Origin of the sequence: Morganella morganii, assembly GCF_041099235.1 — a bacterium.
In the GTDB taxonomy this organism is placed as follows: domain Bacteria; phylum Pseudomonadota; class Gammaproteobacteria; order Enterobacterales; family Enterobacteriaceae; genus Morganella; species Morganella morganii_E.
Genome location: NZ_JBFZSO010000003.1, coordinates 115,343 through 173,013, shown reverse-complemented (window position 1 = coordinate 173,013; position 57,671 = coordinate 115,343). Strand labels below are relative to the sequence as shown.

The following is a 57,671-nucleotide window of genomic DNA, read 5'->3' as shown; positions in this document are numbered from 1 at the left end:
GCATTGGCAATATTGGATGCCAGGATTGTCTGACGCGTTTCCCGCAGCGAAAGTGCCTGCTGCTGAAATGCAAACGTGGCATTTAACTTATCAAGCATGTCTGCCCTCTGTTGATGTGTTACGCCTGTTTTAGTGACAGGTATATTATCCGCCCCGGGAAAATCTAATGGCGGGATAAACGCGAAATAACCAACCTATTTACCGGATTCAACAGTGCGGAAATTGCGTAAACTGCGACCATCAGAAATAACCGTGTTTGTGCAAGGAGAAGAAAATGATATCCCGTTACCGCACCCTGTTTATCAGCGGATTACTGGTGTTTTCCGCCTCCGCACACGCCGGTTTACCGGAAGATATCAACCGTTACTTCCGTCAGCTGCATCCGAAACCGATGCAGGTATCTGTTGAGATAAAAACCCCGATCGACCGCTGGCCCGCCTGTAAAGACCCGGTACTGCAACTGCCGGCGGGCGGACGCAACACCGGCAATGTTTCACTGCCGGTGTTATGCGGAAAAAAACGCACTTTTATGCAGCTGACCGTAAATGTCACCGGCCAGTATTACGTGGCAACCCGTCAGATTCAGCGTGGTGAGACTGTTCAGCTTGTGGATATCGGCACAAAACGCGGTTTGCTTCACAAATTGCCTGCGGGCGCGGTTACCGATAAAATAGCCCTCCGCGGTGCCATTACCCTGCGCAATATTGATGCCGGACAGACTTATGTCGCCTCTATGACCCGCAAAGCCTGGGCAATAAAAGCCGGACAAAGTGTGTTTGTCATGGCGGATGGTGATAATTTCTCGGTAAAATATGAAGGCCGTGCCATTAATAATGCCGCCGCCGGAACCACTATCCGGGTCCGGCTGGTGAATGGTCAGGTGGTCAGCGGTGAAGCCCTTGAAAACGGCAGCGTGAAAGTATCACTGTAGTTATATGCTGCGTGATGAATTTAGTTATAAAGTTTCAGATAAGATTGCCGATAAACAATGAGCACAAGGGAGGCGCCCCTCCATCTCATACAGATCGGGAAAAGGAAAACAGATATGGCAATTGAGCAAACATCCGCGATTTCAGCACTGACCAAAGTGACTAACCGCGACCCGAAAGAACTGACCGCGCCGGTGCGCGATAAAAAAGTTCAGGCCGAAGAGACTGTCCGCGAAAGCGCATTTTCGCCGAGTGAACTTCAGAAGCAGCTGCTTGCGCCGGGTAAAAACGACATTAATACTGCACGGGTGGCAGAAATCAAACAGGCGCTGAAAGACGGCACATTACGGATGGATGCCGGTAAAATCGCTGACGGTCTGCTGCGCGATGCGCATGAGTGCATGTTATCCATGGACAGTGCCGATAAAAATGACTGATCAACTTCTGCCGCTGCTGGATCAACAACTCTCTCATTTACAGTCACTGCATCAGGTGATGAAAAATGAAGAGTTGTTACTCGGCTACCCGCGTGTTCCGCAATCTCCGTTTCAGGAAGCCACGGAACAAAAACGGTTTCTGGTCGCCGCTATCGGCCATAATGAAACCCGCCGTCAGGCACTTGAGCAGGAAGCCGGGCTGTGTGCGCCCTATGACAATAATGAAACCATGCACACTGTCTGGAATGCGATCAAAGACCTTACCCTGACGCTGAAAGAGATGAATTACCGCAATCATCAGATGCTGAAAATGCATATGCAGTTTAATCAGGAGCGGCTGGATTTTATGAAGAAACATAATAACCAGGCGACTTACGGCGCTGATGGTCAGGAATCCCGCACACCGGTACTCGGTAAAAAAATCTCCGTCTGATAATTAACTGCCCTTCCCCGGCAGTTAATCTCCCTCCTCGTATTATTACGCTGTTTATCATTCCGCTTCACTGCTGTATTTTCCTGATATCACTCAGATAGACAGGACACGCTCACCTTATGTCTTTATTTTCTTTCTGGCAGCCTGAAATGCTGGCTGAACGCTATCAGCACCGGGATGATGTCATGGTGTTACAGGAACTTCGCGGATTATACGGCGATGATTTTTATTTTGATTTCCCGCCGGGCCCGTATTTCGGTCCGCTGAAAACCGCAAAAGTGGTATTGTGTTATGCCAATCCCGGCGCAGATAACCCCTCAAAGGACACCGTTTCTCAACATCATAACCGCCACTTATTGTTCCGGCAGTTACAGGGCGATCAGTCTTATCCGCATAAACTTCCCGGCTGGGACCGCTGGTTCACGCCGCGTGCCAACAGTTTATTCGGCGGTGACATTGATACAGCCGCGAAAAATACAGCGGTGTTAAATCTTCTTCCGTACGCCTCGGAAGATATGAGTAAGGCGGAGAAAATAGCTAACTGTTTGCCCTCTGCATGGGCTGCTCAGCGCTATCTGCGGGAAACCTTAATCCCGAAAGCACAACGCGGTGAGATTCTACTGATAATGTGCCGGTCGGCGCATTTATGGGGATTAATGTCATCGCGGGGAAGTGACAATATATTGATCAACCGGGTCCGCAGCGGGTTTTCGGCAGAGATAAAATCACAGGCACAAAAATGGATTGCGGAACATATTCAGCCCGGCTGAATATAAAAAAAAGGAACCGGCTTACGCGGGTTCCTTTTATCGTGATTATATTGTCCGGCCTCAGCCGCCGATCATGGAGGTCATCCGTATCTGACGGCGGTCATTCAGTTCAAGGTTGGACATCACCGCCAGCTGCGGCAGACTGCGGCGCAGGAAGCGGGATAAAATCAGACGCAGTGAGTGATTAACCAGCAATACTGTCGGTGCTCCCATAGCTTCCTGATGCTGTACCGCGCTCATCGCCTGCATTTCGATATTCTGCGCCAGATTCGGCTCCAGACCGCCGCCGCTTTTCGCTGCCTGCAACAGGATCTGTTCCAGCCCCGCATCCAGACCAATCACCTGAATTTCCCCTGATGCCCCGAACCACTGCTGAGTGATTGCGCGTCCCAGTGCTATCCGCACCTGAGATGTCAGAACATCGGTATCTTTCTGCTCACCATTCTCACCGACCTGCTCTGCCAGGGTTTCAATAATGGTACGCATATCGCGGATCATGACATTTTCGGTCAGCAAATTTTGCAGCACACGGTGGAAAATCGTCAGCGATAAGGTATCCGGGATCAGATCATCAGCCAGCTTCGGCATCTCTTTCTTCACGCGGTCATACAGCATCTGTGCTTCCTGACGGCCGAACAGCTCACTGGCGTATTCCAGCAGGATCTGATTAAAGTGTGTCGCCACCGCCGTACTGGCTGAAACCACGGTGTAACCCTGAATCTGAGCCTGCTCACGCAGATCATCATCAATCCACACTGCCGGTAAACCAAATGCCGGCTCCTGTGTGGCATCCCCTTCCAGAGAGCCTGCCGCATTGCCCGGATCAATCGCCAGCCAGCGGCCCGGCTGAGCCTCGCCGCGTCCGGCTTCCGCTCCTTTGATCAGGATGCGGTAAGCGGTCGGTGCCAGCTCAAGGTTGTCACAGATATGCACCACCGGCGGCAGATAGCCGACTTCCCGGGCAAATTTTTTGCGCAGTCCGCGGATCCGCCCGAGCAGCTCGCCCTGCTGGTCATTATCCACCAGCGGAATAAGCCGGTAACCGACTTCCATCGCCAGCAGATCTTCCGCCACCACATCATCCCAGGTCGCTTCCGTGACTTTATTGGCCTCACGGAACTGCTGCTCCTGCACATTGTTTTCCGTCTCTTTGACCGGCTCTTTGCTTTTCTTCACCAGATACCAGCCGAGAGCTGCCAGCGCCACTGTGAACAGCAGGAACACAAAGTTCGGCATGCCAGGGATAAGCCCCAGCAGACCCAGAACCCCGGCACTCAGCCACATCACACGCGGGTTATTGAACAGCTGGGTGACCATCTGTTCACCGGCATCTTCATCCGTCGCCACGCGGGTCACAATCACACCGGCTGCGGTTGAGATAATCAGTGCCGGGATCTGCGCCACCAGGCCATCACCGATGGTCAGCAGGGTATAGGTGCTGGCCGCATCGCCCAGCGCCATATGGTGCTGAGCCACACCGACAATCAGGCCGCCGATCACGTTAATCACCATGATCATAATCCCGGCGATGGCATCACCGCGGACAAACTTACTGGCCCCGTCCATTGAACCGTAGAAATCGGACTCCTGGGTCACTTCCGCACGGCGGCGTTTGGCCTCTTCATCATTGATGATCCCGGCGTTTAAGTCCGCATCAATCGCCATCTGTTTGCCCGGCATGCCATCGAGCACAAAGCGCGCACCGACTTCGGCGATACGTCCCGCACCTTTGGTGATAACCATAAAGTTGATTAATACCAGGATGATAAAGACCACAATCCCGATAGCAAAGTTACCGCCGACCAGGAAGTGCCCGAACGCCTCCACCACCCGGCCCGCAGCGGCAGGACCGGTGTGCCCGTCCATCAGGATGATACGGGTGGATGCCACGTTCAGTGACAGACGCAGTAAGGTGGAGAACAGCAGGATAGTCGGGAACGCGGCAAAATCGAGGGTACGCCGGGTGAACATCGCCACCAGCAGTACCATAATGGACAGCGCGATATTAAAGGTAAACAGCAAATCCAGCACAAACGCCGGCAGCGGCAGTACCATCATTGACAGGATCATCAGGATGAGGACCGGCCCGGCAAGTAACTGCCATTGTGCTCCCTGCATCGTTTTCGGTAATCTCAAAAGTGCAGCCAGATTAGCCATTTCGGGTATTTTCTCCAACAAAATCAAGTGCCTTTGGCACCGGTAAATTCTTCGGTTTTTTCGGTTTCAGGCCGCCTTCACGACGCCAGCGGCGCAGCTGAAACACCCATGCCAGCACTTCCGCCACGGCGGAATACAGTGCCACCGGAATTGACTGTCCCACCTCGGCATGACGGTAAAGTGCCCGCGCCAGCGGTGGTGCTTCCAGCAGCAGAATGCGGTTCTCCGCACCTATCTCTTTGATCCGCTGTGCCAGCACCCCGGCACCTTTAGCCAGTACTCTCGGTGCGGTCATTCTTTTCTCGTCATATTTCAGGGCAACGGCGTAGTGAGTCGGGTTGGTCACAATCACGTCCGCCTGCGGCACATCCGCCATCATGCGGTTACGCGCCATCGCGCGCTGCTGCTGACGGATTTTGGCTTTTATCTGCGGATCACCCTCCTGCTGTTTAAATTCATCCTTGATTTCCTGGCGGCTCATCCGCAGCTTTTTCAGGTGCGAACGGAACTGCCAGAACACATCAAACGCCACCATCGGGATCAGCATAAAGATGATGAGGTAACCGGCAAAAATCACTTTCTGCATCGCGTTTGTCATTGCCGTTGACGGGGATTCCATCGCCAGATGCAGCAGTGACGGCCACGCCTGCCATAAAAAAATCCATGCACCCAGGCCAATCAGCAGGGATTTAAGAATCGCCTTGAATAATTCGGCCAGCGCATTCATGGAAAAAATACGTTTAAAGCCCTTCAGCGGACTCAGTTTTGTCAGGTCAAACTTGATGGATTTGGTGTTAAACGCCAGTCCGCCGACCAGTGCCGACGCAGAAATACCGACCAACGCCAGTCCGCCGACAACCGGCAGCATCGCAAATAACGCTTCACCAATGACTTTTCCGAGAAAACGCAGCATCAGCCCCGGATTCTGCAGATAAAAGTTATCAAAGAGAAATCCCTGACGAAAAATATCACGCAGTTGTCCCGCCAGATGGCCGCCGCTTAACCACAGCAGGCTGACACCGGCCAGCATCATCATCAGTGAGCTGAGTTCTTTGGAGCGGACAATCTGTCCGTCTTCTTTGGCTTTCTGTTTTTTGTGGGGGGTGGGTTCTTCTGTTTTTTCCACATCACTTTCATCAGACACTCACACCTCCGCCGTCTGCCGGGATTTTGCTTATGGCTATAGCATGACAGAGTGCGGCAAATTCAATGGTGGAAAATGACCAGTCTTAACGGTGTAATTCCCTGATTAAAGCAGAAGTGACGAATTTATCAGCAGAAAATCACTTCATGACACCCGCAGGCAGTGGTCAGCAACGCAATATAGTCAAATTAAGCCGCTGAACCTGATGAAAGCCCGTATTTCGCACTGAGTGTTAAATTAGGAACAATTCCGATAGGCAGTTGTTACCGGTACTTTATAATTTGCCACTGTTTTATTCCACGATAATCACAAGGTACTCACTGATGAAAAAAACAATTTTAGCCTGCTCTCTGGGTTTAATGGCTCTGGCTCTGACTGCGTGTTCCGGCGAAGAAAAATCAGCATCATCCGTTCCGGGTGCAACTGAAACCTGTAACAAATACTTTGCTGAAGTCGATGATTTAGTGAAGAAAGCAACTGAGAAAGCCGGTGACAGCGAAGCGGCTAAAGCACAGTTAGAACCAATGCTGAAACAGTTTGACGACGCGAAAAAACAAATCGCAACACTGCCGAAAGAGCAGCAGGACGCAGCATGCAAAGCAGGCAGCGACGCAATGGCTCAGATTAAGCAGGCAATGGGTATCTGATTTCCGTTGTGACAGACTGACCATTCTGAACCGCGGCATCCCTGCTGCGGTTTTTTTATATCAGAAACCCAGCTCATCGAGCAGATCATCAACCTGTGACTGTGATGCCATCACATTGGTCCCTTTCGGATCAATCTGCGGCCCGTTTTTCAGACTGTCGGCCGGATGTTTTGCACGGATTTCCGCAGGGGTGTTCTCCATCAGCAGAAACAGCAGCTGTTTCTCTGTCTCTTCCACCACTTCCATCATTTTTTTCACAACCTGACCGGTCAGATCCTGGAAATCCTGAGCCATCATAATTTCCAGTAACTCACTTTTGGTCACCGCACTACCGTCAATCACCCGGCGGATAAACGCCATGGTGGATTCCTGCAGGGCCGGATCGACCTCCGCTGACGGACAGGATTGCCAGCGCGCCTGCAAATCCAGCGCGTCCTCGTGCATTTTTACCTGCAGCGGCTTGATAGTGTCGATGCCGTTGAGTGTTTTTTCCGCCGCCTGTGCAGTCATCTGAGCGATGTAGCGCAGCCTGTCTTTTCCGTCCGGAATTGTCGCGACCGCCTGCTGCACGCCCTTTTCTAATCCCAGTTCACGCATGCTCTCTCTTAACATCCTCGTTAAAAAACCGACCCGGGTGATGATCTGTTTTAAATCATCATCACTGTTTTTGTTTCTGTCCGTTGATTTATTTTCCTTCATCCTGCTTTCCTTCTGCTGAAGCCCCTCAGTTCAGACCCATTTTTTCGAAGACTTTATTCAGTTTTTCCTCGAGGATCGCGGCAGTGAACGGCTTGACAACATAGCCGCTGGCACCGGCCTGAGCGGCGGCAATAATGTTTTCTTTTTTCGCTTCAGCGGTCACCATCATGACCGGGATGTGTTTGAGTGCATCATCCGCGCGGATGGTTTTCAGCAGCTCCAGCCCGTCCATATTCGGCATGTTCCAGTCCGCCACCACGAAATCAATCTGACCCGCACGGATTTTCTCCAGCGCATCCACACCGTCTTCCGCCTCTTCAATTTTGTTGTAGCCCAACTCTTTTAAGAGGTTACGCACAATACGGCGCATGGTGGAAAAATCATCAACTACCAGAAAATTCAAATCTTTAGCGGCCATAACCACTCCTGCAATAATACAATGAATAATTGCCGGTTCCGTCAGGCGGAAACGGCAGCAAGTCTGCCCAGCACACTGGGGGCAATTTTGACGAGATCCTGAATTTCATCGACCGCATTCAGTTCAATCGCCGCTCTCGGCATACCGAAGACCACGCAGCTGCGCTCATCCTGGGCATACGTGACCGCGCCTTTCTGACGCAGATTCAGCATGCCGCGCGCACCGTCCATGCCCATACCGGTCAGCAGGACCGCGATGCATTTGCGGGCGGCACATTCGGCCACAGAGTCAAACAGCACATCCACGGACGGACGGTGACGGTTTACCGGCGGTGTCTGCTGAAGCACCACCTGATAACCCTGACCTTTATCCGCGATCAGCATATGCGCATCGCCCGGGGCAATATAAGCATGCCCTTTGCGCAGCACATCACCGTGTTCCGCCTCTTTTACCGTCAGCGCACAAAGCTTGTTCAGGCGCTCGGCAAACGAACGGGTGAAACCGGCCGGCATATGCTGGGTGATCACCACCGGCGGACACTCCGGCGGCAGCATCTCCAGGAACTGACGGATAGCTTCTGTTCCGCCGGTCGATGCCCCCACCGCAATCAGACGGTTATGGCAGACATACGATGACAGCGGTTTGCTTATCACCGCCGGTGCCGCTGTCACTTTTTCCTGACGGCGGAAGCGGTTACCCTGCGTGATTTTTGACATCGCCGCGGCACGGATTTTTTCACCGATAAGGTCACGGTAACTCATCATGGTTTCGCGGATCCCGATTTGCGGTTTGGTGACAAAATCCACAGCCCCGAGTTCCAGGGCTTTCAGCGTCACTTCCGAGCCTTTGGAGGTCAGTGTGGAGACCATCACCACCGGTACCGGGTGCAGGCGCATCAGTTTTTCCAGAAAATCGATACCGTCCATCCGCGGCATTTCCACATCCAGCGTCACCACATCCGGTTCATGCTGTTTAATCAGATCACGCGCAACATACGGATCCGGTGCCACGTCCACCACGGTCATATCCGGATGGCTGTTAATAATTTCACGCATTAACTGGCGCATCAGCGCCGAGTCATCAACGCAAAGTACTTTTATTTTTTTCATCACTTCTCCCGGCCGCCTGAATGCTGTACACAGTCTGTCCTCTGATGACATAACGCGAAGATAACTGTGATAAGTTCTCCGAGTGCCCGATAAACAGCAGCCCGTCAGGCTTCAGTAGCGGAACAAAACGTTCCAGTAGTTGTTTCTGCATATCCTTATCGAAATAAATCATGACATTACGACAAAATATGGCATCGAACTGCCCCTGGAATTGCCAGTCGTTGTCCGTCAGATTCAGATAACGGAAATCAATCATCCGGCCGAGCGCCGGTTTGACCCGGGCATAGCCTTCATATTCCCCGACCCCTTTCATAAAATGGCGCTGACGCTGAAGGGCGTTGAGGCTTTTCAGCTCTTCGATACGGTAGACACCCTTGCGGGCCTTCTCCAGAACTTCGGTATCGATATCACTGGCGATCACTTTGGCATTCATGGCGTTCGCACCGAGAACATCACTGAGTGTCATGGCGATCGAATACGGTTCTTCCCCTGTCGAGGCAGCCGCGCACCAGATAGTGATCGGCTGGTTACGGCGGGGACGGATAAAGTCAGTCAGTGTCTGAAAGTGATGCGGCTCCCGGAAAAATGCGGTCAGATTGGTGGTCATTGCGTTAATAAATGCCTGCCATTCCGGGTGCAGCGGCTCCCGTTCCAGCAAACGCAGGTATTCGGCGAATGTGCTCATATTGCAGTCTCTGAGCCGCTTTAACAGGCGGTTGTAGACCATATTCTTTTTATTCATGCTAAGGACGATGCCTGACTTTTTATGAATAAACCGGCACACCCGACCAAACTCATCATCTGTGAGTGGTTCTATCTGTGGCGCAAAAAGCATCGTACTTGTTGTCCTTTCGGTAAAAACGATTCACTGACAGTCTTCAGTACAAACCGATCAGTTACCCCCTGCCACCGGTGTCTGCGATACGAACCGGTGTCAGGTGGTGATCAGGACTGTCAGCCGGCAAAGCCGGACTGAGTGCCCCTGTTATCCGGCAGCTCAAAGAAAGCGACCGTGTCGACCAGGTTATTCGCCTGATCTTCCAGCGCGGCTGTTGCACCTGTTGACTGCTCAACCAGTGCGGCGTTCTGCTGGGTCACCAGATCCATCTGGCTGACGGCGGTTGCCACCTGCTCGATACCACGGCTCTGCTCGTTGGAGGCAGACGCGATTTCGCTCATCAGTTCCGTCACCTGGTTCACCGCGGTGACCAGTTCTTCCATTGTTTTACCGGCGCTGTCCACCAGTTGCGTTCCCTGGCCGACGCGGTCAACTGACTCATCAATCAGAGATTTAATCTCTTTCGCGGCATCCGCACTGCGCTGTGCCAGCGCACGCACCTCACCGGCAACCACGGAGAATCCGCGCCCCTGCTCACCGGCACGGGCGGCTTCCACGGCGGCGTTCAGTGCCAGGATGTTGGTCTGGAAGGCAATACCGTCGATCACGCTGATAATGGCGCTGATCTTCTGCGAACTGTTGGCAATCGAGGTCATGGTCTCAATCACGCTCCCGGTGATCTGGCCACCGCGGCTCGCCGTTTTCGATGCTGTTACCGCAAGTTCACTGGCCTGACGGGCGTTATCGGCGTTCTGTTTCACCGTCGCAGTCAGCTCTTCCATACTGGCGGCGGTTTCCTCCAGGGATGCAGCCTGCTGTTCTGTCCGTGATGATAAATTATTATTGCCCAGGGCAATCTCCCGAATTCCGGTATACATTTGGTCTGTATTCAGGCGAAGGTTTGTAACAGATTCTGCCAGTGACTCCTGCATCAGTTTAAGCTGGCCGAATACCTCGCCGATTTCATCGCGGGTGGTCACTTCTATCTTCTGGTTCAGTTTGCCCTGTGCAACCTGCATAAAGTGCTCGCTCATACTGGTGAGCGGATTAATCACTTTGTAACGCATCCAGAAATGAGCCAGACCGGAAATCAGCAGAATGGTGGCGGTAACGCCGAAGAACATGATCCACGCCAGCCGGTTATAGAACGTACCGGACTCAATCGCACTGCGGCTCTCTTCATCCAGCAGTGCCAGATAATCATTCACCACTGCCCCCATTCTGTCCTGATACATCTGGGTCGGGTGTTCCACATAGGCGGGGATATTGGCGTGATCAATGTAACCGCGCAGTTCTTTAATCACACCGAGGTAAGACTGATACTGTTCTTCAATACCGGCAAAATCCTCTTTTTCACTGAGAACCGGCTGGGATTTGAACTTACTGTAATCTTCTGCCGCTTTATCCAGCAGCAAATCAAACGCCGCTTTGACCTGGCGGATATCGCTCTCTTCAGAGCCGACTTTGATATGTACAACAACCTGGGTAAGCAGGTTACGGGCCTGCATCAGATCTTCATAAGAAGACACCAGCAATGCCCGTTTTTTTGAGCCGAGATCGACCCGTTCCAGTGACGATAATTCAGATGAAACAATCCCCAGCGATAATCCGCTGGACACTATCTGCATGCCGCAAAAGAAAATAAGCAACAGATATAAACTGACAGAAATCCGTATTCTCTTACCAAACATAATGCTATCCCCACTGCGTCCGGCCGGGCTCACCTGCTTCGGTTGTTATTATCGCTGTGATGCACAAAAGCGCCGTCAGGTTTCCCTGACAGCGCAAAGCACAGACGCGTCGTTAAAAAGTTTCCCAATTGTCATCATCTTGATGGTTCTTCGATGATATTTTGCTGAGATCCGGGGTTTTCACGACATTGGAAATCGTTCTTGCCGCCGGTTCAGTGTGTTTATCGTCCCTGTGCTTCAAGGCCGGTAAGCGGAAAATGGCTATCAGCTGTGACAGTTTCGCCACCTGTTCTTCCAGCACATTTGCCGCCACCGCAGACTGCTCAACCAGTGAGGCGTTCTGCTGCGTCACTTTGTCCATTTCAGCAACTGCAATACTGACCTGTGAAATACCTTTGCTCTGCTCATCGGATGCCGTGGCAATGTGCGCCATGATGTCGGTGACGCGGGTAACGGACTCCACGATTTTGGTCATGGTTTCACCGGCATCTTCTGCCTGACGGGCACCGGTTCCGGTACGGGATACCGAGTCTTCGATGAGGATTTTGATCTCTTTTGCCGCATCCGCGCTGCGCTGCGCCAGGTTACGGACTTCATCCGCCACTACCGCGAAACCACGGCCGTGTTCACCGGCACGGGCAGCTTCAACCGCCGCGTTCAGAGCCAGGATATTGGTCTGGAACGCAATGCTGTCGATAACGGCTGTGATATCGGAAATTTTCTGTGAACTGTCAGCGATATTCAGCATGGTATTCACCACGTTGGACACCACTTTGCCGCCTTCACGGGCGATGTCGGAAGCCTGACCGGCAAATTCACTGGCCTGATGGGCGTATTCGGTGTTCTGTTTCACCGTCGCGGTCAGCTCTTCCATGCTGGCAGCAGTCTGCTCCAGACAGGCAACCTGTTCCTGGGTACGGGCAGACAGATCATTGTTACCGGCGGCGATTTCGCTGGTACCCTGATAGATGTTTTCGCTGCCGTCGCGCACACCACGCACCGTATTAATCAGCTCCTGCTGCATGTGCTGCACACCACGGCCCAGTTCAGCGATTTCATTATTACCGTTCACCGCGACTGTCGGGGTCAGGTCACCGGCAGCAAAGATTTTGATGCGATCAACCAGACCATTGAGCGGGAGAATAATACCGCGCTGTACATAGCGGTAACTGATAAGACTGATCAGCGCGAGGATAATGGCCAGCGCAATCAGCATATACAGAGATTCACTGAAGTTATCTTCCGCGCTCTGCACTTCTTCCTGAAACGCCGCAGAAATACTGTCGAAGTAAGCATTAAACTGCTCCTCGAACTTCATCTGATAGCCGGATGTAGCGTAGGTGTAGAATTGTTCCAGCTGATCCTCACGGACATAGGACATCAGCCGGGTCAGTGCATTACGGTAGGTTTCATAGGTGGAGAGCAGCTTTTCAAACTTCGCCTTGTCATAACTGGTGCCCTCCATCATTTTCATGTAGCGGGCATACGCAGCATCTGCATCCGCTAACTGACGGGTGGCCTGTTTGATCAGCTCATCCGGGGTGGCATCGTCTTTAAAGGTGTGCTCTCTGAGCAGAAAGCCGTTTGCCGCCCGGTTTAAATTGGCACGGGCCTGGATCAGGTTAACCCAGCTCTGGGTCAGAACCTGTCTCTGGCGCTGGAGTGAGTCCAGAAAATGAATACTGTCGCGGTTATCACCCAGCTTGCTGAACATCAGCCCGCTGGATGCCAGCTGCATCAGTACAAATATAAGAATAACGGATAAAAGCCCTGATACAATTTTAATTCTGCTATACATAATTTTCTACTGGCATAGTGTTATTGTATTTTTGATATCGGTCACACGACAAAAAACTTTAGTGATGGATTAACCAAAACTATCCGGCTGAATTATCATTCAGCCATGCTGTCGATGAGTGCCATTTCCTCGCTGGAAAGCAGCTTTTCGATATCCACCAGGATCAGCATCCGGTCACCGATGGTGCCCAGGCCGGTCAGGTATTTGGTTGATAATGTGACCGCGAAATCCGGTGCCGGAGCAATCTGCTCATCTTTGAGCACCAGCACGTCAGACACACCGTCCACCACAATCCCCACCACACGATCTTTCAGATTGACCACAATCACCACAGTGTTGTCGTTGTAAGTGACGTTCTGATGGGAGAACTTCACGCGCAGATCGATAATCGGGATAATCACACCGCGTAAGTTAGTGACACCCTTGATAAAATCCGGGGTATTCGCAATACGGGTGACCTGCTCATAACCACGGATTTCCTGTACTTTCAGGATCTCAATGCCGTACTCTTCTTCGCCCAGGGTAAAAATCAGGTACCCTTCGCCGTTTTTCTCTTCATCGAGTTTGTTTAAATCTTCATCCATCATCGACATGGTTATTTACCTTTGTTTATTGCATCACGACGTGTGACGTGTTCAGTTTCTTTTTGCACAAAATTTCGTTGTTCATCCGCTGCAGTTCCGCCACATCAATGATCAGTGCGACAGAACCGTCGCCCATAATGGTAGCGGCAGAGATCCCCGGAATTTTGCGGTAATTACTTTCAACATTTTTCACCACCACCTGCTGCTGTCCGATCAGTCTGTCAACCAGCAGGGCGTAACGGTTACCGGCGTTCTGAACAATCAGGGCGATACTTTTCGCCAGATCACGCTCCGCTTCTTCAATACCGAAGACCTGATGCATTTCCACCAGCGGCAGATATTCGCCGCGTACCAGCAGCATTTTTTCCTCTCCGGCAAGGCGGTAAATGTCTTCCTGGCGCGGCTGGAGTGTGCTGATAATGGCGCTGAGCGGAACAATAAAGACATCGTCCGCCACTTTGACGGACATACCGTCGAGGATAGCCAGGGTCAGCGGCAGCAGAATGCGGGTGATAGTGCCGCGTCCTTCAGTGAAACCAATCTGAATGCGGCCGCCCATATCCTGAATGTTCCGTTTCACCACATCCATGCCCACACCACGGCCGGAGACATCGGTGATCACTTCGGCGGTGGAGAAACCCGGCGCCATAATCAGCATCGCGATTTCATCGTTGGTCATGTTGTCATGCACATCCATGCCCTGCTGGCGGGCTTTGGCCAGGATCCGTTCCCGGTTCAGACCGGCACCGTCGTCCCGCACTTCAATGCAGATATTGCCGCTCTGGTGTTCCGCCGTCAGGGTCAGTGTCCCGGCCTCCGGTTTGCCGTTTGCCGCGCGGACATCCGGTTTCTCAATACCGTGGTCGAGACTGTTGCGCACCAGGTGGGTCAGCGGATCAATAATCCGCTCGATCAGGCTCTTATCGAGTTCGGTGGAGCTGCCCTCCACTTTCAGTTCGATTTTCTTATTCAGTTTTGAGGCGATATCGCGCACCATGCGAGGGAAGCGGCTGAAGACATAATCCATCGGCATCATGCGGATAGACATGACAGATTCCTGCAGTGCCCGCGAGTTGCGTTCCAGCTGAACAATGGAACTGAGCAGTTCCGCATATTCCGCCTGATCCACCTGCTGGCTGTGCTGGGTCAGCATTGACTGGATAATCACCAGCTCACCGACCAGGTTGATCAACTGATCCACCTTTTCCACCGCCACACGGATACTGCCGCTGTCACCTTTATTTTTCGCCGCCGCAGCCGGTGCTTTGCGCGCAGCCGGAGCAGATGACGATACTGCTGCCGGTGCCGCAGCCGGTGCGCTGACGATTTCTTCTTCCGGCTCTGCCGGGGTATTGTCTGCGGCCAGCATAGCGGTTAATTCCGCTGCCGGTGTTTCCTCATACGCAATCTGAGAATCATCCACCACAAAGCAGAGCACGCCGCTGATGTCATCAATCGCAGTATTGGTGCCCAGCCAGACTTTCAGGGTATCGGTGCCCTGTTCGGTTTTATATACCGTGCCGAACAGTGACAGCTCATCGGCCAGCAGAGCGACTTCGCTCTCCTTTAACTTACTGAGTGTAAACGTGAAATGATGTGAAAAACCGGTTTCCGGTACTGTGCTGTTCTCCTCCGGCGCGGCGGTAATTTCTGCGGTTTCACTGACCGGCTCCGGCGCGGCACTTTCCGTGACAACAGCGGAATCTGCCACACTCTGCTCCACATGCCCCAGCACTTCGCAGATACGGTTGAAGCTTTCTTCATCCGGCAGTGTGTCGCTCTTGTAGGCATCCAGCTGCGAGCCCATCACATCTTTGGTATCAAGGAAGACATCAATGATATCCGGCGTCAGTGTCAGCTCATCATGGCGGGCTTTATCAAGCAGGTTTTCCAGGGTGTGCGTGGTTTTCTGCAACAGCGTGAATCCGAATGTTGCCGCACCACCTTTAATGGAGTGTGCGCTGCGGAAGATAGCATTGAGCTGTTCACTGTCCGGATCCCGGGGGTCAAGCTCCAGCAGGTGCTGTTCCATATCCCGGAGCAGCTCGTCGGCTTCATCGAAGAACGTTTGATAAAACTCGGTTATATCCATCGCGGTTATCCAATTTTTTTCTTGTGTTACGGCTGACAGGTACTGCCGGCAATCCGGCAGTACCTGTCCATCCTGTTTATTGTGTTGTATCCGCCGCCGCAGCGCTGTTCTGCGGCGGTGTCTGATCCGGTGCCGCCGGTTCCGGCACCCTTTCCGGCGGGATCTCCGGCGGAGCCGGTATCTCTGTATGCGGCGCCGGTAACTGCTTCAGCTGCTGTAAATCGGTAATAGGAACAGCACCCTCATATTCATGGAGAATATTTGCCATCTCCGACTCATTCAGAACAATGATGCTGATACGGCGGTTCACCGGTGCAAGTCCATCGTTTTTATCCAGATGGATGGAAGATGCCATTCCGACCACCCGCAGAATTTTGTTCTCAGCCATCCCGCCGCGTACCAGTTCACGGCGCGAGGCATTGGCGCGTTCGGCAGACAGCTCCCAGTTGCTGTAATTGCCGCCGTTGGCATACGGCAGATCATCAGTATGTCCGGAAATACTGATGCGGTTCGGTACATCATTGAGGATCGGCGCGATAGCCCGCAGAATGTCACGCATATACGGCTCAACATGGGTGGAGCCGACCATAAACATCGGGCGGTTGGCACTGTCGACAATCTGGATACGCAGTCCGTCATCGGTGGTATCAATCAGCAGATGCGGTTTCAGTTCATTCAGACGCGGATCTTTGAGAATCGCCTGCTCCAGATCCTGTTTCAGTTTCTCAAAACGACCGGCTTCATCCTGCCCCTGCTCTTCCTGCATGCTGTCCGGATCCGGCAGTGTATCGCCGTCTTTATAAATGATGTCTTTGCCGCCGCCCGGAATCGGGTTGGTGGCATCTCCGGTTTTTGTTCCCGGATTAATGGCCGTTTTCAGCGGCGTGCGGAAGTATTCCGCGATCTGAGTCAGCTCCTGCGGGCTGGAGATAGAAATCAGCCACATCACCAGGAAGAACGCCATCATGGCGGTCATAAAGTCAGCGTAAGCAATCTTCCATGACCCGCCGTGTCCGCCGCCGTGCCCGTGACCGCCCCGCTTTTTGACGCGGATAATATGCGTATTGCCCGGTTTCATCGTCGGTTTACTCCCCGTCCTGTGCTTCGGTACGGTGGCTGACTTTTACTTCACGGACTTTATCTTCCAGCTCGGTAAAGGACGGACGATCGGCGCTGAACAGGACTTTACGGCCGAATTCAACCGCGATTTGCGGCGGATAACCCTGTAAGGATGAAAGGAACGTGACTTTGATACATTCCAGCATTTTCAGCTGTTCACCGCTGCGCAGGCGGATCAGTGACGCCAGCGGCAGAATAAAGCCGTACGCAACGAGAATACCGAGGAATGTCCCGACCATGGCATGAGCAATCAGCGCCCCCAGTTCACCGGCCGGACGGTCAGCAGAACCCAGCGCATTGACCACCCCGAGAACGGCGGCAACAATACCGAATGCCGGCATGGAATCCCCGACCATGTTCAGGCCGGAAGCCGGCACTTCACTCTCCTGACGGAAGGTTTCCAGCTCTTCATCCATCAGGGCTTCAATTTCATGGCTTTGCAGGTTACTTGTGATCATCAGACGCAGATAATCCACCAGGAACATCAGTGCAGCCGGATCTTTAAGAATGCGCGGGTACTGGGAAAAAATATCGCTCTCCTGCGGATTTTCGATATCTTTTTCCAGGGCAAGCAGCCCCTGCTGGCGGGATTTATTGAGTAACTGGAACAACAGCGCCATCAGATCCATTGACATCGCTTTGTTGTAAGAGGAGCGCCGGAACAGACGCGGCAGTACTTTACCCAGGGCAACAATGGATTTCCCGCTGTTACCGACGACAAATGCACCAAAACCGGCACCTAAAATAATAACAAATTCAGCGGGTTGATAAAGTGCGCCCATATGGCCGCCAACCATCAGATAGCCGCCGATGACCGTGCCCGTAACAATGATGTATCCGATGAGTATTAACACACTATTCCCTTTAACTCAGTTAGGTATCGGATGGCAGTCAAAGGGAATTTTCAGGAAGGACAGGCAAAACGGATTTGCCTGTTTACCAAATCAATCCAGTCACATTACCGCTTTGGCAATGCCATCCTCTCGATATAGCGTAATATCGGCGGGAAGTGCGGAAAGTTTACGTTTTTTTATTGCCCGTGACGGCGGCTGGCACAAACTGCAGGTAAAACTGTTTTCAGGGATGTGCGCGTAGGTGACAAATGACCCGCTGCAGCAACTGCAGACTGAACGCTGAAGCATTCCGCTCTCCACAAAACGCACCAGGGTCCAGGCGCGGGTCAGTGCCAGCAACGGCTCTTCACCGGGCGCCGGAGGACACTGCTCCAGGTACAGCCGGTAAGCCTTTACTATCACATCAACACCGGTGCACTGTCCGCTGTTCATCAGGAACTCGTAGGCGTTATAAAACATGGAGGCGTGAATATTCTGTTCCCACGTCATAAACCAGTCGGTGGAAAACGGCAGCATGCCTTTCGGGGGCGGACATCCGCGCAGCTCTTTGTAGAGGCGGATAAGGCGTCCGCGGCTGATTTGAGTTTCACTTTCCAACATCTGAAGACGAGCACCCAGAGAGATTAATTCCATCGCGAGACGGATATCCTGAGCCTCTTTGATGATACTTTTTTCGGCCATGATACTTATCTTTTTCTTGCGTGTGAGTCAGTGCCAGCCGCGCCGTGCGTTTGCAGCAGACGGGTTGACAGTAAAATTCCGGTGTGAACCTGTTGTAATTCATCCACGCGGGAATCGCGTGTGAGTTTTTCAATGGTTTCGCTGCTTTCAAATCTGAACTGACAGATTAGCTGATTGGTTTCTGCTAATTTGACCAATTGAGAGAGCGTAAGGTTTGCTAACGTAGTTGCCATTGCATCGTTAATGCCTAAGCGGAACATGGCAGAAGCTTTTTCCTGAGCAATAAGTTTTTGGGCTAACAGCAGGTATGAGAGGTTAATATCATAAATATGCTTCAGAAAATCAGTCGTCTGGCTCATTTTTTTTCCTTTCCGAATATCAGCAGCATCAAAGTACAGCAGAAACTATCTCCGGCGCTGTGTGATACCGGAGATCCTGTTTTACGTAATGTTATAAATACCGGAGAAGCTCATTCCATTGTTTACTGCCAATCCATATAAATATCCGGCATGCGTGCGAAACACACAAAAGTAAACTTAAATTAAATACATATCAGGAATACCTGTAAACAATAAAAGTAACGATTAAAATCAGCACAAGCTTATTTAATGTCTGAATCATCTTATATCATTTATAGACGTTATTTATTATGCACCACAAAATTAACTATTCAAGCCACTGATGTTTGTTTTTGACAGAGAAAGATGAACATCCCATTATGCATTAGTACAATTTTACTATTAATTATATTTTGTCTCACCATATCCCAAATACTCACCGCACTTATAACTCCCATAAGCCAAATGTCAATAATCTTCAGGCAAATATGACTCAAAATGTGTGTGACTCAGGTTCATTGCACCAATCATATAATGTGACTGTCTATATTGATCCAGATCAATGAGCTTTATTGGGAAACTCTGCTTTACCCTATCTTCCGAAGGTATACTTAGCAAAAATAGCGGTACAAAACTCTTATTTTTCACAAAAACGGTTATATAAAGTTCGATTTAGTTCATTTTCACCCGGTTTAAGACCATGCGACAACAATGTGAAATTGTGAACATCGCATGATGCCCACATGGATCAATGTTTAGTTATTTTTAACAAAAAATAGCCGTTCATGATGACAAAACATAAAATTATCTTATGTTAATGCCGGGTGTTTATTTGGCGGGAAGGTACCTGAAGATTAAATGAATTTAATTCATTGTTGTGACTTTCTATTCAGGTTGTCTTTATTTCTTTTTAAAAAATAATGCTTCTCTCTTTTTATACGCTCACTTATTTGTCTTTCCGGAGAGGATAAGGTTATGTATATACCTTCGGATGATACTTTTATAAACCCGGGGGCCTCTCTGGTAAGCCGGTTATTGTTCTGAAAAATACACTGACATCCTTCTGTCACAGAAATGGCATCATGCCATCACAATCCCGGCATTTTCCTATTAGCAAAGTCGTTAATTAAATGTAGCATTGTCATGTGATAACGTGCCTGAAGTAATAACCCAAAATATAGTAACATTGTGTTACTATATACTTTTGTTTTTACAAATTAAAAGTGTACCTCGTTCTTGTGACGATTCAGGGTAATTATTTCACGCTATTCAGGCTCGCAGAATAGTGTTCTTTGTCCCGCAGCAGTGAAAATCAGTAAGCAGATCAAAATTTGCGATCCTGCGCTTTTTACACCATCGCCTGATTACAGATAAAATGTTATCAGATTGTGATTGTCATCACGGTTTATTGCTGTTTTTCTGAAAAATTTCTGAAATCAGGGGCGATATTTATGACAGGTATCACGCTCTCCGCTCCGGAACCCACTTTATTGCCACAAAAAAATCTGCCGTAGTGTGACACTAATCCGGCACTTTCCATCAGCCGGACAGCTGAGGATTTGGTGCTTTATTCTTAAAATAAGTAAAAAACACCCCGCCTTCCCCATCAAAAATTATCACTAAATATAAATATTCTGTTGATACACAGAATAAAGCCGGTGGAATAACCACCGGCATAAACCTTAAGACTTTATTAAAATAATAGCGATAGTTACTGATTACGCACAGAAAGGCATCAGACCGGCAGTTCAGAGGCAATCATCCAGTTGACCGCACTGACACTTCTTTCCAGGCTGACCCGGCAAACAATGCCTTCTATCTCCTTCTGCTCTGCCGGTGTGGCACGCACTTCCGCACAAACCTCCAGTTTTCCGCCGGAAGTATCCGCACTGCTGAGTGAGTGCAACCGGACATGTGAACCATTCAGCGCCTGCAGGATCACGGTTCTGACCAGAATTTCATCCTTTTCATGACAGACGGCACGGATTTTATAATCCTGCACCAGATCCGTGGCGTGAATGACCGGCCGGGCATTGATGCGCTGCGCGGCTTCCCGCAGCAAAATATTGGCACATAAGATAACCAGTGCCGCCGTTACCGCAGGGCCGAATTCCCCCAGCCCGCACAACACACCTATACCGGCTGAACACCACAATGTCGCGGCGGTATTCAGCCCGCGGATATTCATGCCTTCACGCATAATAACGCCGGCCCCGAGAAAACCGATCCCGGAAACCACCTGTGCGGCTATCCGTCCCGGACTGTCCGGTGATGTGGCCACCGAACTTAAGATAAATACAGCGGCACCTACTGCCACCAGAGCATTGGTGCGCAGACCGGCCATCCGCTGACGCCACTGACGCTCCGCGCCAATCAGTGCGCCAAGTGCCAGCGCCGCCAGTAAATTGAGTAAATAAGGAATTGCAAACATAGTAACCTCCACCCGAAAGACGCCATGGCATCAGGTGTTAACAGCAGAAAAAAGTAAAAATCACTGAAAATTCTGCTCAGTAACCGGGAGGAAAGAGTGCGTGAGAAACAATAAACATACTGCATACCTGTAGCAGTGATACGACCGGGAACCGGCAGATCATCTGTATCAATAAAAAGGTGCAGTACCGCAGAGAGGTGCTGCCCGCCATCATCATTCCGGCAGACAGTTTCAGAAGAGAAAAGTGTGCCGGATCAGTTAATTGAGTTATAACTGTGACTGTCCAAATCCGGGTCCTCTGTTCAGAAAAGATGCGCGGAGTATAGGATGTCCGCGAAAATATGTAAAGTCAGAAATTATTTTTCGGCGTGATGAATACACCATCCCCGCCCTCTTTTTCATTGAAAAACCAAATCCCCTCCGGATATTCCGGCAACGCCACCAGATACATCACACCTTCACTAAACGGTTCGATCAGTAATATCCGGCCTTCACGCGGCTCATCCGCATCGGTTTTGACATAAACTGTATCGTCAATCTGCATCATCCGGCTCCCGGTTGTCACGATAGCGTGATCAGTATAAAAATCAGGTATAAAAAAAGCCCGCCACTTACGCGGCAGGCTTGGAATTCGGTTTGGCTATATCTTACAGCGGAGTTACGTTAGCTGCAGCCGGGCCTTTAGCACCATTCTCGATGGTGAATTCTACTTGTTGGCCTTCGCCCAGGGTTTTGAAACCTGCGCCCTGAATGGCAGAGAAGTGAACGAAAACATCTTTGCTGCCATCAGCTGGAGTGATGAAACCAAAGCCTTTAGATTCGTTGAACCACTTAACTTGACCTTTCATTTTGTCAGACATGTGACTTTCCTATATATAAATAAATGCATTGCCATTTTGGCAGGTACTGGCCGGAAGCAAAAACTAAATGGAGGCACACAGCATATGAAACGGTCAAAGGCTATCCTGGATAACACTCAACTTAAACGCTCAAACTCAGTTGTCATACATAAAGCTGCTCTTTTTAGGGCCGCAAGCATTAACTCATGAGTGGGGATGAATAGCAACTGATTTATTACCGTGAATTTTAAAAAAAGTGAAAGAGCTCATATTTATTAACTTTTGTTGGGTTAATTGTCTGCAATTTCAGCGTATTGAACCGGCAATCACACCAGACTTAAGTCAAATAAGACTATTCTTAATAATCCCCGCATCATAACAGTTCCCCCTCACAAACCCCGCAACTGTTCTGCGCGGTTGTGTACCGGACATGTTAATATAATGTATCAGAATAGTCAGCAGACCTGCGGAGGTCATTCATATGGATGTCGTCAGAACACTTATTACCGGCGCTCTTGATAATATCAACCAGCGTGAAAAGCGGGACGGAAAACCCCGCTTCAGCAGTCATTTTATCCGCACCTATCCTTATTTATGTCTGGCGATGGTGGTGTCCTATCTTGTTCTGGGTGTTCTTATTTATTATGCGCCCTACTTCGGCTTTTACTGGCTGCTCGGTTTCAGTGCTCTGTTCCTGGTGATGGCCGCGGTTCTGCTGTTTGAGGTCAAACCGGTTTACCGCTTTTCGGATATCGGCGTGCTGGATCTGCGGGTGTGCTACAACGGCGAATGGTTTGTCAGTGAAGTTGTGCCCCCGGAAACCCTGGCGGCGTTACTTGACCACCCGCAGGTCAGTGATTCACTGAAACAGGAGATCCGCCACATGACAGAAACAAAAGGTACCGTGTCATTTTATGATCTTCATCTGATGGCGTACCCGGAAGCGCATCCGGAAAAACCACGCTCCCACTGGATGAAAGGTGCTGCTTAACCCACTGTTTATGCCTGTTTTTCACCCATCCGGGTTACTTGCTGAACAAACAGAATAAAATTGTCTTTTTCCCGTTGACACAACCGGGGCACCCCGTTAATATGCGCCTCGTTCCCAAGGGAACACGCTTCCTCCATAGTTCAGTCGGTAGAACGGCGGACTGTTAATCCGTATGTCGCTGGTTCAAGTCCAGCTGGAGGAGCCATATTTAAGAGCCCGCTCACTGAGCGGGCTTTTTCGTTTTTGTCCCTGCTTATCCGCGATTGCTCAAGCCTTAGCCACTCAGTCATTTTTTTGCATTTTGCCCTTTACAAGCCGCCGCAGGATAGCTATGATTCACCCCGTTCTCACGAGAACGCAATTCCTCCATAGTTCAGTCGGTAGAACGGCGGACTGTTAATCCGTATGTCGCTGGTTCAAGTCCAGCTGGAGGAGCCAAATTTAAAAGCCTGCTCAGTGAGCAGGCTTTTTTCATTTCAGCCGCCCCCTCCTCTCCCGCACTGTTTTTGATTAATATCCTGCAGATGAAAATCCGGATTTATACCTGTTAACCCCGTGATTTTGATGATTATTCCGCCGGAATGCTCATAAGTACGGCAAACAGATCACAATCTCTGATTTTCGCTTTGACAATCCGTTCTGACCACATTATTATGCACCCCGTTCTCACAGAGAACACGCTTCCTCCATAGTTCAGTCGGTAGAACGGCGGACTGTTAATCCGTATGTCGCTGGTTCAAGTCCAGCTGGAGGAGCCATATTTAAGAGCCCGCTCACTGAGCGGGCTTTTTCGTTTCTGCCATCCGGTAATTTCTGTCTGCCTGTTTTTATTTTTCATGACTGACTGATTTACAGGCAGAAATTATGCTTTTTGCTGTTATTTCCTGCAAAGTGATCACAAACAAAGCAAACGATTCAAAAAGTTATTTTTTCATTTTGACAAACCCGCCCCGCCGCACTACTATGCACCCCGCGTTGAAGATGTTCCTCCATAGTTCAGTCGGTAGAACGGCGGACTGTTAATCCGTATGTCGCTGGTTCGAGTCCAGCTGGAGGAGCCAACGTTTACTTCTCCTGTTTATTTCCCTGTTTTATCCGCCGTATTTCGTATCAGACCCTGAACATATAATGTGTGCCGTCCGGCAGTTCAACATCAATATTCAGTTTTCCGCCGATAGCGTCCACGTAGCGTCTCAGTGTGGATAATTTGACATCGCGCCCCGGTTTTTCCATCCCGGCAACCGTCGGCTGTTTGATCCCCAGCGCCTGTGCCATTTCCACCTGTGTTTTGTTCACTTTCTCCCGCAGTTCCGCCAGATGGATATTCAGCAGGATCTCGTCCGCCTGAACCCGTGCTGCTGCCGCGACTTCCGGCTTTTCCTCAGCCAGCAGTTGTCTGAGTGATTTTCCCATTGTTAACTCCTGTTTTCCGGCCTGTTCAGCCATTCTGTATACTCACGGTCAGCCTGCGGGATCATCTGCATATAAAAACGTTTTTCTTTGCCGGTTTTATACCCCGCGCACAGCAAAACACCTCTCCGTTCAGGATCGAATGCAAAAAATGCCCTTATCGGCTGACCTCTGCTTTGTATACGTAACTCTTTCATATTCGTATAACGCGAACCCTTAACAGTATCCGCATACGGTCTTGATAAACCGGGACCTGTCTTCTCCAATACCAGCATCGCTGCCAGTATTGCTGTACGATCTCCGTCATCCTGCTCAGCAAACCACGCTGCAAAATTATCTGTTGTAATTATCTTCCACACGTTATGTCCTTATAATATAGATCACATGCTATATAGGTGCAAAGCAATAGTGAGGATTTTACAACAGACGCCAAAAACAACCGATCAATGATCCCGCTAATCCCGGTACACCTTCAGAATTCCCCCGCCTGTTTCTGTAACAACACCGCCGTTTTTCCGCCGGTCACGCAGAAATGCAAATTAACATGGTATTTACCGGCGAATCGTTCTATCATTCTTTTCCGGCTTATGGCACCCGCCATCAGGTTATCCTTTACTTATTTCGGAGCCGGTTCAATGACTCATCCTGTTACTTCCCTGAAAATCCGCCGTCCTGACGACTGGCATATCCATTTCCGTGATGGTGCGATGCTCGGTACTGTTGTGCCTTTCACCAGTGAGTTTTTCGGGCGCGCCATTGTGATGCCGAACCTGGTTCCGCCGGTCACCACTACTGATGCCGCCATTGCGTACCGTGAACGCATTCTGGCCGCCGTACCGCAGGGGCACAGTTTCACCCCGCTGATGACCTGCTATCTGACCGATAACGCAGACCCGGCTGAGATTGAACGCGGTTTCCGCGAAGGTGTGTTTACCGCCTGTAAACTGTATCCGGCGAATGCGACAACCAACTCCGCACACGGCGTGTCAGATATCCGCAATATTTATCCGGTGCTGGAGATGATGTCCCGCAACGGTATGCCGCTGCTGGTACACGGCGAAGTGACACACGCCGATATTGATATTTTCGACCGTGAAGCCCGCTTTATTGATGATGTGATGATCCCGCTGCGCCGTGATTTCCCGGCACTGAAAGTGGTGTTCGAGCATATCACCACCAAAGAAGCTGCTCAGTATGTGCTGGACGGGGATGATAATGTCGCCGCCACACTGACACCGCAGCATCTGATGTTTAACCGCAACCATATGCTGGTCGGCGGTGTGCGTCCGCATCTGTTCTGCCTGCCGATCCTGAAACGTAATGTGCACCGGGAAGCACTGCGTCAGGCAGTAGCCGGCGGCTGCAAACGGTTCTTCCTAGGCACGGACAGCGCCCCGCATGCCCGTCACCGTAAAGAGTCCTCCTGCGGTTGTGCCGGGGTGTTCAATGCCCCGACCGCGCTGGCCGCATATGCCACGGTATTTGAGGAACTGAACGCACTGGAGCACTTTGAGGCATTCTGTTCACTGAACGGCCCGGCGTTTTATGGTCTGCCGGTCAATGACGGTTTTATCGAATTAACCCGTCAGGAGATTATCACCCCGGAAACCATTAACGGTGCAGAGGATATTTTAGTGCCTTTCCTGGCCGGAACCGATGCCCGCTGGGATGTTAAAACCTGTCGTTAAGCAAAACAAACCCGTTATAACCCCCGGGCTTTTAGTGCAATAAGGCGAAAACCATCTTATTGCACTATTATTATGTTCAGAGAAGGCATTTTTGCCGTTTTTTGCATAATAAAAGTTTGATCCCCCCCTTTTTACTTTGCAAAAAGACCTTATACTGATATCACCCGTTGTTAACGGGACGTTAGCTCTTAGTCAGAGATACTTAACCATCTTGCCGTATGATTAGGAGGTTCCATGAACGATAAAAAAACCGTGATCCAGACTCATCCGGTTATCGGATGGGATATCAGTACCGTCGACAGTTACGACGCCATGATGCTGCGCCTGCATTATCTGCAGGATCAGTCCCAGTCTCCCGAACATGCAGAAGTGGATAAAACCATGTGGCTGACGACCGATGTCGCCCGCCAGTTGATTGACATACTTCAGGCCGGTATCGATAAAATTGAGTCCGGCGAATATTATAATCAGTCAGACAATATCAGACACTGACACGCAAAGACCGCACAAGAGGGACACCATTCGGTGTCCTTTGTGTTTTCTGCGGCAAAAAAAAAAGACCACCCGGAGGTGGTCAGAGGTATTGCATTACGACTTATTATAATTGTTGGATGATGGGTTGAGGCAGACAGTGTTATCAGGCTGCGGAAATCCGTTCCACTTTCGCCGGCAGTCCCTGCCGCACAGAGGCTCCGGTTACCCAGTCCAGCCAGGTGTTCGCCACCTGACGGGTCGGGTCAGCAAAGCCCAGATCGTTGATATTAATGCCGGACGCGATGCGTTTATCCATCGCCAGCGCTTCGCCGTCAAGATAGTGCTGACGTGCGCCCATTTCGTGATGTCCGTAACCGTGTTCAATCGCCACCACGCCCGGCATCACACCGGTCAGCAGGCTGATTTGCGCTTCAACACTGCCGCCCGGCGTGGTGATGCGAACAAGATCCCCGTGCTGCACGCCGAACTTCTCGCCGTCCGCCGGGTTGATCGCCACCAGGTTTGACGGTTTCACATGGTGCAGACGCTCAATCATGGTGGTTGAACTGCTCATCACATGGGATTTAAAGGACATCAGTTTCAGCGGCCAGCTTTCCGCCGGATAAACGCGGTCAATATCGCTGCCGTCAGACAGGCGCGGCGGATAATAGGCCGGACACCCGCTGAAACGCTCGCCGGTGATGGCATGGCGGTTCTGTGCCACTTCCGCGTTCCAGATCTGCAGCGGCTGTTTCCACTGCGGCCCGGTTTTCTCCCCGTCCCAGCCTTTTTCATACGGCGCAAAACGACCACCGCGGCTGAAGAGATAAGCCACACGGCTGATTTCCTCTGCTTTCAGCACCTGCTGCATGGCAGGCATGATGCGATCCACCCCGGACAGACGGATATCCGCTTCTTTGGCTTCCGGCCCCGGTTTTTCGCCCATAAAGGCGGTATTGGCAGCCACACGCAGATAGTAATCCTCTGCTGTGTTCAGCGGCCAGGTGTTGCCGTCATTGTCCGCGATAGCGTTGTCGCCGAATCCCGGCAGGTTCAGGGCTTTCGCCACCGCAATACAGAAGGATTCCATGGCGACCGGCTGACCATCCGCCGTTTTTGCCACACGCGGCTCAACAACCGGCCAGCGGGCGGTGGTGGCTTTGGTCTGCACCCCGGACCACGGCGCACTGAATCCCCAGCTTTCAAAGTTGTGGGTATCCGGCACAATGTAATCCGCCAGCGCGGTGGTTTCATTCATAAAGGCATCGATACCGATAATCAGCGGCAGATGTGCCGGGTCTTTCAGCTTCTCTTCCATCACCTGACGGATCCCCGCAATACCGTACAGCGGGTTAGTCATATTGGTGATCCAGGCTTTCAGTTTGTGCGGATACCCTTCCAGCGCAGAGCCGAGCTGCTCAGTCAGCTGACCGGCTGCCAGCGGATACCACGGTGCTTTGGCCGGATACGGGTTCTGACCGGCAGAGACTTTATTTTTGTACTCATCAGATTTTTCATAGACCGATTTACTGCGTGCCAGGTTCATGCCTTTCGGCTTCACTTTGCCCGGGAAGCTGTCCATTTTGTAGCACGGGCCGTCATTGGCACCGTTAAACTTACCGCCGCCGACAGAAACACCACCTTTCAGGTTCATGTTACCGATCAGCGCGTTGAGCATGATCACCGCCCAGGCGTTATAAAATCCGTTACCGGACATCATCCCGCCGTGTGAAATGACTGCCGCCTGACGGCCGTATGAGGTCAGTGTTTTCGCCAGTGCGGCAATTGTTTCTTCCGGTACGCCGCAGCGGGCGCTGTATTCTGCCGGGGTAAAACGCTGTGCGGACTCTTTCAGCAGCAGGAAGCTGCTCTTGAGATTCACCGTGGTGCCGTCTGCCAGCGTGACCGGCTGACTGGCTTCCAGTACTGCGCGGTCGCAGTTGTCCGCCGGAACCAGCTCACCCTGCTCTGTCAGCACCATATACACCGGTTCTTCAGATGTTTGCCCGTTCAGGGCTTCAGCAGTCAGATGCTGACCGGCCAGCGGATGCGCATCATCGGTAATGACAAGGTGAGTCGCGTTTGTCCAGCTGCTCTCACCAACACGCTTCATGGAGGCTTCCCCCGGAACGGCGAGATACTCCGCGTTATAGCGGTTATTCTCAATCATCCAGCGGATCATCCCCATCACCAGCGCGGAATCCGTGCCCGGTGTGACCGGGATCCAGTGCCCGTGGTCATTGGCAAGCGTGGTGGTCAGCGGCAGTGCCGGTGAAACCACCGCATAGTTAAAGTTGTCGCGGATCCGCGCATTCGCCAGCTGACGCCCCTGGCGTTTGAACGGGTTACCGGACTGTGCCGGAGAAGTGCCGAGGAACAGGGCAAACTTCACATAATCCCAGTCCGGTTTGACGTGGGCGTTTTTATCGAGGTCGTTCATCAGTGCACCGGAACCGGCGCGGTAAGCCAGCCCGCAGTATGAACCGTGTGCACCGAAGTTTTTGCTGCCGAAGGCATTCTGGGCAAAACGGCGGATAAAGGTATCGCGCCCGTCATCCCCGGCGTTGGTCACCAGTAACTGGTTTGCCACCGGGCCGAGAGCAGGCTGTGCCGGGTCAATCAGCGTATCGAGGTCACGGATCGCACGCAGCCCGTCAACATGGCCTTCACCAAACAGATCACCGCCTTCCGTCACTTCTTTTATCAGTTGTTCAAAGCTGATGCGCTGCCATTTACCTTCGCCGCGTTTACCGGCGCGTTTCATCGGCTCCAGGATACGCAGCGGGCTGTGCAGCCCTTCCATCAGAGTTGCGCCACGGGCACAGGCGGTGGAACGTCCTTCCAGGCCGCTTTCGCCGCCCATATTTTTCAGGGCATCCGCCAGCGGCGTGTTATAGGCGATATGGTGGTCGTGAGAGAGCGGATGATACGGGTTACCGGCAATACGGATCACCTGATTGGTTTCGCGGTCAACACGGGCGCGGATCCCGCACTGCGTCCAGCAGCCGAAGCACTGGGTCATTGAGACCGCCTGTGCGTTTTCCGCCTGCCAGCCTTTCAGGGCATTCCCTTCCGGGATCAGCGAGTTGCCGTTAATGCGGTGCAGCGTCACTTTACCGGAAGTACCGTTCATCAGCCCGTCGACGGCGCGTTTCGCCACATCGCGGTAACTGTAACCGAACGCTGCCAGTCCGCCGATCGCCAAACCTGCTTTTAACCACTGACGTCTTGTTGACTTAGCCATGATGTACACCCCCGTCCTGCGCGACTTTCTGTTGATTCTGTACTTTGTTATTAACCCAGCGGATACCTTCACGGAATATAATCACCAGGGCTATCCATAAACCGATCGTACCGATAATGGCCTGAATACCATCCGTGCCCATCGGCAGGCTGTACGGATTGTGCATAACATTGTATTTCGGCAGCGTCTGTACCTGCATCAGCAGCAGCCAGCGCAGCGACCAGGTCAGGAACAGTGTCAGCAGCGTATGAACGGTGATATACGCGACTGAGCCACGGCGGGTCAGCAGACGGACGGCCAGCACCATCAGGGCAATCCACAGAACGATTTCACCCATCGCCAGTGTCCACCCGGTTGTGCCGAAACTTAGCTGAGCGCGGATAGCGGCACCGGAAATAGTGTCACCGGCGATCCAGAAGCCCATGCACACCGCCAGCAGCAGTAACGAAACCACCTGCAGACGCGCCAGTTGCGCCTGATACTGCGGCTCACGGCGGGCACCCAGCATCATCAGGGCAGGCAGTGCCTGTAATGCACTGAAAAAGAGCAGCACCGGGATCCAGTAACTGAACCAGATAGGATGCGCACGCACCACGGAAACCTCACGTCCGGTATACAGCAGCAGACCGATGGCGAATGCGGCACTGCCGAGTGCCACCCAGCGGGTCAGTTTAAATTGCTTATGCCAGATTTTGTCCGCCACCAGCGCCAGGAAATAGAGACCGATACAGCCGGTAAATGCCGGCAGGAACAGAGCGCCCCACGGCATCCACGACCACGGCGTCGGATAAGCATAGAAATGCCAGACACGGGCGGTCTGATGCAGATCCGCTGTCAGTGCCATCGGCGCGGCGATCCCGAGAGTGATGCTGATAAAGACGGCTAGCATCTCGAGGCGGGCATCCCGTTTGTCCCCGCGCCAGCGCTGCCAGCAGGCGTACAGAGCTGCACAGGCGGCGATCCCTATCATAAAGAAGTATTGCACCGCCCACGGCAGCCAGGTGATTTCCTGCGGCCGGGCCAGCACTTCCTGAATTAACATCGTTTGTTCAGTCATCAGTGGATCTCCTGCCATAATGCGGACTGTCCGCGGTTTTCCAGCGGACTGACAAAGGCGTCATCCAGTCCCAGATAGAACACCTGCGGCAGTGTGCCGTTTTCCGGTTTCAGTACTTTAATGGCGGCTTCATGCTCTCTGAGCATTTTGCTGATGGTACTGGACGGATCTTTCAGGTCACCGATAATACGTGCGCCGCCGACACAGGATTCCACACAGGCCGGTAACAGCCCCGCTTCCAGGCGGTGGGCGCAGAAGGTGCATTTATCTGCGGTTTGTGTGCTGTGGTTAATAAAGCGGGCATCGTACGGACAGGCCTGCACACAGTAGGCGCAGCCGACACAGCGGGTGTTATCCACCACCACAATGCCATCTTCACGCTGGAAAGTAGCCTGCACCGGACATACCGGCACACACGGCGGGTTATCACAATGGTTGCACAGACGCGGCAGCAGCACGTTGGTGGTCGCCTCTTCATTGCGGATCTGAATCTGATACTGGCTGACACTGGTGCGGAACTGCCCCTGCGGGCTCTGGTTTTCAACAGAACAGCTGACAGTACAGGACTGACAGCCGACACAGCGGCGTAAATCAATCAGCATGCCGTAGCGCTTTGACGGGTCGCCTTCACGGCGGGTCGGCGAAAAATGCAGACCTGCCTCCGCCATCGGAACCAGGGCTGTACCTGCTGTCAGGACGCCCAGGTTTTGCAGAAATTTTCGTTTGCCAAGATCCATACTGCTCTCCGGTGTATTTGGAACTTCATTGCTCGTCGTATTCAAACTCAACCAAAAAGGAATAAACATGTTGTTGAGTAAAGGGATATGTCATTATGGAGATTGTAAAAATTGCCGGAGAGTCCCCCTATTGTGGTTAACCACATAACGGGGAATACATTGATCTAAAACAACAGATTTTTCTCTGAAAACAGACACAGGACGCACTGCCCGGGGACACATGCAGATAGCCGCACGCACAGGTTTGCTGACCGCACTGTTATTTTTCACCTCTTTTTCATTTGCCGCACAGTGGACTATCGGTGTGCTGGCACTGCGGGGGGATGCGCCGACACGTCATTACTGGGAGCCGCTGACAGAGCAGCTCAACCGCGCCCTGCCCGGCGAACAGTTCACCCTGCTGCCGCTGACGCTGGATCAGATGCGGGAAGCGCTGCACAATAATGAGATACAATTTGTCCTCACCAATCCGGCACAGTTTATCCAGCTGGACAGCAACTTTCCCCTGCGCTGGCTGGTTTCACTGCGTTCGGCTTATGAGCCGGATAACGCCACCCGTAACGTGATCGGCAGTGTGCTGCTGGTGCGCAAAGAGAGCCCTTATCAGACTCCGGCAGATCTGACCGGTAAAAAAGTCGGGGCTGTCGCGCCGGATGCCTTCGGCGGCTATTTATTAGGTTATAAAGCATTGCGTGATGCGGGTATCGATCCGCCGCGTGATTACCACCTTCAGTTCTCCGGTTTTCCGGCTGATGCCCTGCTTTATCTGCTGCGGGACAAGGCGATTTCCGGTGCGATTGTCCCGGCATGCCTGATTGAATCCATGGATAAAGAGGGACTCATTCACCAGGATGATTTCCGGCCGCTTCTCGGACGCGACAGCACCATTCCCTGCTGGACCAGCAGCGAATTATACCCGAACTGGTCATTTGCGGCGGGCAGCGGTGTGCCGGATGAACTGGCGGATGAAGTCACGCGGGTGCTGCTTAACAGCCACGGCGAAGAAACCATGCGCTGGGGTGCGCCGTCATCCACCCGCCAGGTGGAAAATCTGCTGAGGGAAGTTAATCAGCACCCGCAGCAACGACAGTTCTGGCAGGAGATTATCAGCTGGAGCCGGAAAAACAGCTGGCTGTTAGGCTCGGTTGCCCTGGTTTTTCTGCTTCTCGGTATCAATCATGTGTGGATCGCTTTCCGGGTACGCCGCCGCACCCGCCAGCTGGAAGCTGCCCATTCACAGTTACAGCGCCAGCAGCAGGACCTGGAAAAAGCACAACAGCTGAGTGTGCTCGGGGAGATGGCCTCCGGTTTTGCTCATGAGCTGAATCAGCCGCTGTCTGCTATCCGCCATTACGCCCAGGGCTCGCAAATCCGGCTGGAGCGGGAAGATCCCGCACATCCGCTGCTGCCGGTTATGTCACAGATTGACAGCCAGGCCGAACGCGGCGCCAGTATTATCCGTAACCTGCGGCTGTGGGCGGGAAACAGCCCGTCCTCCCCGGAAGGCGCACCTGTGCCGCAGAATGTGGCGGCGGTACCGGAACTGGTCTGGAAACTGCTGCGGGTTACGGAACGATATCCTTCTGCGGTTTTATATAACACCGTTGCTCATGATGCCGTATTACACTTACCGCCGGCACTGCTGGATCAGGTGCTTTCCAATCTGTTCAGTAACAGTTTGCAGGCCGGGGCTGACTGCATCCGTGTGACGCATCACCACACCCCCGGCGGGCAGATTCTGGTGGTGCAGGATAACGGCGGCGGCATGGGTGAAACACAGCTGACGCAACCTTTTGCCCCGTTCCGCTCCACCCGGGCGGAAGGTCTCGGACTCGGACTGGTGATCTGCCAGCGTCTGATGCGCAGCCAGGGCGGTGATATTCATATGGAAAATTGTTCCGGGCCGGACGAACAGCCCGGCTTATGTGTTACCCTTATCTTCAGTGAACCGACAAAGGAATCCCCATGCCCGTGATCCACCTGGTTGATGATGATGTTGCTGTGACACAGGCGTGTCAGTTTTTACTGGAGAGCCTCGGTTATGAGGTGTGTGTCTGGAATGACAGCCGGACATTTATTGCACAGGCACCGCTGCACACTTACGGTATTGTATTACTGGATATGCGCATGCCGCATTTTGACGGCTGCCGTGTGCATCAGATCCTTCAGGAGCAGCAAAGCACGCTGGCGGTGATATTCCTGACCGGCCACGGCGATCTGCCGATGGCGGTTGAACAGATGAAACTCGGTGCGGTGGATTTCCTGCAAAAACCGGTTGCCACACAGCCGTTACAGGCGGCGCTGACTCTGGCGGAGGCGGCGACCGCCAAAGCCGTGGCCTGCGCGCAAATCCGCGAACGTTTTCAGACTCTGACACCGAAAGAGCGTCAGATCGCCGGTTTTGTGGCACAAGGGCTGATGAACCGGGAAATCGCCGATATCGCCCATGTCGCGGTAAGAACCGTCGAAGTACACCGCGCCAAAGTGATGGAAAAAATGGCGGCGGGCAGCCTCGCGGAGCTGGTCACGCAGCTCAACAGCATTACGGACGCTGAAAACAGCACCGCAGAACACTAACACCTGCGGCCGATACCACGTATAATTTAGTGTTATATCATTTACATGAACCCGCATCAGCTGATGCTTTAAACAATAACGATGTCTGACTATGATTACAGCTCCTGAATTTCAACGCTCGTTTCTGCATCCCCGCTACTGGCTGACCTGGCTTGGTCTGGGCGTGCTGTATGTGCTGGTGTTGCTGCCGTATCCGGTGATTTACCAGCTGGGCACCCGTCTGGGTCGTCTGTCCATGCGTTTTCTCAAACGCCGCGCGGAGATTGCTGACCGCAATCTGCAATTGTGCTTTCCGGATATGCCGGAAGAAAAGCGCAAAGCGATGGTGGTGGCGAATTTTGAATCCGTCGGCATGGGGCTGTTTGAAACCGGTATGGCCTGGTTCTGGCCGGACTGGCGGGTAAAACGCTGGTTTAAGGTCGAAGGCCGCGAACATATTCAGAAAGTACAGGCATCCGGACAAGGTATTATCGTGATAGGCATCCATTTCCTGACCCTGGAACTGGGCGCACGGATTTTCGGTATGCTCAATCCCGGCATCGGGGTTTACCGTCCGAACGATAACCCGGTGATGGACTGGATGCAGACCACCGGTCGTTTGCGATCCAACAAATCCATGCTCGACCGCAAGGATGTCAAAGGGATGATCCGCGCCCTGCGTGACGGACAGATTTTGTGGTATGCACCGGATCACGATTACGGCCCGCGCAAAAGTGTGTTCGCCCCGCTGTTTGCCGTGGAGAAAGCCGCCACCACCACCGGTACGTCTATTCTGGTCAAAGCCGGCCGTGCAGTTCTGATCCCGTTCACACCGCGCCGCCTGCCGGACGGAAAAGGCTATGAACTGCTGATCCAGCCCCCTGCGGACGGTTTTCCGGAAGATGATGATGTGGCTGCCGCAACCTTTATGAACCATGTTGTGGAAAAAGAAATTTTGCGCGCCCCGGAGCAGTATATGTGGCTGCACCGGCGCTTCAAAACACGGCCGGAAGGCGAACCGTCCCTCTATCATGACCGGGATAAAGTCCATTAAAAAGGAATTAAATTACTACCCTGATGCAGAACAAAGCCCCCAACCGTAACTGGAAACGAAATCTTTATGTTGTGTGGTTCGGCTGTTTTCTGACCGGCGCCGCCTTCAGCCTGATCATGCCCTTTCTGCCGCTCTATGTGGAAGAGCTCGGGGTGACAGACCATGAGGAACTCAATCTGTGGACGGGGGCGGCATTCAGTATTACCTTCCTGTTTTCTGCCATCGCTGCCCCTTTCTGGGGCAAACTCTCTGACCGCAAAGGCCGTAAGCTGATGCTGCTGCGCTCCGCGCTCGGTATGGCGATTGTCATGCTGCTGATGGGCTTTGCGCAGAATGTCTGGCAATTGCTGTTCCTGCGCGCTCTGCTCGGGCTGCTGGGCGGCTTTGTGCCGAATGCCAATGCCCTGATTGCCACCCAGGTGCCGGTCAAACGCACCGGCTGGGCGCTGGGCACACTTTCCACCGGTGCTGTCAGTGGTGCACTCATCGGCCCGCTTATCGGCGGTTTTCTGGCCGATCACACCGGGTTGCGCCCTGTCTTCTATATCACTGCCACCGTGCTGTTTATCTGCTTTTTTGTGACACTGTTTTTTGTCCGCGAAAACTTCACGCCGGTGTCACGCAAAGATGCTCTCAACACAAAGCAGGTTTTTGCGGCGATAAAAAATCCGCGCCTGGTAATCTGCCTGTTTTTCACCACCATGTGTATTCAGATAGCAGCGGGCTCGGTCAGCCCGGTTATCACCCTGTATATCCGTGAACTCGGCGGACATACTGAAAACCTGGCGTTTATCAGCGGGTTAATTGCCTCTGTGCCCGGGCTGGCCGCGCTGATCAGTGCCCCGCGACTCGGAAAACTGAGTGATCGGATAGGGCCGGATAAAGTGCTGATTACCATGCTGGCGGTCTCTGTGTTTGTCATCCTGCCGATGGCCTGGGTCACCCATTACTGGCAGCTCGGTGCCCTGCGTTTCCTGCTCGGCGCCGTCAATGCCGCTCTTCTGCCCGCCGTACAGACCCTGATTATTTATCATATCACCCATGAAATTGCCGGGCGGATTTTCAGCTATAACCAGGCACTGCGCGATGCCGGTAATGTTACGGGACCGTTAATGGGTGCCTGGGTGGCAGCTCATTTCGGCTTCGCATCTGTCTTTTATTTCACCGCTGCGGTTGTACTGTTTAATCTGTTTTATTCGTGGTGGTGCATAAAATCGCAGAGCGTTCAGAAAATTAAACCGGCCGATATCGGGTAGATATCGCCGGTTTTCATCCGGTTACTTTTCACTGTCAGCAATTTGTTACTGAAATTTCATCTTTCCGTTATGAGTCAACTTTAACTGGTTGATTTAAAATAATTTTGTAAATATACGTAAGCCTCATAATCCACATCTTCTGTCAATAGACCTCATCACATTTTGTATAAATAAGTCTTGTGAAATGAGATTTTTGTCGACATTTCATCTAAAAAATGGTTTATAAAATAGAAAACGTGCTTTAAGTGAATACGATTCACGGTAAGTGTGTTAATAATACTTTAATAAGACAGGATGTTTATTGATACGCAAAAGTATCATTTTGTTAACAGGAACTGTTTATCCTTACCATTTTCAGGCTTATTCTCCGGAATAAACCTTTGGGAAATTACAGATGCAATCAACAACAAACAAAAAACGTACTTTCTTCGGGCACCCTTACCCGCTCAGCTCGTTATTCTTTACCGAAATGTGGGAACGTTTCTCCTTCTACGGTATCCGTCCGTTACTGATCCTGTTTATGGCTGCCACCGTCTATGAAGGCGGGATGGATATTCCGCGTGAACAGGCTTCCGCTATCGTCGGTATTTTTGCCGGTGCAATTTACCTGACCTCCCTGCCGGGCGGCTGGCTGGCGGATAACTGGCTCGGACAGCGCATGGCGGTCTGGTACGGCTCCATTATCATTGCACTCGGTCACCTCTCGATTGCCCTGTCGGCAATCTGGTCACCAAAGCTGTTCTTTGTCGGTCTGCTGTTTATCGTTATCGGTACCGGGTTATTTAAAACCTGTGTGACGGTGATGGTCGGTACACTGTATAAAGAGGACGATACACGCCGTGACGGCGGTTTTTCCCTGTTCTACATGGGGATTAACATGGGCTCCTTTATCGCGCCGCTGGCGACCGGCTGGTTAGTTCCTAACTTCGGCTGGCACTGGGGCTTCGGTATCGGTGGTCTGGGAATGTTAGTGGCACTGCTGGTGTTCCGCTTCTATGCGGTACCGCTGATGCGTCAGTATGATGGTGAAGTGGGTCTGGATTCCAGCTGGGATCGCCCGACTGTCGCGCGCAAAAATGTCGGTAAGTGGGTTGGTCTGGCGGCTGTGGTTATCGCTGCGGTCACTGTCCTGATCGCCTCCGGCGTTATCCCGTTCAACCCGATGCTGGTTGCCACCAACATGGTTTACCTCATCTCCGGGATGGTTATTCTCTACTTCATCTACCTGTTTGTGTTTGCCGGTCTGGAAAGCAGTGAACGCATCCGCTTGTTTGTCTGTTTTATTCTGTTAGTCACCGCTGCCCTGTTCTGGTCTGCGTTTGAACAGAAACCAACATCATTCAACCTGTTTGCAAAGGATTACACTGACCGTAACCTGTTCGGTTTTGAAATCCCGACTGTCTGGTTCCAGTCCATCAACGCCCTGTTTATCATTATACTGGCTCCGGTGTTCAGCTGGTTATGGCCTGCCATGGCGCGCCGTAATATGAATCTGAGCAGTATCACCAAATTTATGTTCGGTGTCCTGTTCGCTGCGGGTGGTTTTGCGGTGATGATGATGGCGTCTGAGCGCGTGATTGAAACCAGCGCTGGTGTTTCCCCGATGTGGCTGACCTTCAGTATCCTGCTGCTGACCCTGGGTGAACTGTGCTTAAGCCCGATTGGTCTGGCGACCATGACACTGCTCGCACCGATGAAAATGCGCGGTCAGGTGATGGGTCTGTGGTTCTGTGCCAGTGCGCTGGGTAACCTCGCAGCCGGTATCATGGGTGGTAATGTCCGTCCGGATCAGCTGATGAATCTGCCGGACTTCTTCTCACACGTTTCTGTTGCCCTGCTTATCTGCGCCGCCGTTCTGTGTGTGCTGATTGTGCCGGTACGCAAAATGCTGCAAAGCGCAGACAACAAATCTGCCTGACAGCAATAATATACAGTGTTAAGAGGGTGGGCTCCGGCTCACCCTTTTTTTATGCGCAGACTGGCCGGTGTATCGCCGTAAAAGCGGCGGAAAGCACTGGTCAGGGAGGATTGGGTACTGTAACCGCAGCGCAGGGCAATTTCCGGCAGCGCCAGCGGAGTATGGCAGATAAGATGATGTGCCCGGCGCAGGCGTATTTCTGTCAGAAAAACCGCAGGGGTTTTACCGGTGGCCGCCAGCAGACGGCGTTGCAGTGTACTGGCCGACAGCGCGCAGCAAGAGGCCATTTCACTGACCGTCCACGGGTAATCAGGACGCGCGGTCAGCTGTTGTGTCAGTGTATGCAGCCAGCGCCTGTTCTGTCCGCCCGGCTGCAACTGCGCCGCGAGTTGCTCTGCCAGCAGGATACGTGTACTTTCCGGATGCTGTTCAATCATCTGCGGATAACAGATAAGCCAGTCCACATAAGCACGGGTGGCATCCGGCAGCACAGACCACAGGGAATCAGGGGAAGTGAAGAAGAGGCTGTCCGCAGGCAGTTCAAGTACCACCTGGCGGTTATGACCGGTGCCGCAGAAACGATGATGATATCCCGGCGGGATCGCCGCCATCCGTCCCTGCTCCACCGAACCGCTGTCGCTGCCGACAGTCAGTTCCATTGCGCCGCTGCCGCCCAGCACCAGTTGCCACATGTCATCATGACTGTGCTCCAGTGTCTCCCGGCTGTAGGTGCGTAATGAGATAACAGGTCGTTTCATGAAATGCCCCTGAGAGTGCGGAAAACGACAGGTGGCGGGGTGTTACATCAGGCGGTGACCGGCAGGTACCGGCAGGGAAAACTCCGCAAGAACGATATCCCCGTCCGCATTAGCGGCACCGGTGATCAGCACTTCTGATTTCACTCCGGCCACCCGTTTCGGGGCAAAATTGCACACACATAATACCTGACGCCCGATTAATTCTTCCGGTTTATATAACACGGTAACCTGTGCGCTGGAGGTTTTCACACCGAACTCACCAAAATCCACAGTAAAGATATAGGCGGGTTTACGGGCTTTCGGATTAAGCTCTGCGGTCAGTATCACACCGGCACGCAGTTCCACTTTTTCAAAATCGGCCCATTCAATTTCTGCTGATGTCATCGGTCTCTCCGGCTGCTGTACAACGGTTAATCAGGGTAATATTCCGCACTATTATACCGGTGATCAGCCACCGCCGCTGTTGCCGGACAGTCAGATTTTATCGCCGGACAGGCAACTCAGCGGTAAGCCTCTGAGCCCGGCAGCGATTCACGGGTCAGCCCGAGGGAGCGCATCATCTCCTCAACCTCTTCATCCAGACGGCTGAGATGCAGCACACGATCCACAATAATGTCTTTCTTATCATTATTCAGCAGAACCACCGGCACCGCGCGGTAGCTGTTGATCATCTCAATTGCTTCTGACAGCGGGATATTATTCAGCACCAGTGAGCCGGATAACCAGTCGATATCGGTATATTTGCGCTGAAACACTTTCGCCCGGCCTTCCGGCAGAATTTCCAGACGCTGTCCCGGCCCCACGGTTTCGGTTTTACCGTTAAAAAACGTGGTGACCGTTTCATCCAGCGGGCAGACAGAGACTTTATTATCCGCAATATCCACCACAAAGTTACCGTTACCGGATTCCACCCGCACACCATTGGCGGTGACCCGGAACGGACGCTGCTCCTCACGGTTTTCGCTGACAGCAAAACGCGCCCGTCCGGACAGCAGTTCTACCGCCCGGCTGCCGTTATCATAGGCGACCACAGCGCGGGATTCGGTATCCAGCTTCAGCTGGCTGCCGTCGCGGAGAGAATACTGTTTAATCTCTCCCCGGTGAGTGTAATGTTCTTCAACGCCTTTTGCCTTCATCAAAATGGCGTTGTATATCCCGTAACCTGCCAGAATCGCCAGGAAAACAAGTAATGTGATGAGCAAACGGCGTCGCCGCTGTCTGAAAAATAGGCGTTTCAACTGCAATCTCCTGCGGATTGTAAGCGCCGGAATCTGTTTTTCCGGCGTCACATATATCGTCCGGTAACCGGCGGCTTCCGGTTACCCGTTGATAAGAAATTCCGATTAATCACTGCCGTTATTGTCGTAAGCTAACAGTATCAGGCTGTTATTATTATTTATCCGCAGAAACCGCGCATACAGTGATAAGTATCAGATTATTATCATTTACAATGAAAAATAAGTTCGCAGATATCCGGCGATACCCACAATAAAAATAAGGCCAAAAGTAAAATATCATCTTTTAATTCAGCTAATTAATTGATGAAACGGTACCATTGGTGCAGCTGAGTATAATACACTTTGCCGGATGTAAAGCTGTGCTTTTACGTTTTGTTACACTATCTGCCATCCGGAAACACTCTTTTGATGCGTACTCTTTTTCCGCCTGTTTTTTACATTGATAAATTATAAAGTGAGTAATTCATTATAAATATTGAACAAGTTTATATAATTCATCAAATCAATATACGCGTATAAATAACCGGCAAAAATGTCATTTGCCAGCGGATCATACTTAATGGCATTATATCCGCCATAATATAACGTTTTTTCTGACTCAGGAGGGCTGTCACATGCTGGATATTATCCATTACCCGCTGTTTTTACTGTCCGTTTTTATCTTTGCAGTAACGCCGGGGCCGGATATTGCCTATGTTCTGGGACAGAGCCTGGCCAACGGCCGCAAAGCCGGTATTTTGTCCGCACTGGGGGTGATGCTCGGCAGCAGTGTGCATGCGATTGCCGGGGCTGTCGGGCTGGGGGCGATTATTGCCGCTTCCCCGACACTGTTTACCGTGATTAAGTATCTCGGTGCACTCTATCTCGCGTTTCTCGGTGCCAAAATGATCCTCGGCACACTCAGAAAGCGCGGGCAGACAGCTGATGATAATGAAGAAGTGGTGATTCAGAAGGCAGCCGCAAAATCGATTCTGATCCGGGGATTTATCACCACGCTGACCAATCCGAAAGTGCTGCTGTTTTTTATTGCCTTTTTCCCGCAGTTTATTGCGGCAGGCGGCAGTTATTATGCGGAATCTTTCCTGCTGCTCGGCGCAACCTATGCCCTGCTCGGGTTCTGCACTGATACCACCCTGGCACTGATTGCCGGGACACTGGCTGCCCGGATCTCCGGCAGCCCGAAAGCGCATTACTGGATTGACCGCCTTGTCGGTACCACCTTTATCGCTCTCGGCCTGCGTCTGGCATCAGTGGCCCGCTGAGGATTCAGCCTGCGATATTCACATCCAGGTGAGCCAGATAGCGGCAGATATCCGCATCAATATGCGGGTTTTTAACCACGTCAAAACAGGAAAATGTCGGCAGTGATGTCATCCCGGTAAACTGGTTGGTTTTGTGGAGCGGGAAATACACACTGTCGATACCCCGCCCCTCAAAGAACTGTTTTTCATCCTCAAAGGCTTCCTGCGGAGCGTTCCAGGTTACAGATAACATGTATTTTTTACCGGTCAGCACACCGCCGGAGCCATATTTTTTGCTGCTGTCACGGCGGCTGCGCCCGTCATTAATATGAAAACGGTCGTCAGACTGCGTAAATACCTCATCAATATATTTTTTCACAATCCACGGCCCTTCCATCCACCAGGCCGGCATCTGATAAATAATGACATCCGCCCACAGGTAATTCAGTACTTCCTGTTCATCGTCATAACCGTCATCAATACGGGTAACGCGGACATTCATGCCTTTTTCTGTCAGATGGCGGCGGGCGATATCCGTCATGTGGTCGTTCAGTTTGCCGTCAGAGCCGCCGAATTCTTTTGAACCGTTAATAATAAAGATGTTTTTCATTGTGTTACTCACTCAGGAATGATGTCGTCAATCCCGTTATCCTAACCGGCCTGTCCCGCAAATACGTTAGCCTGTCCGCTCTGATGTTTGCCTGATCCTGTCATTTTGCACGGAAATCACACACAGGTCAGAGAAGAACCCGCTTTTTATCCTGTCCGGGGGGTAAGCCGAATAACCGCCGGTATTCACGGTTAAACTGAGAGGCACTTTCATACCCGACCCGGAACGCCGCTTCCGAGGCATCCGCAGATTCCACCAGCAGCAGACGGCGGGCTTCATTCAGCCGCAGCCATTTCTGATATTGCAGCGGACTCATACGGGTAACCCGGCGGAAATGGCGGTGAAATGAGGATCCGCTCATCTGAGCATGGCGGCAGAGCGTCTCCACCGATACCGGCTGATCAAAATGCGCTTTCAGGTAGTTCAGTACGCCGCTTATCTGGCGGCACTGTTTATTATGTGCGGCCATCAGCTGAAGCCGTGCCCCCTGACCGCTTTTCAGCAGGTAATAAAGAATTTCTTTATGGATAAGAGGTGCCATGACCGGGATATCATCCGGTTTGTCCAGCAGCGCCACCAGGCGGCAGACCGCACTGAGCAGCGCTTCTGTGACCGGGCATACCGCCTGCGGCATGGCAGGTTCTGATGTCAGCAGCTGAAAGCCGCTTTCCTGCATCAGTGCCGGCAGGTCGCTGAGATTAAGACTGACCAGCAGTGCCAGAAACGGTGCCTGTTCTGATGCCTCACAGACCTGCGCAATTGCGGGAATATCCACGGATGTCAGCAGCACATCCCCGGGACGGTAACAGTATGTATTATCCCCGAGTGTGATCCGTTTTGCGCCCTGAACCGCAAGCGCGATACCGGGCTCATAAGTCCAGGTTTGTGCCTGTGACGGGGAAGTCCACCGGCATAATGCGAGACCGGGAACGGCTGTATCCCACCCGCCGCTGCGTTCTGCGGTGTGAGTCTGTAACAACTGTTTCAGGCAGTACAGGCGATTTTCCGTTTCCATTATATTCTCAGCAACCGATTGACAGGTCTGCAGCATAACGGAAAAGACCGGCACCGTCTGTGTTTTACACTGCAGTGCCGGTTATCAGACTCAGCGGAAGAAATTATCCCCCTGCGACATCAGGGTGGATTCTGTTGCTTCCAGCAATTCCAGCATATTCGCCATATGCGCTTTAATTTCACAACTCGCCGCATCCAGCAGGGTGCACATATTGGTGACTTTTTCGACATAATGCAGGCTTTCATGAAAACTCATTGCCAGATCCGTCAGCTCTCCCCGGATCATGGATAAATCATGGCTGCCGAGATGATTGTGGCTATGAGCATTCACCATATCGATCCGCTGCTGTGTGCTTTGTCCCCGGCTCTGTAACACCACCACGGACTGTTTCAGCTTATACAGATTGCGCTGTAAATCACCGCCGAGCTTACTGAGGGTTTTACAGCTCCATTTGGCAGATTTGCGCTGTGCCTCAGTCTCACCGATTTCTGCAGCGACATCTTTTTTATCATGAATATAATGTCTGATCTTGCGCATACGGCGTACCGCTTTCCCCTGCTCCATCACTGACAGTGCACAGGATGCGACCATCTTGCTGATCCCGCCGTCCGGAATAAACGCCAGCGGTGCGGTCAGCCCGGAGGCCAGGTTCCGTTTCAGCTGCACGCGCCCGATATCCGCTGCTTTGCGCATAAAGCGGTAAGAGAGATGCTCCCGGCCTTTTTCATAATAATCCGCCGTTTCCGCCAGAAGATTTTTGCCGCCGATAACCTCTCTGTCGAGGTGTGTGCGCTGTGTGCTGTCCGTACCGACCATCACCGCGGTATGCGTCCGGATGCTCAGCGCCTGAGAAATATAGGTCGAATACATTTTCTTTACCGACTGCGCAATTTTGGTGCGCTCTGCGGCCATGATTTTTTCATCCAGAATGACCAGTCCGCCGTTCAGCGCCCCGCTTCCGGCGATAGTATTTACGTATCCGAGACCGGTTTTGACATCTGCTGCTGATATTGCCATAAAATTCCCTTTTTATTGTTGAAATCAGATTATCCGCCGATCAGCACTGACGGCAGACCGGTGATAACCGTGCCGCCGTGTGCCGTGCTGTCGCCCAGCCGGGCGGCGGGTTTGTTGTTGATAAGCACCGTCATACTGCCGGTGATGATGCTGTCCGGCACACCAATACACAGACACATCTGTCCCAGCGTGGCCGCCGGTAAACCGCCAATCAGTACTGTTGCCGGGGCAGGCAGTACCGGGCCGCCGACATGCGGCACCGGTACAGGTGGTGTCTGGGCCGGGCACAGATGCATATCGCCGCTTCTGGCCGCCGGTTTCATTGTTTATCCCCCCGGGCCACGGCCAGCCCGTGTGCCAGAAAAGTCCGGTAGTTTTCCGCGATATGTGCGCCATCCGGCATCACTGCCATCAGATTTATTGCGCCGCTCAGTGCCTGCGCATATAAAAACGGCGGTGCCGGTAACGGGGGCTGTCCGGCATCCAGCATGCTGCCGGTGCTCCAGAACACGGCCTGTGCCAGCCATCCGGCCGCCGAGGATAACCCCTGCTGCTTTGCCGCATCACCACAGGCACGACGCTCAGGTTCACCGCAGCGGGTTATCCAGTCCCTGACGCTTTCCAGCACACTCTGCTCCTGCTCACTCCATTCTGTCAGTTGCTGTGCACAGTGATATCCCCACCAGAGCGCCTCCTTCAGCGGCAGACCGTGCGCCAGGAAAATCACGGCATCCCCGTAATGCGCCTGCTGCTGCGCGGCGATCAGAAAATCTGCCGGTGCCGGATATTGTGCCGCCAGCGCCGTGGCTTCTCCGGAAGGGGTATAATTTTTCATCACCAGCATTGCGCTGCTGTAAGGCATTTTGTTCAGCATCGCCGTTCCTCAGTTAATTTTTGTCAGCGCACCGCTGATTTGCACCATCGCCCCGGCTTTGACTTCCGTCATTGCCGAGCCGCTGATTTCCACCAGTGCACCGCTCAGTTGTGCTTTTGCCTGCGCGGACATCGCCAGTACCGCACTTTCCAGGCCGATTTTGCCGTTCCCTTTCAGGGTAATTTGCGGTGCCTGTAACGTGATGCCGGAAGCAGACAGCTCAATTTTGCTGCCGCCCGCCGTCAGTGTCAGTGTCTGTGATGCGGATAAGGTGATCGTTTTCGCATCTGCGGAGAGCGTACTGTCTGCCTGTAATGTCAGGTTCTTTCCGCTGTTCTGGGCGATCCCTTCCGCTGCTTTCAGCTGCCACTGTTTATCACTCAGATGCTGCGTGTTTTCTTTACTGCTGATGGTCAGATTTTTCTCCGTTTCACAGCGGATGTTGCCTTTAATCAGGGTTGTCCAGTCATTGTTGGCACTGAGGGTCAGATCCTTCTGTGCCGCCAGCGCCAGACACTCCTCATCCCGTTTATCCTCGAAGCGCAGCTGATTGCCGTCCCCCTTTGCACCCGCCGGGGATGAGCGGCTGTATATACCGCCGGTCAGCGGGTCGGTGAAAGGCCGGGCGTGATTCTGATGCCAGAGTGCACCGGTCACCACCGGCTTATCCGGGTCGCCGTTGAGAAACTGTACCACCACCGCATCCCCGGCACGCGGCAGGAACTGAATCCCCGCCCCGCCACCCGCACTGTGTGAAAGCACCGGCAGCCAGGCCTGAGATAACCCGCTGTCCTGATTATCCTCTTCCCAGTGGAAACGGACTTTCACCCGTCCCTGAGCGTCATAACAGGTTTCGTCTCCGTCACGGGCAACGACGGTCGCCGCCTGAATGCCGTCATAACGGGGAGCAGAAACCGGCGGCAGACGAAAGGGTGTACGGGTCTGATGACAACGGAACGTGTTGCTGTATCCGGGGCTGCCGCTGCTTTCACTGCAGTCAATGGCGTGTGTAATCTCACTGATATAATATTCGCCGTTATATTCCGCCGCCGGATGATCATTCAGCCGGAAGCGCATACCGGCACACAGCGCCATCACCGCCGACCCTGCCTCATAGTATTGCGCGGCAGCCGTCTCAGCCTCACAGGCAAACCGCGCGGTAGCAGATTGTCCGTCATAATAGTACGTCTGTTGTGAGGTACCGCTGCAGGAGAGCGTATGCTGCTCTGTACGGCTGTGATGCTGTTCCTGTGACCAGCTTTCTGCGGAGAATACCCCGCTGCTGACCCGGCGGCAGGCACGGAACGGTGTGATAAGGCGGGCGGAGATCTCTCCGGCGGACGGGGTATGCTGTAACCCGTCCGTGATTGTCCACCGGGTGATGTTGTCCGGATTGCGCAGGCAGAACCAGCCCTGTCCTGCCATTATACGGCGGATCATGGCGCTGTCGCTTTCATCCATCTGGCACATACAGGGACGGGTTTCACCTTCGCCGCTGAGGGAAAAACGGATAAACGCCGCCAGCTGATGCAGACTGAGCAGTGTACTGATCTGCCCCCTGCTGTTCTGATTCTGAAATAAGCGCCGCTGCCGCCCGTGACGGAGAAACGTCAGCGGATCCACCGCTGTGATGCGGTAAAAATAGAGCTGTTTATCCGGATGAAAACCGTCACATTCAATCTGTTGTGCCAGCCCGGCAAAGGTCCGCTCATGACAGGTCACCACCACCATTTTGCCCGGCAGCGCCTGATCCGGCGGTGACGGGCTGATAAAGTGCACTTCCAGCCATGTGCCGTCTGATAACGACTCCTTTGCATTCAGACGGGTCGCCACATACGGTGCGCTGTTATCCAGTGTCACGGTAAGCGGACGGGGCTGATCGGCATAGTTTTCCATAACATCATACTCATTATTCAGCCTGACAGAGCACACAGTGTGCCACAGCGCCACAGTTCTCTGCCTTCACCGAACAGCGGGATTTTGTGGATTTTCAGCGGGATTTCCCCGGCTGAGCAGTGACGGCGGCAGACGGTAATCCGCAAACAGCGCCGCCGGTGACGATACCGGTCTGCCGTTGATCCGGCTGCGGAAGCGGAACATATAACCGTTTTCCGTGATAACACTCTCCGGTGAGGCGGCACGTCCCTGAGACTGCGCCGTCAGCAGCCAGCGCAGCAATCCCCACTCCCCCGGATAAGAGGCGGAGTAAACCGGTTTGCCGTGACGGAAATAGTCCGCCGTCAGCGGCTCTGCATCCGTGGCAGGCGGCCAGTAAAAATCCCGCCAGACCGCCGGGCCGTGCTGATAAATCAGCGCATCATTGCCCTGTGCCAGCCTGATCCCCGACAGTTGCGGCGTCAGTGCCACCGGACGCAGTGAAATCCGCATATTCAGTGCCGTACGGTCATCCGCATAAAACAGCTGTCTCAGTTGTTCTGTCTGTGTTTCCGGCTGATTCAGTGCCGCATACAACGGGTCTCTGTGATGCTCCGGCGGCAGTGACTGCATAAAGGCATCCATAACACCGCCGGGAGCCAGAAAAGCATGGAGATCATCCGGTTTCACGCCCTGTGCATTGTGGCTGAACGGATAATAAGGGGCGATACGATCCCGCCAGAACGGGTACACCGTCGTCTGCCACTGTCTGTCGAGATAACGCGCCGCCAGAACGGCCTGCAATTGTGCTGCGGTCTGCCGCCACTGCCGCAGCAGGGTCTCCGGAAGCGGCGGAATATTTCCCGGCCCGGTCTCCGGCGGTTCTCCGCCTTGCATGAACTGCTGATAACTCCATTCCTGCGGGTCAGCGGATGCCATTCCCTGCTGCCAGTGCTGCCGGAGTGATACCACTGACTGCTGCCATGCAGCCAGTGCCGGTGACGGTGTTCCTTCCGCTGTCAGTAAGGCGTGCCAGGCGGAAAAAGCACGGTTAATATGTATTCCTGCCGGTTCATCCGCTTTTTTATATTTGCTGAAGGCGGAGTGCAGCCGCCCGGCTTTTTTCAGTTTGCTGCTGATTTTACTCAGCCCGAGCAGAGAGGCAGTCTGCTGTCCGGATTTCAGATCCGGCCCCGTTTCCGCTTTCGCCGCCGAAAAGGTGGTATTGCTGTTGATCCCCCGCACCAGCGCCATCAGCGGATCACTGAACGGCTGCTCTGTCAGCTGCAGTGCGGCGATCAGTGCTTCCGGTGTACCGGCACGATGCGGTGTCAGCGATGACAAAAACTGCTGCCAGTAGCGGATGTATTCCTCATCGTACTGCCGGTTGATTTGCACAATGACACTCTCCGGTGCCGGTTGTGCATTGTCCGGCCAGTGCTGCATGAGGACAGAAAACTGCGTCTGAAAATCCGGATTGTCCCACTGTGCCTGCCAGGCGCTGTAGCCTGCTTTGGTCATAGTGTACGGAACCGATAAAAATCGGCTGTCCGGCTGAAGCAGCGGAGTGATATCAGCCGGAAACAGCGTTGCCAGCGGCACCGCTGCATGCTGACGGAGAAACTGCTCCCGCAGCACCGGATAGAGATGCTGAGCAGGATCTGACACGGCTACTTTCTGCCGCGCCTGTGCCACCACCCCGGCATGGTATAACCGGCGCTCCTCTGCTGTCAGCGGCTGTACGGGGTAATCATCCAGCAGGGAAATAATGTCATCGCCGCTGTCTGCATCACCAATGTCTTCCCCCCGGTGTTCATCCGCAAACAGCTGCCGGTAATCGTCAATGGCCTGTAACAACTGCGGGGATGATTCTGCCACCGCCCTCTGCAGACGCTGTTCCCGCTGTTTTGCCAGCTGCGGGAAGAGTGCCTTGCGGATCTGCTGCTGATAATCCCGGTACAGCGGCGGCAAAGAGGATGAAAACCAGCGGCTGTGGTATTCACGGCGGATTTCCGCAATTACCGGCTGTAAAAGATGCAGGCGGTGAACCCGCTCTCCGGCCGGAGCTGCCGCAACCCGCGACAGATAATCCATCTGCCCGTTCAGTGAATCTCTCTGCACCTGAAAACTGCGCCATTGTAAAACCCCGGCGGCAGCGGTACCCGCCAGACATAAAATCACGGCCAGGCAATAGCCGACCAGCCTGCGCCGTTCCCGTGCCTGACAAATAACGTCATCACGGCCATGAATGACCCGTTCAAACAACGGCGTGGCAATATGCTGATGCGCACATTCCGCCGCACACAATAATGCCGATGACAGCACCAGATGCGTGCCTGCTGTGCGCTGGTGCTGTAATGCCGCCACATAGCGCGTCCGCTGATGAAGATGCACCGCCAGTTGAGCGGGAAATGACAACACCGCCGCATTATGCGCAATCTGTTCTGCTGTCAGCGCAGTGAATTGTTCCTGCTGTAATGACAGCATTAAATCAGCGGTAAACTGTGCAAACGGGGCATCCGGCAAGACCTTCCGCTCGCGGCTGAAATCCGTGCTGTGACAAAACTGTGCCCGCTGCGGATCCGCAAACCAGCGGCGCAGTGAAGGTACACTGCCGAGCCCCGGAAGCATCAGATGCAACGGCGGACGGCACCCGAGCAGAACAGAAAACCCGATACAGGCCGCATGATGCTGCTGACCGGCCTGTATTGCCTGTTCATCACTGAGTTCGGCAAATGCGGGAGCCGGAGACAGTAAAATAAACCCGTTCAGCGGCTGAGACGGATTCAGGCGTACCAGCTGCCGGGCACTCTCCGGCCCGCCGTCACCGGTGAGCCACGCCGGTGTGCTGATACGGATCACCGTCTTACCCGCCTGATAGCAGAGCGGCTCCTGCTCCTGTGCCACCGGGGTAAATCCGTGCTGACGCATACAGGCCTGTGCCTGCGGCAGATCCTCACACAACAGCCAGTAAGTACTGATCCGGCCGGGATCCCACCGGGACGCACCACCGCTGCGCCGCAGACGGCGGCAGGTCTGTTTCAGATAATGGCGCAGTTCACGGCACTGCTGCTGCCGCTGTAACTGCTGCACATCCGGCTCTGTCTGCCACGCGGTTTTGAGCAGCCCGTAAACCGCCAGACTCAGGCTCAGCAGAGAAACAAACACCGGTAACAGCACACTGCCGCCCTGAGTCAGCCAGTAATACCAGGCGGTTGCAGTCAGTCCGGCAAGCAGCAGGATCACCAGTGCGTACAGCATTGCGGTTCTGATTTTCATCACCAATCTCCGTTGTTCAGAACAGGGCCGTCAGCGCGTCACTCAGTTGCTGTAATAGCTGCTGATAACTGAGATCTGCCGCCATCCGGCATGCTGCATACAGCAACAGTGAACCGGAAAAAATCAGTGACAGCGGGATCCGTTTCGCCGGACGATTCCGGTCCGCGCAACGGTTTTGTGGTGCAGACAGCACTGCCGGTCTGCTGTTCATCAGAATATGACGCAGCCGGGTATAACAGGCTGCCAGCGCCTCCGGCCGGGTGCGGTACTCCCCGCGGAAGCCGAGTGATAACAGATAAAACTGTAATTCGAGGAAATCCCGCAGCGGGACGGGGTTATGCAGCGCGAGGTGCAGATAGCGGAAAAAGGCTTCCCCGCCGCGCCGGTTCTGAAACACCGCGCCGGTCAGAGTGTGTTCCTGCCAGACCGATTCCGCCCCCCACGATGTGCTCAGTACCGCCTCATCAAGGGCGGCACACCAGACAAACGCACTCTTTCCGGTCAGAGAAGGATGGAGCTGACGGGCGGTGCAAATCCGGTAAAACCGGCTCACGCCCTGTAACATCTGCTGACGGAACAGGGCGAGATCCGGCGGTGTCCCCCCCTGTGCCAGCATAATCAGCGCCTGAAGTAACGGCTGCCCGGCGCTGATCAGTACATTGTGTCCGGAATCTGTTTCCATGATTGATTACCTCAGTGTGATCAGAACGGCATTCAGCCGGGCATGCGGCAGCTGGCCGTCAATATGCAGCGCCAGAACCGGGTCATCCGCTGTCCACAGCGGGCTGCGGGTATCCGGCTCAAAATAAATCGTCCCGGGATGTGGTGTGATCCCGTCCGGGGCACTGTTCAGTGACAGCAGCGGAATGCCGGTCAGCCCGTTATTGACACAGGCCGCTATCTGATTATTTCCGGCCAGCTTCAGCAGACGCGCTGTACGTGCCGCATCCGGTGGCCTGCCGCTGTCATCACGGTATTCCAGGATCAGACGGCTCTGCTCCGCAAAGGCGGATTCCGGCAAAGCCAGCCGCAGTAAACGCCGGGAAGCCAGCAGCCGGGTGTCCCAGTTCAGCGGCTGCACATGCTGCCGGGTCAGCGGGGCAAGAAGCTGTTTCAGTGACTGAATACAGGGGGAAAACAACCCGGCGTGATCCTCATTACGCCACGGCGGCGGTTCCGGCGGCGGAGTGGCAGACAGCGCACACAGTACGGATTGCAGATGCAGACAGAAGCGGTAAAAATCCCGGCTGGTGATGCGATCCCCCGCCGCCAGGCTTTGCAGCTGTGTCAGCAGCGGCTGTAAATGAAGACAGGCCGCCTCACCGTCCGGCGTGCTGTACAGCCGCTGTAACCGCTGTGCCAGCAACAGCCGCACATCCTCCGCGCGGCGGGTCAGCCACGGGTTGTCCTGCACAAACAGGAACGGCGCACAGAATTCCGGCTCCGGCAGCGGGTATCCCGCACCGTCCCGGCAGTGCAGACGGGCGACCGCCAGCCCGGTTTCATCGCCACGGCACTGTGACAGGCATTTCAGTTGCAGATTCAGATACGCGGCACTGATCGTCACCGGTTCACGGGTCTGCCCCACCCGGTTTTCACTCACGCTGAGCGGTTTTGCGGTAAAGCGATCCGGTGCACTGCTCAGCGGCAGTGTCAGCAAAAAGGTCATATCGCCGGACAATCCGTCCAGACTGAGACTCAGCGGAACATCCGTGACAAACGGTGTGCCGTCCGGCATCACACCGTGTGCCTGTAACAGGGTCAGCTTTCCGGCTCCGGTCAGAGATTCATCCGTCACCAGCCGGGAAAATCCGGCCATTCCGCCGCTCAGCTGCTGTGTCACATCCCGCAGACAATCGCTGTGCAGGCGGCTCTCGCGGATAAAATGCTCCGGCTGGAGAAATAATCCTTCCTGCCACCAGACACCGGCGGTTTCATGATTCATCGTCTGCCCCCGCCGAGAGTAATAACGTCTGACCGTCCAGGAACAGTGACACCTGCATCAGCGGCAGCGGTAACACCGCAATCACCTGCTTATTTTTCGCCTGCGCCGCCGCAGAGAAACCAGCCAGCACACCGATATGTGTGGTACCGGGCTGCAGTTGCAACAGCAGTGTTTCGCGGCTTCCGGGATAGACCGGCTCCGTCACCTTGCGGGCCAGAAGCTGTTCTTTGAGCAGCGCCTGATCCTGCTGCCACAGCGGCATAAAACGCTCGCGCTGAAAAATTTCGTCACTGCTGAGCTGGTAGATCCGCAGCACAACCGGCGCGGGCTGGTTGTCGGCATTCGGGTTGCTGTTTTCTTCTGCCCGGATCAGCACCCGTAATATCCCGGTTTCCGGCAATGTCCCGAACTGACAGGATACCGGGCCGAGAAACAGAAAAATAAATATAAACAAAGGAATACGGTGTTTCATGATGACTGAATAATTTGGGTGTAAAATTCACTGCGGAAATAATCCGTCAGTTTACTTTTCAGATGGTCATCCGCAATCTGCTGACTGAAAAACCGTTTGTAGGTCTGCCAGTAATCAATTTTTCCGGCAATTTTCTGGTCGCGGTGCAAAGTTTCCAAATGCTGCGGGGAGATATCGCAGATGATTTTTTCCGCCGCCACACTCAGTGCCTGACTGATTTCCGGCAGCAGCGACTGCAGCAATGCCAGTTTGTCACCGGTCAGTACCGGCGGCAGCGGGGGTTCCGGTGGTAAAACAGCCGGAGGCGGTGCCATGATCACCGGTACAGCCTCCGGTTCCGGAGCCGGCTCATAAGCCGGACTTCCGTAAGGCCGGGCCACCGCCGAAAAATGGTAGCGGATATCATGCGGTGCCGTTTTTTTCACCGGCGCGGTACCGAGAAACGGGTCATCATCAAAACAGGTGTTATCATCCGCCGGTGTAAACAAACTGCGCAGTGCTGTTTCTTCATCAGCGGTATTCAGCGGCTGCGGCGCACGGCTCAGCGGGGAAAAGCAGGACACCAGCAGCCGGAACGCCCCGATGCCGAGCATATCGCCGTCCTGCAGCAGATAGTCGGTGCCGTGCCCGAGTGTCTCCTGCCGGTTGTTGACAAAAACCCCGTCACGACTGGTGTCCGTCAGGATATAACCGGCGGTCGTGCAGCGGAATGTGGCGTGCGTATCCTCAATGCGGGAATGCGGGTCATCCAGCACTATATCAGACTGTGCATCCCGCCCGATGGTGCCGTCTCTGCCGTCAAAGCAGTATTGCGGCAGTGTGTTACTGTGCTCCGGTGCGCTGACTATCCGAATCGTCAATGACATAACGGTGTTCCTGGTGTTAATCAATAGAAACAACGGGTTTATTATCCGTGACTGATAATAAAACCCGGGTAATGGCAGTCTGCTGTCTGCGTTTTTCAATACAGGCTTCGGCAATCTGCGGCAGAAGTTTACCCGTTACTCCCTGCTCAATGGCTCTTGCGCCGGTTTCTGCTGAATAAGGCAGTGATAACAGATAAGAAATTAATTCATCTGAATAACTGAACTCACACTGATGGGTTTCATGAATGCGTTTACCCACTTTGTCCAGCGCCAGCCGGGCAATCGCCGCCCTTTCCGTATCACTGAGCGGGTAGTACGGAATAATGGTGGTGCGTCCGAGAAACGATGGCCGGAAATGACGTAACAGCGCCGGAAAAATCAGCGGCACCAGTTCTGTCACCCCGGGGCGTTCATCACAGCAGTGCGCCACAATCTCATCCTCTGCCGCATTGCTGGTCATAATGATGACCGTGTGACGAAAATCGACCTCCCGCCCTTCGCTGTCTGTAATGCGGCCTTTGTCGAAAATCTGATAAAACACGTCATGAATGGCCGGATGGGCTTTTTCCATCTCATCGAGCAGTAAAATAGTGTACGGGTTGCGGCGCACCGCTTCGGTCAGCACCCCGCCTTTGCCGTAACCGGTATAGCCCGCCGGGGCACCCAGCAGCATGGACACTTTATGCGGCTCTTTAAATTCGGTCATATTGAGCGTCACCATCCGTCGCTCGTCACCGCAGAGTGCCTCACACAGCGCCAGTGCGGTTTCGGTTTTTCCGGTACCGCCCGGGCCGCACATCAGGAAAACACCCTGTGGCCGCTGCGGGTTATTCAGTCCGCTGCGGGCGATACGGATAGCCTGAGCCAGTGCCGCCACCGGCGCGGTCTGGCCGATCACCCGCTCCGCAACTTTCGCTTCCAGGCTGCTGAGGCGGGAAATATCATCCGCCGCCAGATGCCCGGCCGGAATGCCGGTCCACAACGCAATCACCGCTGCAATATGGTTGTCATCCACAGCCTCTGCCGCACTGTCCGGGGTAACCGACTGCGAAACCGATAACCCGGCACAGGCGGTATCCAGCAGGCTGATGGCTTTATCGGGCAGTTGCCGTTCCGGCAGATAGCGGACCGAGAGCCGTACCGCCGCCTCACAGGCCGCCTCCGTCACCGGCAGGCCGTGATGCTGCTCCAGTACCGGTTTCAGGGCACTGAGAATAGTCAGGGTGGTGCCCTCATCCGGCGGCGCAATTTTGACCGGCTGGAAACGCCGGGTCAGCGCGGGATCCGGCTCGATAAATTGCTTGTATTCAGACCAGGTGGTGGCGGCCAGAGCTCTGAATTCCCCTCTTGCCAGCGCCGGTTTGAGAATATTGGCGGCATCCCCCTGTCCTGCCGTGCCGCCTGCACCGATCAGGGTGTGCGCCTCATCAATAAAGATGATTTTTTCAGCGCTGCCGGAACGGATCTCCGCCAGCAGGTTTTTCAGGCGCTGTTCAAATTCGCCTTTCATAGCCGCCCCCGCCTGCAATGCGGTCAGATCCAGTTCCCACACCTCACAGCCGCGCAGACGTTCCGGCACATTGCCGTCACAAATCGCCTGAGCCAGCCCTTCGGCAATTGCAGTTTTCCCTACCCCGGCCTCGCCGACCATAATCGGGCTGTTCTGGCGGCGGCAGAAGATATCGAGGATCTGACGGATTTCACTATCACGGCCAATCACCGGATCCAGTTTTCCCGCCCGCGCCAGGGCAGTCAGGTCACGGGCATACGCAGAAAGCAGCGTCTCACCACCGGTACTGCCCGTTGCCGGTGCGGATGCCTGCGGCAGTGCAGTTATCTGCTGTGCCAGCCATTGCGGATCCAGCGATTGCGCCCATGCCGTCACCGCAGGCGGAATACCGCTGCATGCCGTCTGGCGCAGCAGCTGTAAAATATGGATTTCACTGATGTGCTGTCCGCCCTGATTCAGCGAGACATGCAGCCAGAGCTGTTTCAGCAGTTCTGTCAGTTCCGGCGCAAACACCGGAGATACATCCGCCGCCTGCGGCAGCAGCGCCAGTGCATCATTCAGGCTGTATTGCAGCGCACTGTTGTCCGCCGGTGCCGCACACCAGGCCAGTTCGCGGCAGCCTGCTATCACCAGCAGCCAGTGCAGTGGTGAAACCGCGCGGTGACGGCGGCGGACGCATTCCTGTGCCGCCTCCTCCAGCGCCGTCATCAACGGCGGTGTTAAGCGGCAGATAAGTTGATGTAAATCGATGGTCAGCATAGTCATTCCTTGTCAGAGGCGGGTATTTTGTCCCAGCCGTGATGTCATGGCGGCAAGTTGCACGGGCATCATGCGGGTGTCATCCGTCCGGAAAATGACAGTAAACGTCAGCGGACGGCGGAAAAAAGTGCGGATAAACTGCCCGAGGTAATGATGATATTCCCCGCCGGGCTGCCAGGGAGCACGGGGTTGCAGCGGATCAGCAAACACCAGCACACGCAGATGCGCTGCCCGCAGATAGCAGTGTGTACCGAGTACGGCACCGCCGCCGAGGCGGTTGCCGGTTCCGGCGGGCGGGTGATACGGCATACGGACCGGCGGGGCATACTGAAATTCCGTGCGGCAGGCAAAAAAGGCGGAGGCCGCCCTGCTCAGTACCCGCAGCCGGGTATTTCCGCCCCATAGCTGTGCCGCCGCCGGATAACAGAGTGCCGGTTCCGGCAGCAGTGTCTGCATCAGCTTTGTCAGCGGTAAACCGGCAGCTGCGGATTGTCCGGCGTGCTGCCTGTCAGCCAGCCGGCGGCAGACAGTATCAAAAACCAGAAAAAAGTCCTGCGGAGCGGTCTGCTGATGAGCCTGTGCATATTCCGCCACCGTTCCGGTGATATAGCGCGGCAGCACTCCGCCGGTACCGAGCAGCCCGGGCCGGTCAGAACGGTTCATCGGCTATTCTCAGCGGACCGTGATACAGCGCTCCGCTGTCATTACGGCAGCGCAGTATGAACTGAATAAATTCATGATCATCACTCAGCACCGTGAAAACTGCCTCCAGCAGCGCGGCAAAAAAAGCGGTTCCTGCCACCGGGGTATGCTGTGCCAGTGTGACAGTGATGTGCCGCCCCGGAATAGTCAGCGGCAGGTGATGATAAAAACGGACAGTTACACCGGGGGAGGATGTGATCGCTTCAACAGCAGCAATCAGCCCGGAAATCACCGGCGAGTTCTGCCGGTCATACAGCGACAACAGTGCCTTCAGCGCTTCCGGAGAATCCGTAAGATCAGATAACCGGGCCTGCCGGAGCCGCAGAAAGAGCGCGCACGGATCCGGCTGTACCGGCAGCGGCAGCCGCATTGCCCGCTGAGCGGCAACGGTGTGATACATCAGCGGATCAGCCTGCTGTGGTATCACGGTTTCTCCGGCAGCGGCCACCGCCCGCTCCCCCTGAATACCGCGCCCGTGTACCACCCAGAGCCGGACATGTTCCGGTTCCGCCGCTTCGCCGGACAGCAGACAGTTAAGATGTGTCACCTCTCCCTCTGTACCGCACACCGGCTGCCAGCAGCAGGCGGAATGCTGCGTGATCAGCTGGTGATACAACTGCGGCACCGGCTGTGCAGGCAGTGCAGTGATATCTGTCACCATCTCAGCGGAGTGCAGAAGCACATCATATTGGGTATCCGCGCATACCGGGTGCGGATTGCTGTCCGGCGATACCCGCAGCGGTTCACTCTGATGGGCGAAACAGTTTGTCAGCACTGTGCGGAACAGAACAATGCTGTCCTGACGGGCGAAACGTGCCGGTTGCGGCGGCATGTCGCGGAAGAAAAATGTCAGTGTGAAGATTTGTCCGTTACAGTGCCTCAGCGGATCCGCAAGTGAGATCACTGCACCGGCCGCCTGTTCCGGATACCACAGTGCGTCATACAGCAGCATATGTGCATCATCCTCCGCATCAGGACGATACGTCAGCGGCAGCCGCTGACACGCGTCCGGCGGCAGAAAAATCTCCGTTTCCCCGGCGTTCAGCCGGATGGCGGCACACTGCCGGTGTACCGCATCATCCATCAGCCAGGGAAGATCCCCGTCGCCGGTAAAATG

General features: G+C 53.6%; 54 protein-coding genes and 4 tRNA genes (2 of these 58 running past the window's edge). 18 read left to right on the top strand and 40 right to left on the bottom strand.

The window, feature by feature from the left end:
- A protein-coding gene (gene flgB / locus AB7038_RS06845) for a flagellar basal body rod protein FlgB (RefSeq protein WP_368888558.1) crosses the window boundary here: on the bottom strand, positions 1 to 98 show its beginning. 319 nt of this gene lie to the left of the window's left edge; 98 of the gene's 417 nt are visible here — the first part of the coding sequence; the start codon lies at positions 96 to 98; its stop codon lies off the left edge, out of view.
- Positions 99 to 274: 176 nt separating this feature from the next.
- Here flgB and flgA point away from each other — a divergent pair, with 176 nt between their 5' ends.
- The 4 genes from flgA to AB7038_RS06825 all read left to right on the top strand — a co-directional run bounded on the left by flgA (position 275) and on the right by AB7038_RS06825 (position 2,569).
- Positions 275 to 931 (top strand): flagellar basal body P-ring formation chaperone FlgA, encoded by a 657-nt coding sequence (gene flgA, locus AB7038_RS06840; protein WP_368888559.1) that lies wholly within the window; start codon positions 275 to 277, stop codon positions 929 to 931.
- A 114-nt stretch (positions 932 to 1,045) separates the two neighbouring features.
- Positions 1,046 to 1,366: a flagellar biosynthesis anti-sigma factor FlgM gene (flgM, locus tag AB7038_RS06835; protein ID WP_004240024.1), complete on the top strand. Its 321-nt coding sequence runs from the start codon at positions 1,046 to 1,048 to the stop codon at positions 1,364 to 1,366.
- Positions 1,359 to 1,799, top strand: coding sequence for a flagella synthesis protein FlgN (locus AB7038_RS06830; protein ID WP_368888560.1), 441 nt, complete (start codon positions 1,359 to 1,361; stop codon positions 1,797 to 1,799). Before flgM ends, AB7038_RS06830 begins: the two co-directional genes overlap by 8 nt.
- Positions 1,800 to 1,918: 119 nt before the next feature.
- Positions 1,919 to 2,569, top strand: coding sequence for a hypothetical protein (locus AB7038_RS06825; protein WP_369452996.1), 651 nt, complete (start codon positions 1,919 to 1,921; stop codon positions 2,567 to 2,569).
- A gap of 60 nt (positions 2,570 to 2,629) precedes the next feature.
- Here AB7038_RS06825 and flhA read toward each other — a convergent pair whose 3' ends face one another.
- Positions 2,630 to 4,726, bottom strand: coding sequence for a flagellar biosynthesis protein FlhA (gene flhA / locus AB7038_RS06820; protein ID WP_369452995.1), 2,097 nt, complete (start codon positions 4,724 to 4,726; stop codon positions 2,630 to 2,632).
- Positions 4,719 to 5,870 (bottom strand): flagellar biosynthesis protein FlhB, encoded by a 1,152-nt coding sequence (flhB, locus tag AB7038_RS06815; protein ID WP_072871777.1) that lies wholly within the window; start codon positions 5,868 to 5,870, stop codon positions 4,719 to 4,721. Before flhB ends, flhA begins: the two co-directional genes overlap by 8 nt.
- 323 nt (positions 5,871 to 6,193) lie before the next feature.
- Between flhB and AB7038_RS06810 the strand changes: the two genes are divergently transcribed.
- A complete protein-coding gene (locus tag AB7038_RS06810; RefSeq protein ID WP_072871776.1) occupies positions 6,194 to 6,517 on the top strand; it encodes a DUF5339 domain-containing protein in 324 nt (107 codons plus the stop codon).
- Between the two features lie 60 nt (positions 6,518 to 6,577).
- On the opposite strand, the gene AB7038_RS06805 is transcribed toward AB7038_RS06810, so the two are convergent.
- The 15 genes from AB7038_RS06805 to cspE all read right to left on the bottom strand — a co-directional run bounded on the left by AB7038_RS06805 (position 6,578) and on the right by cspE (position 22,029).
- On the bottom strand, positions 6,578 to 7,216 hold the full coding sequence (locus AB7038_RS06805) for a protein phosphatase CheZ (protein WP_072871775.1): 639 nt from the start codon (positions 7,214 to 7,216) through the stop codon (positions 6,578 to 6,580).
- Positions 7,217 to 7,241: 25 nt separating this feature from the next.
- Complete coding sequence (gene cheY / locus AB7038_RS06800; RefSeq protein WP_004236857.1) at positions 7,242 to 7,634, bottom strand: chemotaxis response regulator CheY; 393 nt, start codon at positions 7,632 to 7,634, stop codon at positions 7,242 to 7,244.
- 41 nt (positions 7,635 to 7,675) lie between these two features.
- On the bottom strand, positions 7,676 to 8,743 hold the full coding sequence (locus tag AB7038_RS06795) for a protein-glutamate methylesterase/protein-glutamine glutaminase (RefSeq protein WP_024473880.1): 1,068 nt from the start codon (positions 8,741 to 8,743) through the stop codon (positions 7,676 to 7,678).
- Positions 8,715 to 9,578: a CheR family methyltransferase gene (locus AB7038_RS06790; RefSeq protein ID WP_015422623.1), complete on the bottom strand. Its 864-nt coding sequence runs from the start codon at positions 9,576 to 9,578 to the stop codon at positions 8,715 to 8,717. Before AB7038_RS06790 ends, AB7038_RS06795 begins: the two co-directional genes overlap by 29 nt.
- Positions 9,579 to 9,697: 119 nt before the next feature.
- Entirely contained in the window at positions 9,698 to 11,272 is a 1,575-nt protein-coding gene (locus AB7038_RS06785; RefSeq protein WP_072871774.1) for a methyl-accepting chemotaxis protein, read from the bottom strand.
- A 112-nt stretch (positions 11,273 to 11,384) separates the two neighbouring features.
- Positions 11,385 to 13,070: a methyl-accepting chemotaxis protein gene (locus AB7038_RS06780; protein ID WP_369452994.1), complete on the bottom strand. Its 1,686-nt coding sequence runs from the start codon at positions 13,068 to 13,070 to the stop codon at positions 11,385 to 11,387.
- A 95-nt stretch (positions 13,071 to 13,165) separates the two neighbouring features.
- A complete protein-coding gene (gene cheW / locus AB7038_RS06775) occupies positions 13,166 to 13,663 on the bottom strand; it encodes a chemotaxis protein CheW (protein ID WP_004236862.1) in 498 nt (165 codons plus the stop codon).
- 16 nt (positions 13,664 to 13,679) lie between these two features.
- Positions 13,680 to 15,746 (bottom strand): chemotaxis protein CheA, encoded by a 2,067-nt coding sequence (gene cheA / locus AB7038_RS06770; protein WP_369452993.1) that lies wholly within the window; start codon positions 15,744 to 15,746, stop codon positions 13,680 to 13,682.
- A 76-nt stretch (positions 15,747 to 15,822) separates the two neighbouring features.
- Complete coding sequence (gene motB, locus AB7038_RS06765) at positions 15,823 to 16,824, bottom strand: flagellar motor protein MotB (protein ID WP_108657342.1); 1,002 nt, start codon at positions 16,822 to 16,824, stop codon at positions 15,823 to 15,825.
- A gap of 7 nt (positions 16,825 to 16,831) precedes the next feature.
- The gene (gene motA / locus AB7038_RS06760) at positions 16,832 to 17,719 is read right to left on the bottom strand and encodes a flagellar motor stator protein MotA (protein WP_004240017.1); all 888 of its coding nucleotides are present in this window, start codon (positions 17,717 to 17,719) and stop codon (positions 16,832 to 16,834) included.
- Positions 17,720 to 17,818: 99 nt separating this feature from the next.
- Positions 17,819 to 18,400, bottom strand: coding sequence for a flagellar transcriptional regulator FlhC (flhC, locus tag AB7038_RS06755; protein WP_004236866.1), 582 nt, complete (start codon positions 18,398 to 18,400; stop codon positions 17,819 to 17,821).
- Positions 18,401 to 18,405: 5 nt separating this feature from the next.
- Positions 18,406 to 18,759, bottom strand: coding sequence for a flagellar transcriptional regulator FlhD (gene flhD, locus AB7038_RS06750; RefSeq protein ID WP_004240016.1), 354 nt, complete (start codon positions 18,757 to 18,759; stop codon positions 18,406 to 18,408).
- 1,714 nt (positions 18,760 to 20,473) lie between these two features.
- Entirely contained in the window at positions 20,474 to 21,169 is a 696-nt protein-coding gene (locus AB7038_RS06745; protein ID WP_368888566.1) for an MgtC family protein, read from the bottom strand.
- Positions 21,170 to 21,518: 349 nt separating this feature from the next.
- A complete protein-coding gene (gene dsrB, locus AB7038_RS06740; RefSeq protein ID WP_015422621.1) occupies positions 21,519 to 21,713 on the bottom strand; it encodes a protein DsrB in 195 nt (64 codons plus the stop codon).
- 103 nt (positions 21,714 to 21,816) lie between these two features.
- Positions 21,817 to 22,029: a transcription antiterminator/RNA stability regulator CspE gene (gene cspE, locus AB7038_RS06735; RefSeq protein ID WP_004240014.1), complete on the bottom strand. Its 213-nt coding sequence runs from the start codon at positions 22,027 to 22,029 to the stop codon at positions 21,817 to 21,819.
- A 460-nt stretch (positions 22,030 to 22,489) separates the two neighbouring features.
- On the opposite strand from cspE, the gene AB7038_RS06730 reads away from it, so the two are divergent.
- From AB7038_RS06730 to AB7038_RS06710, 5 genes are all read left to right on the top strand, one after another.
- On the top strand, positions 22,490 to 22,999 hold the full coding sequence (locus AB7038_RS06730; RefSeq protein WP_072871767.1) for a YlaC family protein: 510 nt from the start codon (positions 22,490 to 22,492) through the stop codon (positions 22,997 to 22,999).
- Positions 23,000 to 23,128: 129 nt separating this feature from the next.
- Positions 23,129 to 23,204 (top strand) — tRNA-Asn (locus AB7038_RS06725).
- Between the two features lie 157 nt (positions 23,205 to 23,361).
- Positions 23,362 to 23,437 (top strand) — tRNA-Asn (locus AB7038_RS06720).
- Positions 23,438 to 23,681: 244 nt separating this feature from the next.
- Positions 23,682 to 23,757: transfer RNA gene (locus AB7038_RS06715), tRNA-Asn, on the top strand.
- A gap of 227 nt (positions 23,758 to 23,984) precedes the next feature.
- Positions 23,985 to 24,060 (top strand) — tRNA-Asn (locus AB7038_RS06710).
- Between the two features lie 49 nt (positions 24,061 to 24,109).
- On the opposite strand, the gene AB7038_RS06705 is transcribed toward AB7038_RS06710, so the two are convergent.
- Positions 24,110 to 24,412, bottom strand: a complete 303-nt coding sequence (locus AB7038_RS06705) for a helix-turn-helix domain-containing protein (RefSeq protein WP_046892450.1) — start codon at positions 24,410 to 24,412, stop codon at positions 24,110 to 24,112.
- Positions 24,413 to 24,414: 2 nt separating this feature from the next.
- Positions 24,415 to 24,768: a type II toxin-antitoxin system RelE/ParE family toxin gene (locus AB7038_RS06700; protein ID WP_072871765.1), complete on the bottom strand. Its 354-nt coding sequence runs from the start codon at positions 24,766 to 24,768 to the stop codon at positions 24,415 to 24,417.
- A 276-nt stretch (positions 24,769 to 25,044) separates the two neighbouring features.
- Here AB7038_RS06700 and pyrC point away from each other — a divergent pair, with 276 nt between their 5' ends.
- A complete protein-coding gene (gene pyrC / locus AB7038_RS06695; protein ID WP_368888568.1) occupies positions 25,045 to 26,097 on the top strand; it encodes a dihydroorotase in 1,053 nt (350 codons plus the stop codon).
- 234 nt (positions 26,098 to 26,331) lie between these two features.
- Positions 26,332 to 26,589, top strand: coding sequence for a biofilm formation regulator BssS (gene bssS / locus AB7038_RS06690; RefSeq protein ID WP_004236879.1), 258 nt, complete (start codon positions 26,332 to 26,334; stop codon positions 26,587 to 26,589).
- Between the two features lie 145 nt (positions 26,590 to 26,734).
- Here bssS and ttrA read toward each other — a convergent pair whose 3' ends face one another.
- From ttrA to ttrB, 3 genes are read right to left on the bottom strand one after another with little or no spacing between them, the layout of a single operon-like run.
- Complete coding sequence (ttrA, locus tag AB7038_RS06685; protein ID WP_369452992.1) at positions 26,735 to 29,815, bottom strand: tetrathionate reductase subunit TtrA; 3,081 nt, start codon at positions 29,813 to 29,815, stop codon at positions 26,735 to 26,737.
- The gene (gene ttrC, locus AB7038_RS06680; RefSeq protein ID WP_368888570.1) at positions 29,808 to 30,872 is read right to left on the bottom strand and encodes a tetrathionate reductase subunit TtrC; all 1,065 of its coding nucleotides are present in this window, start codon (positions 30,870 to 30,872) and stop codon (positions 29,808 to 29,810) included. The genes ttrA and ttrC overlap by 8 nt, the downstream gene beginning before the upstream one ends.
- Positions 30,872 to 31,609 carry a tetrathionate reductase subunit TtrB gene (gene ttrB, locus AB7038_RS06675; protein ID WP_369452991.1) on the bottom strand — a complete coding sequence of 246 codons (738 nt, stop codon included), beginning with the start codon at positions 31,607 to 31,609 and terminating at the stop codon, positions 30,872 to 30,874. The genes ttrC and ttrB overlap by 1 nt, the downstream gene beginning before the upstream one ends.
- Positions 31,610 to 31,829: 220 nt before the next feature.
- Here ttrB and ttrS point away from each other — a divergent pair, with 220 nt between their 5' ends.
- The 5 genes from ttrS (at position 31,830) to AB7038_RS06650 (ending at position 38,393) form a co-directional block, all read left to right on the top strand.
- Positions 31,830 to 33,584 carry a tetrathionate respiration histidine kinase TtrS gene (gene ttrS, locus AB7038_RS06670; RefSeq protein WP_369452990.1) on the top strand — a complete coding sequence of 585 codons (1,755 nt, stop codon included), beginning with the start codon at positions 31,830 to 31,832 and terminating at the stop codon, positions 33,582 to 33,584.
- A complete protein-coding gene (gene ttrR, locus AB7038_RS06665) occupies positions 33,575 to 34,186 on the top strand; it encodes a tetrathionate respiration response regulator TtrR (RefSeq protein WP_369452989.1) in 612 nt (203 codons plus the stop codon). The genes ttrS and ttrR overlap by 10 nt, the downstream gene beginning before the upstream one ends.
- Before the next feature lie 91 nt (positions 34,187 to 34,277).
- Positions 34,278 to 35,219: a Kdo(2)-lipid IV(A) acyltransferase gene (locus AB7038_RS06660; protein WP_368888574.1), complete on the top strand. Its 942-nt coding sequence runs from the start codon at positions 34,278 to 34,280 to the stop codon at positions 35,217 to 35,219.
- A gap of 23 nt (positions 35,220 to 35,242) precedes the next feature.
- Positions 35,243 to 36,475: a multidrug efflux MFS transporter MdtG gene (mdtG, locus tag AB7038_RS06655; protein WP_439958079.1), complete on the top strand. Its 1,233-nt coding sequence runs from the start codon at positions 35,243 to 35,245 to the stop codon at positions 36,473 to 36,475.
- Between the two features lie 394 nt (positions 36,476 to 36,869).
- Positions 36,870 to 38,393 carry a peptide MFS transporter gene (locus AB7038_RS06650; RefSeq protein WP_072871757.1) on the top strand — a complete coding sequence of 508 codons (1,524 nt, stop codon included), beginning with the start codon at positions 36,870 to 36,872 and terminating at the stop codon, positions 38,391 to 38,393.
- Positions 38,394 to 38,431: 38 nt separating this feature from the next.
- On the opposite strand, the gene AB7038_RS06645 is transcribed toward AB7038_RS06650, so the two are convergent.
- From AB7038_RS06645 to AB7038_RS06635, 3 genes are all read right to left on the bottom strand, one after another.
- Positions 38,432 to 39,151, bottom strand: a complete 720-nt coding sequence (locus tag AB7038_RS06645) for a helix-turn-helix domain-containing protein (RefSeq protein WP_072871756.1) — start codon at positions 39,149 to 39,151, stop codon at positions 38,432 to 38,434.
- Between the two features lie 42 nt (positions 39,152 to 39,193).
- The gene (locus AB7038_RS06640; RefSeq protein ID WP_072871755.1) at positions 39,194 to 39,535 is read right to left on the bottom strand and encodes a tRNA-binding protein; all 342 of its coding nucleotides are present in this window, start codon (positions 39,533 to 39,535) and stop codon (positions 39,194 to 39,196) included.
- A gap of 116 nt (positions 39,536 to 39,651) precedes the next feature.
- Positions 39,652 to 40,353, bottom strand: a complete 702-nt coding sequence (locus AB7038_RS06635; RefSeq protein ID WP_349418488.1) for a FecR family protein — start codon at positions 40,351 to 40,353, stop codon at positions 39,652 to 39,654.
- Positions 40,354 to 41,003: 650 nt separating this feature from the next.
- On the opposite strand from AB7038_RS06635, the gene AB7038_RS06630 reads away from it, so the two are divergent.
- Complete coding sequence (locus AB7038_RS06630; RefSeq protein WP_024473898.1) at positions 41,004 to 41,651, top strand: LysE family translocator; 648 nt, start codon at positions 41,004 to 41,006, stop codon at positions 41,649 to 41,651.
- 4 nt (positions 41,652 to 41,655) lie between these two features.
- Here AB7038_RS06630 and AB7038_RS06625 read toward each other — a convergent pair whose 3' ends face one another.
- The 14 genes from AB7038_RS06625 to AB7038_RS06560 all read right to left on the bottom strand — a co-directional run.
- Positions 41,656 to 42,240, bottom strand: coding sequence for an NAD(P)H-dependent oxidoreductase (locus tag AB7038_RS06625; protein WP_004236893.1), 585 nt, complete (start codon positions 42,238 to 42,240; stop codon positions 41,656 to 41,658).
- 127 nt (positions 42,241 to 42,367) lie between these two features.
- Positions 42,368 to 43,255 (bottom strand): AraC family transcriptional regulator, encoded by an 888-nt coding sequence (locus tag AB7038_RS06620; RefSeq protein WP_369452988.1) that lies wholly within the window; start codon positions 43,253 to 43,255, stop codon positions 42,368 to 42,370.
- 90 nt (positions 43,256 to 43,345) lie between these two features.
- Positions 43,346 to 44,272, bottom strand: coding sequence for a hypothetical protein (locus AB7038_RS06615; RefSeq protein ID WP_368888576.1), 927 nt, complete (start codon positions 44,270 to 44,272; stop codon positions 43,346 to 43,348).
- A 29-nt stretch (positions 44,273 to 44,301) separates the two neighbouring features.
- Positions 44,302 to 44,595, bottom strand: a complete 294-nt coding sequence (locus AB7038_RS06610) for a PAAR domain-containing protein (RefSeq protein ID WP_072871751.1) — start codon at positions 44,593 to 44,595, stop codon at positions 44,302 to 44,304.
- A complete protein-coding gene (locus AB7038_RS06605; protein ID WP_368888577.1) occupies positions 44,592 to 45,146 on the bottom strand; it encodes a DUF6931 family protein in 555 nt (184 codons plus the stop codon). Before AB7038_RS06605 ends, AB7038_RS06610 begins: the two co-directional genes overlap by 4 nt.
- A gap of 9 nt (positions 45,147 to 45,155) precedes the next feature.
- The gene (locus AB7038_RS06600) at positions 45,156 to 47,042 is read right to left on the bottom strand and encodes a type VI secretion system Vgr family protein (protein WP_368888578.1); all 1,887 of its coding nucleotides are present in this window, start codon (positions 47,040 to 47,042) and stop codon (positions 45,156 to 45,158) included.
- Positions 47,043 to 47,108: 66 nt separating this feature from the next.
- Positions 47,109 to 50,300, bottom strand: coding sequence for an ImcF-related family protein (locus tag AB7038_RS06595; protein WP_369452987.1), 3,192 nt, complete (start codon positions 50,298 to 50,300; stop codon positions 47,109 to 47,111).
- A gap of 16 nt (positions 50,301 to 50,316) precedes the next feature.
- Entirely contained in the window at positions 50,317 to 50,982 is a 666-nt protein-coding gene (icmH, locus tag AB7038_RS06590; protein WP_368888580.1) for a type IVB secretion system protein IcmH/DotU, read from the bottom strand.
- Positions 50,983 to 50,988: 6 nt separating this feature from the next.
- Positions 50,989 to 52,245 (bottom strand): type VI secretion system baseplate subunit TssK, encoded by a 1,257-nt coding sequence (gene tssK / locus AB7038_RS06585; protein ID WP_369452986.1) that lies wholly within the window; start codon positions 52,243 to 52,245, stop codon positions 50,989 to 50,991.
- On the bottom strand, positions 52,235 to 52,699 hold the full coding sequence (tssJ, locus tag AB7038_RS06580; RefSeq protein WP_368888582.1) for a type VI secretion system lipoprotein TssJ: 465 nt from the start codon (positions 52,697 to 52,699) through the stop codon (positions 52,235 to 52,237). The genes tssK and tssJ overlap by 11 nt, the downstream gene beginning before the upstream one ends.
- A gap of 14 nt (positions 52,700 to 52,713) precedes the next feature.
- A complete protein-coding gene (locus AB7038_RS06575; protein ID WP_369452985.1) occupies positions 52,714 to 53,583 on the bottom strand; it encodes an FHA domain-containing protein in 870 nt (289 codons plus the stop codon).
- A gap of 16 nt (positions 53,584 to 53,599) precedes the next feature.
- Positions 53,600 to 55,852: an AAA family ATPase gene (locus AB7038_RS06570; protein WP_369452984.1), complete on the bottom strand. Its 2,253-nt coding sequence runs from the start codon at positions 55,850 to 55,852 to the stop codon at positions 53,600 to 53,602.
- 12 nt (positions 55,853 to 55,864) lie between these two features.
- Positions 55,865 to 56,515, bottom strand: a complete 651-nt coding sequence (locus AB7038_RS06565) for a type VI secretion system baseplate subunit TssG (protein ID WP_368888585.1) — start codon at positions 56,513 to 56,515, stop codon at positions 55,865 to 55,867.
- A protein-coding gene (locus tag AB7038_RS06560) for a type VI secretion system baseplate subunit TssF (RefSeq protein WP_368888586.1) crosses the window boundary here: on the bottom strand, positions 56,502 to 57,671 show its 3' portion. It continues 555 nt past the right edge of the window; 1,170 of the gene's 1,725 nt are visible here — the last part of the coding sequence; its start codon lies beyond the right edge, outside the window — the gene reads right to left on this strand; its stop codon occupies positions 56,502 to 56,504. The genes AB7038_RS06565 and AB7038_RS06560 overlap by 14 nt, the downstream gene beginning before the upstream one ends.

Coding starts and splice junctions, on each gene's coding strand:
- AB7038_RS06810 (WP_072871776.1), top strand. CDS start 6,194: ATGAAAAAAACAATTTTAGCCTGCTCTCTGGGTTTAATGGCTCTGGCT.
- ttrS (WP_369452990.1), top strand. CDS start 31,830: ATGCAGATAGCCGCACGCACAGGTTTGCTGACCGCACTGTTATTTTTC.
- AB7038_RS06650 (WP_072871757.1), top strand. CDS start 36,870: ATGCAATCAACAACAAACAAAAAACGTACTTTCTTCGGGCACCCTTAC.
- AB7038_RS06630 (WP_024473898.1), top strand. CDS start 41,004: ATGCTGGATATTATCCATTACCCGCTGTTTTTACTGTCCGTTTTTATC.
- AB7038_RS06780 (WP_369452994.1), bottom strand. CDS start 13,070: ATGTATAGCAGAATTAAAATTGTATCAGGGCTTTTATCCGTTATTCTT.
- AB7038_RS06790 (WP_015422623.1), bottom strand. CDS start 9,578: ATGCTTTTTGCGCCACAGATAGAACCACTCACAGATGATGAGTTTGGT.
- cheA (WP_369452993.1), bottom strand. CDS start 15,746: ATGGATATAACCGAGTTTTATCAAACGTTCTTCGATGAAGCCGACGAG.
- AB7038_RS06640 (WP_072871755.1), bottom strand. CDS start 39,535: ATGACATCAGCAGAAATTGAATGGGCCGATTTTGAAAAAGTGGAACTG.
- AB7038_RS06605 (WP_368888577.1), bottom strand. CDS start 45,146: ATGCTGAACAAAATGCCTTACAGCAGCGCAATGCTGGTGATGAAAAAT.
- cspE (WP_004240014.1), bottom strand. CDS start 22,029: ATGTCTGACAAAATGAAAGGTCAAGTTAAGTGGTTCAACGAATCTAAA.
- AB7038_RS06620 (WP_369452988.1), bottom strand. CDS start 43,255: ATGGAAACGGAAAATCGCCTGTACTGCCTGAAACAGTTGTTACAGACT.
- AB7038_RS06610 (WP_072871751.1), bottom strand. CDS start 44,595: ATGAAACCGGCGGCCAGAAGCGGCGATATGCATCTGTGCCCGGCCCAG.
- cheY (WP_004236857.1), bottom strand. CDS start 7,634: ATGGCCGCTAAAGATTTGAATTTTCTGGTAGTTGATGATTTTTCCACC.
- ttrB (WP_369452991.1), bottom strand. CDS start 31,609: ATGGATCTTGGCAAACGAAAATTTCTGCAAAACCTGGGCGTCCTGACA.
- flhA (WP_369452995.1), bottom strand. CDS start 4,726: ATGGCTAATCTGGCTGCACTTTTGAGATTACCGAAAACGATGCAGGGA.
- AB7038_RS06830 (WP_368888560.1), top strand. CDS start 1,359: ATGACTGATCAACTTCTGCCGCTGCTGGATCAACAACTCTCTCATTTA.
- flhD (WP_004240016.1), bottom strand. CDS start 18,759: ATGAGCCAGACGACTGATTTTCTGAAGCATATTTATGATATTAACCTC.
- pyrC (WP_368888568.1), top strand. CDS start 25,045: ATGACTCATCCTGTTACTTCCCTGAAAATCCGCCGTCCTGACGACTGG.
- flgA (WP_368888559.1), top strand. CDS start 275: ATGATATCCCGTTACCGCACCCTGTTTATCAGCGGATTACTGGTGTTT.
- AB7038_RS06785 (WP_072871774.1), bottom strand. CDS start 11,272: ATGTTTGGTAAGAGAATACGGATTTCTGTCAGTTTATATCTGTTGCTT.
- mdtG (WP_439958079.1), top strand. CDS start 35,243: ATGCAGAACAAAGCCCCCAACCGTAACTGGAAACGAAATCTTTATGTT.
- flgM (WP_004240024.1), top strand. CDS start 1,046: ATGGCAATTGAGCAAACATCCGCGATTTCAGCACTGACCAAAGTGACT.
- AB7038_RS06705 (WP_046892450.1), bottom strand. CDS start 24,412: ATGGGAAAATCACTCAGACAACTGCTGGCTGAGGAAAAGCCGGAAGTC.
- AB7038_RS06570 (WP_369452984.1), bottom strand. CDS start 55,852: ATGCTGACCATCGATTTACATCAACTTATCTGCCGCTTAACACCGCCG.
- tssK (WP_369452986.1), bottom strand. CDS start 52,245: ATGAATCATGAAACCGCCGGTGTCTGGTGGCAGGAAGGATTATTTCTC.
- AB7038_RS06600 (WP_368888578.1), bottom strand. CDS start 47,042: ATGGAAAACTATGCCGATCAGCCCCGTCCGCTTACCGTGACACTGGAT.
- bssS (WP_004236879.1), top strand. CDS start 26,332: ATGAACGATAAAAAAACCGTGATCCAGACTCATCCGGTTATCGGATGG.
- cheW (WP_004236862.1), bottom strand. CDS start 13,663: ATGTCGATGATGGATGAAGATTTAAACAAACTCGATGAAGAGAAAAAC.
- AB7038_RS06825 (WP_369452996.1), top strand. CDS start 1,919: ATGTCTTTATTTTCTTTCTGGCAGCCTGAAATGCTGGCTGAACGCTAT.
- AB7038_RS06745 (WP_368888566.1), bottom strand. CDS start 21,169: ATGTTTGCAATTCCTTATTTACTCAATTTACTGGCGGCGCTGGCACTT.
- dsrB (WP_015422621.1), bottom strand. CDS start 21,713: ATGCAGATTGACGATACAGTTTATGTCAAAACCGATGCGGATGAGCCG.
- flhC (WP_004236866.1), bottom strand. CDS start 18,400: ATGGCCGAAAAAAGTATCATCAAAGAGGCTCAGGATATCCGTCTCGCG.
- ttrR (WP_369452989.1), top strand. CDS start 33,575: ATGCCCGTGATCCACCTGGTTGATGATGATGTTGCTGTGACACAGGCG.
- AB7038_RS06795 (WP_024473880.1), bottom strand. CDS start 8,743: ATGAAAAAAATAAAAGTACTTTGCGTTGATGACTCGGCGCTGATGCGC.
- AB7038_RS06805 (WP_072871775.1), bottom strand. CDS start 7,216: ATGAAGGAAAATAAATCAACGGACAGAAACAAAAACAGTGATGATGAT.
- motB (WP_108657342.1), bottom strand. CDS start 16,824: ATGAAACCGGGCAATACGCATATTATCCGCGTCAAAAAGCGGGGCGGT.
- ttrC (WP_368888570.1), bottom strand. CDS start 30,872: ATGACTGAACAAACGATGTTAATTCAGGAAGTGCTGGCCCGGCCGCAG.
- AB7038_RS06625 (WP_004236893.1), bottom strand. CDS start 42,240: ATGAAAAACATCTTTATTATTAACGGTTCAAAAGAATTCGGCGGCTCT.
- icmH (WP_368888580.1), bottom strand. CDS start 50,982: ATGGAAACAGATTCCGGACACAATGTACTGATCAGCGCCGGGCAGCCG.
- AB7038_RS06595 (WP_369452987.1), bottom strand. CDS start 50,300: ATGAAAATCAGAACCGCAATGCTGTACGCACTGGTGATCCTGCTGCTT.
- AB7038_RS06645 (WP_072871756.1), bottom strand. CDS start 39,151: ATGAAACGACCTGTTATCTCATTACGCACCTACAGCCGGGAGACACTG.
- AB7038_RS06565 (WP_368888585.1), bottom strand. CDS start 56,515: ATGAACCGTTCTGACCGGCCCGGGCTGCTCGGTACCGGCGGAGTGCTG.
- AB7038_RS06730 (WP_072871767.1), top strand. CDS start 22,490: ATGGATGTCGTCAGAACACTTATTACCGGCGCTCTTGATAATATCAAC.
- AB7038_RS06575 (WP_369452985.1), bottom strand. CDS start 53,583: ATGTCATTGACGATTCGGATAGTCAGCGCACCGGAGCACAGTAACACA.
- AB7038_RS06615 (WP_368888576.1), bottom strand. CDS start 44,272: ATGGCAATATCAGCAGCAGATGTCAAAACCGGTCTCGGATACGTAAAT.
- AB7038_RS06660 (WP_368888574.1), top strand. CDS start 34,278: ATGATTACAGCTCCTGAATTTCAACGCTCGTTTCTGCATCCCCGCTAC.
- ttrA (WP_369452992.1), bottom strand. CDS start 29,815: ATGGCTAAGTCAACAAGACGTCAGTGGTTAAAAGCAGGTTTGGCGATC.